Origin of the sequence: Nocardia brasiliensis (assembly GCF_042691675.1) — a bacterium.
Lineage (GTDB): Bacteria > Actinomycetota > Actinomycetes > Mycobacteriales > Mycobacteriaceae > Nocardia > Nocardia brasiliensis_D.
Map to the genome: position 1 here is coordinate 7,580,820 of NZ_CP170507.1, position 57,385 is coordinate 7,638,204.

Sequence of the window (57,385 nt, forward strand, 5' to 3'; positions counted from 1 at the left end):
CGTGCACGAGCAGGTGATGCGCCGCGATGTAATCGGCAACCTGCTCGCGCGGGAACCGGAGCTCACCGAATCGGTCGTCTTCGGTATCCAGGTGACGGATCTGCTGGAAGACCGCTTCGCGCAACATGTTCTGGACAGCTGGCAGGCCGGACGGAGCTCGTTGCGCGGGGAAATCGCTGTCGCCGTGTGAGTTCGGCTGCCGCCGTCCGAGTTCGGGGCTCCGCGCGAGTCGCGGCAGCCGACCGAACTGTCGCGGTCAGTCGCTGCGAGCTTTCCGGCGATGGCTGGTATCGCAGAGCGGAAAAGTCTTGCTGCGCTTGCAGCGACACATAGCGACCTGGAATCGATCCGACCGCACCACCGTGCCGTCCTCCGACACCAGTTCCACCGGTCCCTCGATCAGCGCGGGACCACCGGGTACCAGGATGACCCGGCGGTAGTCGGCGGCCGGACGGCCGGTGTCCGGTTGCTCAGCGTTCGATGCGGTCGGCACGGATCACCACCAGTTCCTCGAAGCGTTGTCCCGGCTCGATATGCCCTGCGGCTTCGAGCCATTCGGCCCGGCTACGCAGCACCGGGCCGAACGGGACGGTCTGGCGCGCGACAATTGAGGCCTTCAATCCGTTGTCCCGCAAGTGGTTCAGGGTCAGCTCCTCGTCCGACAGGGTGGAGTGCACGATCAGCGCGACGCCGCGTTTGGCCAGCAATTCGGGCAGCATCCCGCACAGCTGGTCGAGCAGCACCCGGCCATCGCAGCCCGCGTCCCACGCACGTTTGCGGCCGCGCGTGGCGTCGGGGTTCGCACACGGTACATACGGTGGATTCGCAAGGACCACGTCGAACGTGCGGCCGCGCACCGCCTGGGTGAAATCGCCGTGGATCAGTTCGATCGGCACGCCCGCGGCGCGGCTGTTCAGCCAGGCCGTCGCGATCGCGCGGCGGGAGACGTCGACGGCGGTGACCGAGGAGGCCCCCATCCGGGCGGCCCCGATCGCGAGCGCGCCGGTACCGGTACACGGGTCGAGTACCCGCGGCTGCCGGGGCAGCGCGGCACCGGCAGCGGCCCTGGCCAGCAGCCAGGTGTCGGTTTGCGGGCGGTATACGCCGGGGCATCGTATGAGTCGCATCGGAGATCGAATACCTCGCCGCACCGACTCGAAACAGGCACGCGTTAACCTCACACCGCGACCACCAGCAGCAATGCCGGAAGTGCGGGAAAGGTCAACAGACGGCGGCGCACGAAGCCGAGGTCCCATGATCGAGCACCTGGTTTGCCGCCGTTAGCTCAGGCTGAACCGAACGGTCTCTCGCGCTGCTGAACTCCGCTAGACGTTGCTGATGTCCGCAGGCGATGGTTAAGCAGGCGATGTTGAAGCCCGCTAGGCAATGGACAGAGCGATGCCGTCCAGAATGTCGTGCTCGGAAACGACGAGCTCGGCGATGCCCGCGCGGCGGGACAGCTCTTCGGCGAGGACCTCGGCGATGACGGCGCCGCCACCGATGACGTCGACTCGGCCGGGATGCATGGGGCCGAGGGCGGCGCGCTCGTCGTGCGTCATGCCGACCAGGCGATCGCACACGTCACGCAACTGATCCAGGGTGAGCCGGGTGAGGTGGACCTTCGCCGAGTCGTATTCGGGTAGGTCGAGGGCGACGGCGGCCAGGGTGGTCATGGTGCCCGCGACGCCGACCCAGGTGTGTGCGCCTTCGACCGGGACCCGGGCGAAGGCCTCGGATAGTCGTTCTGCCGCGAATTCCTTTGCCGCGCCGACCTGTTCGGCAGTCGGCGGATCACCGGGCAGGCAGCGCTCGGTGATCCGGACGCAGCCCACATCGGCCGAGTAGGCGGCCTGCACACCGTCGCTGTCGCCGAAAACCAGCTCGGTCGAGCCGCCGCCGAGGTCGACCACGACGAAAGGTCCTGCCTCGCTGGACAGTTCGCCGATGGCACCGGCGAAGGACAGCCGCGCCTCCTCGTCACCGGTGATCACCTCGGCCTCCGCGCCCGGCACCACGGTGCCGAGTTCGGCACGCGCCATGGCGAAGAAGTCTTCCCGGTTGGTCGCGTCGCGGGTGGCGGAAGTGGCCGTCATCCGTACCCGGCCGACACCCGTCTCCCGCATCAGCGCGGCGTAGTCGGCCAACGCGACCCTGGTGCGTTCGATCGCTTCCGGCGCAAGCGAACCGGTCGCGTCCACCCCTTGACCGAGGCGCACGATCCGCATCTCGCGATGCACGTCGGCGAGTCGGCCGTCGCCGAGCACGTCGGCGATCAATAGTCGAATGGAGTTGGTACCGCAATCGACGGCAGCTACCCGATCACTCATGCCTGTGCTCCGTTTCTCCGACGCCGATGTCTTCGCGAACGTCGACCCGCTCGTATTTCGGCCAGTCGGCCGGAATCGCGGTGCCGCGCAAGCCGTTATCGGCGGCCAATGCGACCGCCTCGTCACCGAACGGGTTCACCCCCGGCCCCTTGGCCAGCGCGTGCGCGATCAGCACATGCAGGCACTTGACCCGCTCCGGCATCCCGCCGCCGGTGAAATCGGTACCGAGCGACTCGATTTCATTGCGCTCGGCCAGATAGCTTTCGTGCGCGGCGCGGTAGGCGGCGGCCAATTCCGGGTCGCTGCCGAGCCGTTCGGTCATCTCGCGCATCACGCCCGCGGATTCCTGCCTGCTCGCTTCGGCGGTGAGCCGCGGGTCGGTCAGGTAGTACAGGGTGGGGAACGGGGTGCCATCGGGCAGTCGGGGCGCGGTTTTCACGACGGCCGGGATCCCGTCCGGGGTGCGATAGGCGACGGCCAGCACGCCGCGTGGTTCGCGGCCGAGTTGCTTGGCGATGATCGCGAGATCCTGGTCGTTCGGTGCGGTCACCTGGGTCCTTCCGGTCCTGGCGGCGGTGCGGCCGGCGGCGGGCCAGGTGCTGGTGTCTGGTCGGCCGCGGGGTCTGGTTGGGGTTCGGAGATGCTGCGCCACAGCTCGGTGTACCAGGGGTCGGGCTCCCTGGACTTGGTCGCGGCGGTCGGTGCGGCGGGCGCCTCGATGCCGGGCACCTGCACGATGTAGGGGGTCTCGCCGGGCAGCACCAGCCGCAGCCGGTCCCGCGCCTCGGACCGGATGTAGGCCGGATCCTGTTGCTGCGCACGGCGATCCCGCAGCCGCGCGAGATCGGACTCCAGTTCCTTCCGCTGCTGCGCCAACTGCGCCGCCTCGGCCCGCTGGGTGAAGTACGTGCGCATCGGCACGGCCAGGGTGAGCGCCAGCGCGCACACCACGATGGCGAGGACCACCGCCTTGCCGGTGGACAGGCCGAGGATGGTGCGCTCGTGCTTGTCCGCGCCGTGTTCGGCGCGCAACCCGACCTTCTGCGGCCCGGCCTTCTTGTCGTCCGACCGCCTGCGCGCGGTGCGCTTTACCGCGGCAGGCCGGGCCGCGGTCTCGGTGTCGGATCCGGCCTTGGGCCGCGATCTGGCGGAACGCGACGTGCGGCGGTCCCCACGCCCGGCTGGACTGGTCCCACGCGCACGTCGCTCCGTCATAGCGAACCCCTGTATCTAATCTGCGGTGCTCCCGGGGCCCTGCGTGGTTACGCAGGCTACCGCCGCCGGGCCCATCGCTCGCACCGCCATGACTAACCCTCGAATGCGAAGCGCGGGAACGCGACGTCGCCTGCGTACCGCGCGGAGTCACCGAGTGCGTCCTCGATGCGCAGCAGCTGGTTGTACTTGGCAACCCGTTCGCTGCGCGCCGGCGCACCCGTCTTGATCTGGCCGCTGCCGACCGCGACCGCGAGATCGGCGATGGTGGTGTCCTCGGTCTCGCCGGACCGGTGGCTCATCATCGTCTTGTAGCCGTTGCGGTGCGCGAGTTCCACCGCATCCAGCGTCTCGGTGAGCGTGCCGATCTGGTTCACCTTCACCAGCAGCGCGTTCGCGGCACCCTTGGCGATGCCTTCTTCCAACCGCTCCGGGTTGGTGACGAACAGGTCGTCGCCGACGATCTGGATCTTCTCGCCGATCTCGTCGGTGAGCGAGACCCAGCCGTCCCAGTCGTCCTCGGACAGCGGGTCTTCGATGGAGACCAGCGGGTAGGCGGCGAGCAGCTCGGCGTAGAACTGTGTCATCTCGGCGGCGCTGCGGACACTGCCTTCGAACTTGTAACCGCTGCCGGTGGTGTAGAACTCGGTGGCCGCGACATCGAGCGCGAGCGCGACGTCGCTGCCGAGCTTCAGGCCGGTCTTGCCGATGGCCGTGCTGATCAGATCGAGCGCCTCGCGGGTGCCCGCCACGTCGGGGGCGAACCCGCCCTCATCGCCGAGGCCGGTGGCCAGGCCCTTCGACTTCAGCTCCGCCTTGAGCGCGTGGTACACCTCGGCACCCCAGCGCAGCGCCTCCTTGAAGGTGGGCGCGCCGATCGGGGCGACCATGAATTCCTGGACGTCCACGCTGGTGTCGGCGTGCGCGCCACCATTGAGGATGTTCATCATCGGCACCGGAAGCACATGCGCGTTCGGGCCACCGAGGTAGCGGAACAGCTCCAGGCCCGAGGACTCGGCGGCGGCGCGCGCCACCGCGAGCGAGACACCGAGCAGGGCATTCGCGCCGAGACGGGACTTGTCCGGGGTGCCGTCCAGATCCAGCAGCACCTGATCGACGGTGCGCTGCTCGACCGCGTCCAAGCCGATGACGGCCGGTGCGATCTCGTCGAGGACACCCTCGACGGCCTTCTGCACGCCCTTGCCGCCGTAGCGGTCGCCGCCGTCACGCAGCTCTACGGCCTCGTGCTCGCCGGTGGACGCGCCGGACGGCACGGCCGCCCGGGTCAGGGTGCCGTCGTCGAGGGCGATCTCGACCTCGACAGTGGGGTTTCCGCGAGAATCCAGGATCTCACGAGCTCCGACCTGTTCGATGATGGCCACGAAAACGACACTCCTTCGGCTGCAGGCACGGTAGGTCTCACGGGAATTGCCGTGCGCTGCGAGCCTAGCGTCCGCCGAGCTGGGCGGGTAACCGGCACTCCGGTCGACGAGGTCACACCCTCCGCCCGACGCTGTAGGCCGCGGCGCGGTCGCGCACGGTGTGCAGGTAGCTGGTGGACTGGTTGTAAGTGAGCAGTGCCCGCTGCCAGCCGTGTTCGGAGGTCAGGTCGCCGCCACTGGCGCACAGGTAGCGCGCCGCGGTGAGCGCCGCGTCATCGATGTTCTGCGGGTCGGCTACGCCGTCGCCGTTGGCATCGACGCCCCAGCGCTTCCACGTTTCCGGGATGAACTGGAGCGGACCGATCGCGCGGTCGAACACCGGGTCACCGTCGAGCGCCCCGCCGTCGGTGTCCTTGACCAGGGCGACGCCCGGGGCACCGTCGAGCGGGATGCCGATGATCGGCGGGCGAACCACGCCGTCGGCATCGATGCGGGAGCCGCGATGAGTGCCGTGCTTGCTCTCCACACTCGCGATCCCCGCGATCGTCGTCCAGGCGATGCCGCAGTCCGGCCTGGATCGCACCAGCACCGCCGCCGCGTAGCCGTACGCCTCCAGTGCGACCGTCGGAATCGCCATGCGATCCGCCTGTTCCTCGGCCCACCCGCGCAACTGCAGCGCGGTGCGGCCGGGGCCGTCCAGGTCGATCAGCGGCAGCGGCGTGCCGGGGCCGGGCGGAATGCCCTCGGGAATCGGGGTGAGATCGCGGTCGATCCCACACCCGGCGAGCACGAGGGTCACCGTGACGGCGACCAAAGCGCCGGTCTTCTTCAAGAGCACTCCACCTATCATCCAGATCCGGCGGAGCAGCTCCGGGAATTCGCTGGTCGCCGGAGTAAATGAGGCGAGTCGGGGGGTCAGCCGAGCAGCGCGCGGGTGGCGGGATGGGTGGGGGCGGCGAGGACGGCGCGGGTATCACCGGATTCGACGATTCGGCCGTGGTCGAGAACCACCAGGCGCGGGCAATGCGCGGCGACGACGCTCATGTCGTGGCTGATCACCAGCAGGCCCATCCGGCGGTCCGCGCGAATTCGATCCAGCAGGGTCATGATCGAAGCGGCGGTCGCGTGGTCCAACGCGGAGGTGATCTCATCGCAAATGAGGACGGCGGGTTCCGCGGCGAGGGCGCGAGCCAGTGCGACACGCTGTCGCTGTCCGCCGGACAGCTCGTGCGGATAGCGGGCAGCCAGTTCCGGGGCCAGCTCGACCGAGGCGAGTAGTTCGGTGACCCGCTGCCCCAGTTGGCGTCTCGGCACCTTGCCGATCCGCCGCAGCGGGCGCCCGAGGGTCTGCGCGACGGTGCGCCGCGGATTGAGCGCGGACCGCGGGTTCTGAGTGACCAGCTGAATGCCGTTGCGGCCACTGGCGGTTCGCCTGCCGGTGGTGACCGGTATCGACGTTCCGCGCAGCTCGAGCGTTCCCGTCGCAGCGCGATGCAGACCCGCGATCACCCTGGCCAGTGTCGTTTTACCCGCGCCGGACGCGCCGACCACCGCGAGCGCTGAGCCCGGCGCCAATGCCAGGTCGACTCCCGCCAACACCTGACGTTCGGCGATCGAGGCCCCGATTCCCTTGGCGCGCAGCAGGGATGGTTCAGTAACCTGCGCTACCGAGCCGAGCGCCTGGGTACACGCAGTGTCCGCTGCTGACCCGTCGTTCCTGATGCGCGCTGCCGTGATGCGGTGCCCACCCGACGAGCTCTCGCCCAGCAGATCGTTCGCGCTATCGGACCCGACGATCGGGCGGTTCGCCGCCAGCAGCGCCGCCGACCCGGCGCCGAGCTCGATCACGTTGTCCGCGATGGCGTGCACGGTGGCGGTGTCGTGGCCGGAGAGCAGGATGGCGGTGCGGCGCTCGGCGGCGATCTCGGTCAGCAGGCGCGCGATGTCGGTGCGCAGCGAGCCGTGCAGGCCCGCCAGCGGCTCGTCGAGGATCAGGACGCCGGTGCGGCGGATCAGGGCGCGGGCCAGGGCGACTCGACGCTGCTGGCCGCCGGAGAGTTCGCCGGATCTGCGGCGCAGATGTTCCGCCGAGAGGCCGACCAGTTCCAATGTCTCGATGACGGCGTCGCGCGAGACGTGCCCGGCGACCTCGTGCAGCAGGCCGTGCACCCGCATCAAGGGATTGAGCGCTGATCCGGGGTCTTGCCCTACGTAAGCGACGTGCGTGCGCCGGAAGTGCTGCCGGGCAACGGGATCCAGCGCGAACACATCGTGACCCGCGATCGACACCGCGCCGGTGCGGCGGGCGGCGCCCGGCAGCTGCCCGAGCAGTGCCCGCATGAGCGTGGTCTTGCCCGATCCGGACGGTCCGGTGAGCGCGGTGATATCGCCTGCGGCGATTTGAAAAGTGGTGGGCTCGAACAACTCCTGCCCGGCGGACCCGTACACCGACAATTCGTCGACTACCACCGGCACACCGGCCTCCGCCGCAGCGCCGCCAGCGCTCGGCGCGACCTCGGCGCCGGGTGGCCTGGGCACGGATGCACGCAGGATATTGCCGTCGGTCCGTACCTGGAGAACGGGGTCACTCACCGCGACTCCCCTCGTCCGAAGGCCGTCACGGCCAGGTTGACGCTCACCGCGACCACCGCGATCGCCAGGCTCGGCGCGAGCACCGCCCAGGGATTGAGCAGCATGCCGGAGGAGTTCTCGCGCACCATGACCGCCCAGTTGCTCGCCCCGAGGGTGGTCGGCAGTTGCAGGAACGACGCCGTGCTGACCAGGTAGACGGCGGCCACGAAACGCAGCCCGAGCTGCGCGGTGATCACCTCGCGCAGGTTCGGGATCACTTCGCGGAAGACCAAGTGCGGCAGCGTTTCACCGCTGGCCTGGGCAGCCTCGACGTACCCGGAGGCCGCGACACCCGCCGCGGCGGCGGCGAAAACCCGTGCGCAGTACGGAGTGCCGAAGAGCAGCGCGACCACGAGCAAGCCGGATGCGCCCGCGTCCGGCCATGAGGTCAGCACCAGCAGGATGCCGAGAACGGCCGGAAGCAGCATGGCGAAGTCGGTCGCGCGTTCGATCAGCGTGCCGATGCGGGGCCGCAGCGCGGCGACCGCGCCGAGCACACAGGACAGCGCCGTCACCGCTATCGCGATCACCGCGGCCAGCAGGAGCAGACCCCAACCTCCGTACAGCAATTGACTCAGCACGTCACGGCCGAGCCGGTCGGTACCGAACCAGGCATCGGTCCCGGCGTCGCCGAACGGAATCCCGACGGGGGTCTCGGCCGCGTGCGGGGCCAGTGCGGGTCCGAGCACGGCGAGCAGCGTCACCAGCACGGCGGGCAACACCGTCAACGCGCGCAGGCGGTGTACGCGACGGCGATTCAGCCGCTGTCCATCGACCGCGTCGCAAGGGGCACCGGCGACCGCGGCGGCGGTGTCCACGCCCGGCGCACCATCGACGGGAAGCATTCCGCGGATACGTAGTCGTTTCATCCGTGCCCCCGTAACGACCAAGCGCGGATCCCGTCGGCGACCGCGAGAACGCACATGATGACCGCACCGGACAGCGCGACCACCGAGGCGACCACCGACACGTCGCGATCCGCCACCGAACCGGCGAGCACCGCACCCAGGCCCGGATAGTTGAAGATGGTCTCCACCACCAGCGAACCGCCCAGCACCATGCCGACGGTGGTCGCGAAACTCGCGACGATCGTGGGTAGCGCAAAGGGCAACACATGCCGGGCCAGCACGCTGCGGGTCGAAATACCATCCAGCACCGCGCTTTCCACGTGCGGTGCCTGCGCGGCGTCGACCAGCGCGGCGCGCACCACCCGGGTATTCCACCCGATCTGCGGGATCGCCAGCGCCAGCACAGGAAGTATCAGCATGTCGGGACTCGCCGGAAAGCCGGAGCGGTCGGTGATGGTGACGGCGGGCAGCCAACCCGCGGCGAGCGCGAACACCAGAATCAACAGCGTCGCGACCACGAATTCGGGTATCGCCGCGGCAACGGTCGTCGCGGGCTGCAGGATTCGCACCGTGCTCTGCCGGATGACCGCCGTTGATCGCCGAAGCGTGTCGGTACCCCGCCGAACGGGAACGACGTCCGCGCCCGGCCCGACCCCGCCCGCACCCGGCGCGAGGCTCTGTCGCGCCGCCCACCAAGCACCCAGCAACAGCGACACCACCACCGTCACCACCAAGGCGAGCCCGCCGAGCAGCAGCGTCGGCGGAAACTTGTCGGCAAGCAATTCATTGATCGAACGCCCGCGCGCCGTGCTACCGAAATCTCCGGTCAGTACACCGGAGATCCAGCTCCAGAAGCGTTCCAGTAGTGGACGATCCAGTCCCAGCTCGCGCTCCTTCGCCGCGACCCGCTCCGGGGTCGCGTCCCGCCCCAGCACCGCCCGCGCCGTACTGCCCGGCAACAGGTCCACCACCACGAAGACCGTTGCCAGCAAGGCGATCAGCAGGGCAATGCGCCGGACGAGTAGGCGCGCGAACGGGATCACTCCGCCAACCAGGCTCGTTCCAGCTGCACCCTGGCGTAGCCGCCGAGCGTCGGCAGGTCGTGCACCCGGGCGGACGCGATGTCGATGCCGTCGGCCATCCCCCACACCAGGTAGCCGCCGCGTTCGTGTTGGATGCGCTGCACGTCGCGACAGGCCTCGGCGTACTCGGAATCACCCTGCGCCGCCAGGGCTTTCGCGGCGGCCGCGTCGAAAGCGGCGTCCTTGAAGTCGGTTTCGTTGCGGTTGGAGCCGCTGGACATCAGCTTGTTCGCGTAGAACAGCGTGGAATCGTTGGTGCCCCAGGAGACGGTGTAGAGCGGGGCCTTCAACCAGGTCTGGTCGTAGAAGGCGTTGGCGTCCTGGGTCACCACCTCGAGGCGGACACCGATATCGGCCAGCTGCGTCGCGATCACCTTCGCCGATTCGACCTCGCCGGGCGCCTCCGCCTTGGTGAGCAGCGGATAACTGCGGCCGGTATCGAAACCCGCCTCGCGCAGCAGCGTCCGCGCGCGATCGACATCGCGGGTGCGCTGCGGAATCGACTTGTCGTACATCGGGTCGCCGGTGCCCAGAATGTCGTTGGCCACCTTGCCGTACCCCGAATGCACCTGGCTCACCAGGGCATTCCGGTCGACGCCGAGCCGGACGGCGGTACGCACCCTGGCGTCGGCGAACGGCCCGTCCGAGGTGCGCATCGCGACGCCGAGCATGGTGTCGTCGGCGCGCCGCACCACCCGCAGGTCGGCCCGACCCTCAGCCGTGCGGCCCGCGATCGCGCCGACATTGGAGGCCAGGTCGATTTGCCCGCCGAGCACGGCATTGCCCAGGGCGGTCGCGCTCTCGAACATGGTGATCTCGATGGCGTCGAGCAGCGGTGGCTCGCCGTGCCAGCGCTCGTTGCGGACCAGCCTGGCATTGCCGCCCTGGTACGACTCGAGCCGAAACGGGCCGGTGCCAATGGCTTTGGTGAAGTCGGTGGTGTCCTTCTTGACGGTGAACGTCATCAGCCGCACCAGCAGCGGCAGCTGGGTGTTCGGCTCGGGCCCGGTGAGCACCACCCGGTTCGGCCCGTCCGCGGTGATGTCCTCCACCGCGACCGGCATTTTCGAGGCGCCGCCGACCGTGCGCAGCCTGCGCAACGACCACACCACGTCGTCCGAGGTCACCGGCGTGCCGTCGTGGAAGGTCGCGCCGTCGGCGAGGGTGAAGGTCCAGCGGCGCCGTGCCACGTCCGGCTCCCACCGAGTGGCCAAGCGGGGGGCCACATTCGGGTCGGCGCCCGGCACGGTGAGTGCGTCGTACACCAGCGAGGTGATCAGGAAGTCGCTGTCGTTGCTGAGATTGGCGTGCGGATCGCGTTCGATCCGGGCCGCGGTGCCGAGCGCACCGACCCGTAGCGTGCCGCCGCGCCGCGCGGGCCCGGCCGAGTCCGTGTCCTTCGAGCACGCGGCGAGCAGCAACACCGCTCCCACACCGAGACTCGACTGCAACAGCTGCCGCCGATTCAAACCCATTGCGCTGCCTTCTTCCTGGACGAACATCCCGTACCCGCGGTCGGCGGTCCTGTTGAGGGCAAGGCGCCGATGCGATCAGGAAAGGCTAGCCTAATCGGCTTTTCGCCACGCCGGGGCACTGAAGCCTGACTTCACCTGATTTATGTGTTTCTGCTATTTTTGACCGACTCGCTTAGGTAAGCCTTGCTTAACGCGGTCAGACCGGATAGCTTCGCAGATCGACGTCACTCCTGCTTTTTCGAACGATGCGAAGAAGGGAAACCCTCGGTGAAAGGCGTTCTCTCCGAACGTAAGACGCTTCACCCGCAGGATATCGAGCGCCGTGAGCTCCCCGCCGCCGCTGGGCGTGCGGTGCGTGAACTCGCGCGGGAGATATCTACCACACTCGATTCGACGCCGCACGACCTGGCCGCCATGGCCGACACGCTGTCCGACCCGGCCTTGATCGCGCAGATCGACGCCAGGGTCGGCGAATTGCCCGCCGATGTCCGGCGCACCATGCGCCCGCCCGCCACCGCGGCCGGTGCGACCATCGTGAGCAGGCTTCCGCTGACCGATGACGAATGCGGGCCGACCCCGCCGAGCTGGCGCGAGGCCGCCCAGTGGAGCGGCAGCGCCACCCGGCGCGCGAGTTCGTTCGAACTCGATCTGGTCATGCTGCTGCTGGCCCGGTCCGCCGGTGAGCCGTTCGGCTGGCAAGGCCAGCAGGGCGGTCGGCTGGTCAACAACATCCTGCCCTCGCCCGGCCATGAGCACGAGCAGTCGGGTGCCAGCAGCAAGACGCTGCTCAGCCCGCACAGCGAGGATGCTTTCCACCCGGCGCGCGCCCATTTGCTGATGCTCGCCTGCCTGCGCAATCCGGACATGGTCGGCACCACCGTGTCGTCCGTACGGCGCGTCGAACTCACCGCCGAGCAGCGACGGCTGCTGAGCGTGCCGACGCTGCCGATCCTGCCCGACGTCTCCTACGGCACCGGACACGAACGGTATGCGGCTCCCCCGCTGCCGACGCTGTGGACCCCGGCCGGACCGGACGAGACCACGCTGCGCTACGACCCGGCCTACACCCCGCTCGACGACGCGGACGCCGAATTCCGCACCGCCTACGCCAGGCTCACCGCCGAATTGGAGCGGGTCTGCGTCACGGCCGCGCTCGCGCCCGGTGAGGTGCTGCTGGTGGACAATGACGTCGCGGTGCACGGTCGAGTACCGTTCACCGCGCGCTACGACGGCACCGACCGCTGGCTGAAGCGGGTGAACGTGCGCCTGCCCGAACGACCGCGGCGGGCCGAAGAGGCCGACGAGAATGGGTACGGGCAACGGATCGTCGCCCCGTTCCGAGCGGCAGACAGCACCGCGTTCGGGTCCGGCGGCTTCGAACCTGCCCGCACGGACGGACACCGGGAGAACGATCCGGTGGGAACAGAGCGGGAAGCAGCACATGATCGAGGACCCTTTGAACACTCGTGACCGAAGCACCCCCCTGCGGGTGCTGAGCCGCAGCGACCTGGCCGGCGTGCCGATCACGCCCGGCGATGTCGTTCGCGCGGTGGAGGACGCGTATCTGGCTTTCGCCGCGGGCGATTCGGACAACCCACGCAAACTCAGCGTGGCGAATCCGGATGGTTGGTCGGTGTCCTACGCGATGCTCGGCCGCGACGGACGCCGCCGGGTGGTCGCGATGAAGACTTCGTACAAATTCGATCCCGGTCACGATCGCAGCACCAAGCGCTATTACACGACCATCACGCTCTACGACGACAGCACCGGCGCGCCGATCGCGATGATGGACTGCTCCAGGGTCGGCGCGCTGCGCACGCCGGCCGTGTCGGCGCTGCTGGTGCGCGAGACCATTCGCCGCGGCGCGGAGAGCGTGCTGCTGATCGGCACCGGCACGCAAGGTCGAAACGCGTTGCCGCACTTGCTCGCCGCGAATCCGCAGCTGCGCAAGCTGATGCTGTACGGCACCCATCCCGAAGGGTTGGACGCGGTGCACCGCCAGCTCGCCGAGTACTACCCGCACGCACTGCTCGAAACGGTGGAAGACCCGCGGGCCGCCGCGGCCACCGCCGACGTGGTGCTGGCCACCGCGGGGCCGGGCACCGAGGTGGCACTCGAATCCAGTGATCTCGCACCGGGTTCGACGGCGGTGCTGGTCGGCTACGGACTTGCTCCTTCGGCGCTGATCGACGCCGACCGGGTCGTCGCGACCAGCGCCGAGCAAATGGCGTTGACCGGTACCGACATGGTCGGGCCGGACGGGAAGCTGCGCGGCGTGGACGCCGAGTTGCCGCAGATCCTGAGTCGCCGTGCGGTCGCGCGACGTTCGGACGACGAGCGCATCTTCGTCTACAACAGCGGGCTGGTGCTGACCGACATCGCCGTCGCGCACGCCCTCGCGGAGCGAGCCATCGCCGAGGGACGAGGCACGGAGGTGCCGCTGTGGGATTAGCGGCTCCGACGCGAAGTTCCATCAGCGCGACTCCCCTCCCGGCGCACCTGGACGAATGGGAGCAGCGCGCGCTGGGTGACCCGAACATGCTCGGCGACGTCGCCTTTTCGCTGCGCGGGCCGTTCCACGTCATGTACCCGCCCCGGGTCGGCCGCAATATCCAAGGATTCCGCGCGGCCTTCGCGCAGGCCGACGTCGACGGCCTCATCTACTACGGCAAGAAGGCGAACAAGTCCGCCGCCGTCGTGCGTGCCTGTGCGGAACACGGTGCGGGCGTGGACGTTTCCAGTGCCGGCGAACTGACCGCCGCGCTGGCCCACGGCATTCGCGGGGCCGAGCTGATGGTGACCGGACCCGCGAAGTCCGACGACCTGCTCTGGCTCGCCACCCGGCACGGCGCACTGCTCGCCGTCGATGACCTCGGTGAGCTCGATCGGCTTGCCGCACTGGGCGCCTCGACCGCACCGGCCCGTGTCCTGCTTCGGGTGCTGCCCGCCGCGTCGACCAGCCGGTTCGGCATGACCGATGCCGAGATCGACCGGGCACTGGCCACACTCGACGGCTCCGCCTCGATCAGGTTGGAGGGCTTCAGCTTTCATCTGTCCGGCTACGACGCGTCGGCGCGCGCCGAGCTGGCCGGTGCGCTGATCGCCCGCTGCCTGCACGCGCGGACGCTCGGCCACACCGCCACGACGTTGTCGATCGGCGGCGGATTCGGTGTCGACTACGTCCCGGCGACCGCGTGGGCCGAGTTCACCGAACACGTCGACCGGCAATGGTTCCACTCCGGCAAGTCGTTCGAGTCGTACTACCCCTACCACTTCCCGGCGCCGGGCCCCGCCATGCTCACCGCCATCCTGGCGCAGGACGGGCTCGGCCAACGGTTGCGCGACAACAACATCCGGCTGGCGATCGAGCCGGGCCGGGCACTGCTCGCCAACGCCGGATTCACCGTCTTCCGGGTGCAGGGCAGCAAAGTCCGGCACGCCAACGGCGAGCCGTACCGCCTGGTCACCGTCGACGGCACCAGCCTGAGCCTGTCCGAGCAGTGGTTCGACAGCGAGTATCTGCCCGATCCGCTGCTGTGGCCCACCCGGCCGGGCACCACCACGCCGACCAGCGTCGGCGCCGCCACCTGTCTCGATTCCGACATGCTCAGCTGGCGGCGGGTACCGCTGCCGCGTGCCGCCGAGGTCGGCGATCTGCTGGTCTACCCGAACACCGCCGGATACCAAATGGATTCGAACGAGTCCCCCTTCCATGACCTGCCGATACCGCCGAAAGTGGTGCTGCACGACGCGCCCGGCGACCGGTTCCGCTGGACGCTCGACGGCTGAAACCCACCCACCTGAACGAGGAGAAAACCCATGCCGCTCGTCACGCGTGTGACGGATCTGATCGGCCGCACGCCGCTGTTCGAACTGGCGGCCACCTCGACCGGCACCCGGTTGCTGCTCAAGCTCGAGCAGTTCAACCCGACCGGCGCGGCCAAGATCAGGATGGCCCGCGAGATGGTGCTCGATGCGGAGCGGCGCGGTTTGCTGACCAGTGGCGGGCATATCATCGAGTCGACATCCGGGAATACCGGGCTCGGTCTCGCGGTAGTAGCTGCCGAACGTGGGTATCGCTTCACCGCAGTGGTCGATCATCACGCATGTAAGGACAAGCTGCGCGCTATGCGAGCAATGGGTGCGGAATTGGTGTTCGTGGCCGACGACGGCGACGACAACCTGGCCACCTCGGCCCGGGAAGACCTGGCCGAGGCGATGGCCGCCGCGCGGCCGGACGCCTACTTCACCGAGCAGCACAACAATGACGCCAACGCGGTCGGCTACTACGCGGTCGCCGAGGAATTGCTGGAAGACGTGGAGCGGGTCGACATCCTGCTGTCCTCGGTCGGTACCGGCGGTTCGCTGTTCGGCACCGCGACCCGGCTGCGCCAACTCGGTTGCCCACCGCGGGTGATCGGGGTGGAGCCGGTCGGTTCGATCGCCTTCGGCGGCGAGGGCGGCCCGTACTGGCAGTCCGGCACCGGCACCCCACCCGGCGCCACCATCGGCACCGCCGTGGATTACTCGCTGCTGGACGAGGGCGTCAAGGTCTCCGATGTCGCGGCCTTCGCCACCGCCCGCGCGGTCGCCGCCGAACTCGGCCTGATGATCGGCGGCTCGGCGGGCGGCTCGGTGCACGCCGCCCTCACCCGGCTCGACGAATTCCCGCCCGGCTCCACCATCGTCACCCTCGTCTGCGACGGCGGCGAAAAGTACTTGGACACCGTCTTCGACGACAACTGGATGATCGAGCGCGACCTGCTCGACCCCACCGCCGAAGCCGAAGTCCGCGAAATGCTGCACCGCTACGCCCCCGCCGCCCGCCGCCCCGAACTCGCGGAGGCACGATGAAGCACTCCGTGCGCGCGGCGCTGACTCATCCGGCGGGAGTGGCCCGGTGAATCTGTCGGGCTATCGGGCGGACAGTCGTCGGCTCACCGCGCTTGCCACGCCGATCGCGATGACGCAGTTGGCACAGATCGCGGTGTCGACCACCAATGTCGTGCTGATGGGCACGCTGGGCGTGCAGCAGGTAGCCGCGGGCGGGTTGGCGATCGCGCTGTTCAACCAGATTCGCACCATGTGCGTCGGGCTGATCACCGCGAGCGGCAATCAGATCGCCAGCGCGGTGAGTTCGGCCGGTAAACGGGGCGAGTCGCCGGATCACGAGATCAAAGACATTCTGCGGTCCAGCTTCCTGATCGCGACGGTCGCCGGAATCGCCGGTGGCGCAGTGCTCATCGGACTCGGCTGGGCCCTGCGGTGGCTCGGGCAGGACGCCGGGGTGCTTGCCGACGCGCGTCCGTTGATGGTCGCGCTGGCGCCGGGTTTGTTGCCGTGCCTGTGGTTCCAGGTGCTGCGCCAATACACCGTCGGCATGCAACGCCCGCAGGCTCTGCTGTGGGTCACCCTCGGTTCGGTGGTGCTGAATCTTGTTCTCGCACTGGGCTTCATCCACGGCCGCGCCGGACTGCCCGAGCTCGGCCTGACCGGTATCGGGGTGGCGACCTCGCTGGTCTTCCTGATCACCTTCGGCGTGTTCTGGGCGATGGTGCGCCGCGACGCCGGGCTCGGCGCGACGCTGCCGCTGCGGCCGTGGCCGGTGCGACGCTCGACTGTCCTGGCCGAACTGAGGCTGGGTGGGCCGATCGCGCTCACTTATGGCTCGGAGGCAGGCATGTTCTCGGTGCTCGCCCTGGTCATGGGCAGTATCGGTCCGGCGGCGCTGGCCGCGCACAATGTGGTCTACCAGATCATCTACATCGTGTTCCAGGTCGCCATCGGCCTGTCGCACGGCGCCTCGATCCTGGTCAGCCACGCGGTAACCCGCGACGAGTACCAGCACGCCAGGGCGCTGGCCTGGCTCGCGCTGCGGCATGTGGCCGTCGTCGCCGCGCTCACCGGCGCGGTCTACGTGATCGCGCCCGACCTGGTGCTGCTTCCCTTCTTGAACTCGTCGGACGCCAACACCATTCAGATCGCGCACACCCTGCTGTTGATCGGCATCGTGCTGCAGTTCTTCGACGCAGCCCAGAACATCGGCACCGGCCTACTGCGCGGCCTGAAGGAAACCAACGCCGGCTTCCGCCTGTCGCTGGTCGGCTATTGGGGCGTCGGCCTCCCCGTCGCCCTGCTGCTCGCCTTCCCCCTGGGCCTAGGTGCCGCAGGGGTCTGGTGGGGCCTGACGGCGGGCTTGGCCACCACCGCCATCCTCATGCTCCGCCGCTACTTCGCCCTGCTCGACGCCCGAAACCGCGAGCACCCACAGCTGATCCCCGAGACGCCGGAAAGCCTCAGCAGCCCAAGCTGATCGGCCGCGCCCCGCCCCACTTCGCGGCGGGGCGCGCGAACAATCAGATGTGCACGCCGTAGTCGCGGGCGATGCCGGCGAGGCCGGAGGCGTAGCCCTGGCCGATGGCGCGGAACTTCCACTCGTTGCCGTGCCGGTACAGCTCGCCGAAGATCATCGCGGTCTCGGTGGAGGCGTCCTCGGTCAGGTCGTAGCGGGCCAGCTCGATGCCGGTCGCCGCGTCGACGACGCGGATGAAGGCGTTGCGGATCTGGCCGAACGACTGGCCGCGCGCGTCCGCCTCGTGGATGGACACGGGGAAGAAGATGTTGGTGATGGTCGGCGGGGTGGCCGTCAGGTCGACATTGATCACCTCGTCGTCACCTTCGCCCGCACCGGTCAGGTTGTCGCCGGTGTGCTCGATGGAGCCCTCGGGCGACCGCAGGTTGTTGTAGAAGATGAAATGCTGATCCGACAGCACCTTCAGATCCGGGCCGGTGGCCAGCGCGCTCGCGTCGAGGTCGTAGTCGGCGCCGGTGGTGGTGCGGACGTCCCAGCCGAGACCCACCGCGACCTTGTTGAGGTTGGCTGCCTGCTTCGACAGCGATACGTTTCCGCCTTTGGCCAGTGTGACGCTCATGAATCCCTTCCGCGCGGCCCGTTCGCGCCGCCTTCATTCCCGATTATCAGCATGGGTCCCGGAACTGTTATGCCGGTTCAATTTTGGTTTTCGGCCCAGGCACGCAGCGTGGTCACGCGACGCTCCAGCGCGTGTAATTCGCTCGGGTCCAGCACGGTGCGCTGAATACCCTGGGCGACCGCGAAGGCCGACTGCCGATGGTCATCGATCGCCTCGACATCGATGCGCACCGCCACATAGTCGGCGGCATCGGGCATCTCCTCGGCGATGACCTTGGCGGTTCCCCGCGCGCACAGCGCGATATTGCCGCCACCGAGGATCAGCAGCGCCACCTGCGGCCGTTCCCGCAGCCGGGCCAGCGACCCTCGGTCGGACTTGAGGCTGAGCAGGATGCGCCGATCGCCTGCCCGCACCGGCCAGGACACCGGGATCGCGTGCGGCGCCGGGTCGGTGGTCACCAGCACGGCGATGGTTTCCTGGGGCCACTCCGGTAGCACGGCCAGCTCGGGATGATCTTCGTGATGATCTGTCGAGCGGTCTTGACGTTGCGCGGGGCTCGCTTCCGCTGCCATCTTCGTCACCTCATGGATCGTCGAGCGCGGCGGGCTGTGCCACGCTTTGATAGCAGTCTAAAGTGCTGGGCCGCATGCCCGCTGACGCTGCACCCGATGTCCGTAGTGCTCTCAGCGGACTATCAGGCCGAGGCGAGCGCCGGAACGGGCAATGTTGCCGCCCAGTCGCGGGCCATCTCCTTCGGGCGGATCTCGGTCGACGCGTCGTGGCGGGCGTGCTCGCCGACCTGGCTGGCGCCGCGGGCGGCGAGCTTCTCCGCCGCGATCTCACCGCCCCGATTGAAGGTGTCGCCGTAGATGCTGTCGCCAAGACCGAACACGGCGAAGCGCAGTCCGGTCAGATCGGGGGCGGACGCGTCGAGCTCGTCGAAGAACGGCTCCGCGCCGGTCGGCAGATCGCCGTCGCCGTAGGTGGAGCACACGATGACGTGGAAGTCGTGCACGTCGAGGTCGTCGACGGCGAAGTCGCTCATGTCGTAGACCGACACGTCGTGCGCCGACAACGCGTCGGCGACGCTGTCCGCAACAGTCTCCGCCGTGCCCATCTCGGATCCGAACAGAATGACGACGCGCACAGCGGTGGTCTCCCTTCGCCACTAAAGATTGGTGAGGCAAGCCTAATTAATTGTCCCGAGCGGCGCTACCCTTCGTTCGCGGTTAGCTGGCCGGTCATGATGACCATCACGATGCGAGCACGGCGCGGCAGGCGTACGCCCGGCCCGACCAGGCGAAGGACACCGCGTCCGACCGGCCACGGGCGACCGGCGCGGCAAAGGGCCACGCCAGAGGCAGCGGAACGGCAGTGGGTGGGACGGAGTGTCCCGATTGACGAAATGTCACCGTCGATGCATCATTCGTACAGTCCCCATTGTTGTCTGGGACATCTCTCTTTGTTGCCGGCCGATGACTGTCCGGCCCAGCGTGCTGTCTCCCGTGCGCACGCTCGGTCGTCAGCTCGCCGCGCGCACGGATCCAGCACACCCATCCGACGCTGCGCGTCCTGCCGTGAGTGAGGTGAAAACGAATGGTTTACCGATCGTCTGGAATCCGCGTGATCAATTCGTTCCCGCGCTACGGCATCGTGCCCCACTTCTGAATGCGACCGCGCCGGGCGCGGTGCTGCCCAGCCGACGTCACGACGTCGGCGTAGCGCCGCTCGGCCGGCGCGGTGCCTCGGTGATGGGACCCAACAGTGCACGGATGGATGTGGAGAAGAAACTGATGATGGACATGGGGGCAGTGAACCCGGCGGCGGTAGAGATGGCGGCCCGGCCGATGGCGGGCAATCTGCTGGTCTCGGCCGCGATGATCGCCGATCTCGGGTGGCTGCGCAGTGAGCTCGCGGCGGCGGAGGTGCCGTTCCTGCTGGTGCGCGACAGCGGACATCGGCTCGTGCTGGCCACGGACGCCGCACACCAGCTGATGGTGCGCCGGGTGACGGCCGCTGCCACAGCGGCCTGTTTCGCGTGCGATGAGGTGCAGCACAACGTCTTCCGGCTCGGCCGCGACAGCGATCCGGCGCATCACGTCGACTTGGAACTGTGGGAGTACCACGGCGACACGGTCGAGTGCCCGCGCCCGAACGCGTTGACCCGCAATGTGTTCGACCTGGCCGATGTCGAGCACACGCAGGTGCTGCTGTTCGACCGGGCGTGGCCGACCCTGGTCGACATGTTCGCCCCACAGGCCACCGACGTGAACTTCGACATCGACCTGGTGTTCTCCTGGGTGGACGGCTCCGATCCGGAGTTCCGTGCCCGCCGCGCGGGCATGCTCGCGCAGGTCGTCGTCGGCGAGGGGGATGACGCGGATGCCCGCATCCGGCAGATCGACGAGCTGAAATACGCGCTGCGCTCGGTGTACAAGAACGCGCCGTGGATCCGGCGGATCTTCATCGCCACCGACTCCGCCGTCCCCGGCTGGCTGGCCGACCACCCCAAGGTGACGGTTGTCCGTGCGCTGGACCACTTTTCGGACACCAGCGGACTGCCGACGTTCAATTCGCATGCGGTGGAATGCCAATTGCAGCACATCGAGGGGCTCAGCGAGCACTTCCTGTACTCCAACGACGACATGTTCTTCGCCCGTCCGGTGCGTCCGTCGATGTTCTTCACCGCCGCTGGGGTGAGCCGGTTCATCGAGGCGGACACCCGGATCGGTCCGGGCCGGAACAACGAGCGCCGCAGCGGTTTCGAGAACGCCGCCCGGGTGAACCGGGAACTGCTCGCGCAGCGGTTCGGGCACATCATCACCCGGCATCTCGAGCACACACCGGTTCCGTTGCGCCGCAGCGTGCTACTGGAGATGGAGGAGGAGTTCGCCGCCGACTTCGCGCGCACCAGGACCAGCCGATTCCGTTCGGCCACCGACATTTCCGTCACCAACTCGCTGTACCACTACTACGCGCTGATGACCGGCCGTGCGGTGCCGCAGGAGAAGGCGAAGGTGCGCTACGTCGACACGACCAGCTACAAGGGACTCGCGCTACTGGACGGGATCGCCGAGAAGCGCAATGTCGATTTCTTCTGCCTGAACGACGGAAGTTTCCCGGAGATCACCGAAGCCGAACGGGTGCGGGCGGTTTCGGAGTTCCTGTCACGCTACTTCCCCGATCCGGCACCGTGGGAGCGGCTCAGCGCACCGTCTCGTCATCCGATTCCGGAGTCGTCGCCCGGCGCCGCATGACGTGCGGGATGCGCGCGGCGGGCGGGATGACAATGCCCTCCCGCTCGAGTGTCCGGCGCGCCTGTGCCGCGCTCGATGGGGAGCCCACGGTCGCGCCGCGGTCGATCGGGACCACCGAGTGCACCACGGTGTCCGGGTAGATGTGCACGTAGTTGAAGGCCTGCGCGGCGTCCCGGCCGCGCAGGCCGCCCTGCTCGACGCCGAGATCCTGGCTGTAGCAGGTCGCCGAGGCTACCGAGACCGGTATACCGGCGAAAGTCGCGTTGGTGGAGAAGTGCAGGTGACCGGCGAGGATGGCGCGGACATCGCTGCCGTCCAGCACGTCGGCCAACTTGCGCTGGTCGCGCAGTTCCACGGTGACGGCGAGGTCGAGCACGCACGGCACGGGCGGATGGTGCATGGCCAGGATGGTGCCGAACGGGGCGGGTTCGGCGAGCACGGAACGCAGCCAATCCAGCTGGTCGTCGGAGATCTCGCCGTAGTGGTGCCCGGGGACCGAGGTGTCCAGGGCGATGATGCGCAGACCGTCGATCAGATGCACGCGGTCCAGCGGGGCGGTCGAGGCCCGTTCGCCGAGCAGTTTGCGCCGCAGCAGACTGCGGTCGTCATGGTTTCCGGCGACCCACACAATGGGCGCTGGCAAACTCCGCGCAAAGGGCTCGACGAGTGCCTTGAGCTTGTCATACGCGCCGGACTCACCCTTGTCGGTGAGATCGCCGGTGAACACGATCGCGGTCGGCTGGATCCGACTGGCCGCGGCCTGTTCGAGCAACTGACATAATCGCTGGTCCGCATCGACGTCACCGTATAGATCGCCGTCACCGGCGATCACATGGGTGTCGCTGAAGTGGAACAACACATGATCGGGCCGCGGGTGCTCCGCGACTCTGCTGATGTGCACCGGACCGAACGTCCTCCCCGGCGGTTTGCCCGCCATTGGCTTCCGGGTTCCACCGCCAGGATAGCGAAGGCCTACCGACAGGTTTCCCGCCAGACGGTGACGACATGCTTGCGGGAAGGTGAGGTTTTCGTGTCGAAATCCCGCCGAGGTGGTCCGACGTCAACGAGCCCCCGGTATCGAGTGACGCGGCTCATACCGGGGGCGAGCGGTGAGTGGCACTCCGTCGAATGAACTTTCGGCGGCTGCCGCAACAATGTGCCGATCGTGGGCTACTGCGATCGGCGGCCCAGCGCGTCGGCGGTGCGGATCGCGTCGAGGGCCATCGCGGCGTCCACGGTGAAGGGTTCGTTGTGGATTGTTTCGCCCGGTGCGGTGGCGCGGGTGGCGATCGCGGACAAGGTGTTTTCGTCGGCGTCGGCCAAGCCGAGAGCGGCGAGGGTGGTGGGCAGGCCGACCTCCCTGCAGAAGTCGAGGACCGTGTCGACCTCGGTGGCGGGGGTGCCTTCGAGGACCAATTGAGTCAGCACGCCGAAAGCGACCTTTTCGCCGTGCAGAAACGCGTGGGTCTGCGGGGCGGCCGTCAGCCCGTTGTGCACGGCGTGCGCGGCAGCCAGTCCCGAGGATTCGAAGCCGAGCCCCGACAGCAAGGTATTGGCCTCGACGATGCGTTCGAGCGCGGGGGTGACGGCGTGCTCCCGCACGGCGGCCAAGGCCTGCGGCCCATCGGCCAGCAACGTGTGGTAGCAGAGTTCCGCGAGCGCGGTGGCGCTGCGGGTGGACGCGCCGCCGCGCATATTGCGCACCCGAGCCAGCGTGCACGTGCGCGCCTCGAACCAGGTGGCGAGGGCGTCGCCCATGCCGGAGGCGAGCAGCCTGGCCGGGGCCCGCACGATGACCGAGGTGTCCACCAGCACCAGCGCCGGGTTGCGGCGGACCAGCTGATAGGTCTCGACTTCCCCTGCGTCGGTGTAGATCACGGACAGCGCGCTGCACGGCGCATCACTCGACGCGGTGGTCGGACAGCTGATCATCGGCAGCTCGAGATCGTCGGCGACCGCCCGCGCCGAGTCGAGCACCTTGCCGCCACCCGCGCCCAAAACGACTGTGCTGCCGCTGTCTTGCACGGCCGCGGTGATTCGGGCGATCTCGGCCCTGGTGCACTCGCCGCTCGAATGGTGCACGGCGTACGCGATTTTCGCGTCGCTCAACGACCGGTCCCACGTCTCGGTCAACAGTCGCTGCGCACTGCCGCCCGCGACGATCATGACCGGTCCACCGAGCCCGAGCCGGGTCATCTCCGCACCGAGTTGCGCGGTCGCCTCCCGCCCTTGCACGTAATGCCCCGGCGAAGAAAACACACTCAGCATCCGACACCTCCGATCCGGCCGACGTTCGTACCCGCCAACGCTACCGCGCACGGAATGGGCCGACAGGCGAGTCGAAAAGAGCGCGACAACCTGCCCGGATCAGTCCGCGCTCGGCTCCGTGACCCAGTACTTGCGCCAGTCGTGACCGGAGAGCGGAAGCCGCTCGCCGCGGGCGGCTTCGGCGGCGTCCTCGGTGGCGTGGATGGTGGCGGCGAAGTTCAGGGTGGCTTTGCGCAGACGCTCTTCGGCGCTGTCCTGGCCGCCGAGGTGGACGACGCGGAGGGTGGCGGGAATCAGGTCATCCGGAAGGCCTGCCTTGGTGCTGCGGGCGCGGACCTTTTCGGCCAGCGCCAAAGCCGGTTGGGCCATGGCGATGCCGTCGAGACAGGAACGGCGGGACTTTTCGGCGGATTTGCGTTCCTCCCAGGCGCTTTCCTGAGCGGCGATCTTTTCCTCGAGGGTGGTGTCGGCGGCGAAGCGGGTGTCGCGGAGGTAGGGGCTGCGGTTGACCAGTTTGGCAACGAGGGCGGCGGCTACATCGTCGACGGTGAATTCGCCCGCGTCCTCGGCTATCCGGGAGTGGAAGAGGACCTGGAGCAGCAGGTCGCCGAGTTCTTCCTTGATGGTTTCGGTGTCGTTGTGCTGGATGGCGTCGAGGAGTTCGTAGGTTTCCTCGAGCAGGTAGGGGCGCAGCGAGTCGTGGGTCTGGGTGACTTCCCAGCCGCCGAAATTCCAGAGGCGGTCCATCACTTCGACGGCGCCGGTCAGACCCGCGGCCACGACCGCGGTGTCGGAGGGCGGCTCAACGGTTTCCGAGGCACCGGTTGCCTGGCTGGCGGCGGCGTGCCGGGCGGCGCGCAGGACAGCTTCGTCACGGTCCCCGCTCATCGCGCGGCCGAGACTTCGGTCGCGGTGGTGAGATCCACCGCACCCTGGGCTTTTCCGTCCAGGGCGAGCAGCAGATCCGCGACGAATTGCAGGAGCACCACGTCGCGGACGCGTTCGGCGCCGACGCTGTCTTCGACCCGCGGCAGCGGCAACGAGATCACCCCGCTGGCGGCACGGTAGTTCGCGCTCGGGTAGATCCGCTTGAGCCGCATCTGCTTCGAATCGGGCAGGTGCAGCGGCGAGACCTTGAGTGTCGTTCCGGTGACCGCGATTTCGGTGACCCCGTATTCGCGGGCCAGCAGCCGGAGCTTCGCGACCGAGACCAGCCTGCCCACCTCGACCGGCAGCGGCCCGTAGCGGTCGATGAGCTCTTCGACGACCGAGGCGAGGGCCGAATCTTCCTGGGCGGAAGCGAGTTTGCGGTAAGCCTCGAGCCGCAGCCGGTCGCTGGCGATGTAGTCGGGCGGAATGTGCGCGTCGACCGGCAGGTCGATGCGGACCTCCTTGGGTTCCTCGGAGGTGATGGGCCTACCGTCGGCGGCGGCACGGTAGGCCTCGACGGCCTCGCCGACCAGGCGGACGTAGAGATCGAAGCCGACACCGGCGACATGGCCGGACTGTTCGGCGCCGAGAACGTTGCCCGCACCGCGGATTTCGAGGTCCTTCATGGCCACCGCCATGCCCGCGCCGAGGTCGGAGTTCTGGGCGATGGTGGCCAGCCGGTCGTAGGCGGTCTCGGTGAGCGGCTTCTCCGGCGGGTACAGGAAGTAGGCGTAGCCGCGTTCCCGGCTGCGGCCGACCCGGCCACGCAACTGGTGCAGCTGCGAAAGACCGAGGGCATCAGCACGTTCCACGATCAGGGTGTTCGCGTTGGAGATGTCGAGGCCGGTCTCGATGATCGTGGTGCAGACCAGCACATCGAACTCGCGCTCCCAGAACCCTTCCACGGTGGATTCGAGGGTGTCTTCGTTCATCTGACCGTGCGCGACGGCGACCCGGGCTTCGGGCACCAGATCGCGAATGCGCTTGGCGGCCTTGTCGATCGAGGACACCCGGTTGTGCACATAGAAGATCTGTCCGTCGCGCAGCAGCTCACGCCGGATGGCCGCGGTGACCTGCTTGTCGTTATAGGCGCCGACGTAGGTGAGCACCGGATGCCGCTCCTCCGGCGGGGTGAGGATGGTCGACATCTCGCGGATGCCCGCCAGGCTCATCTCCAGGGTGCGCGGAATCGGCGTCGCCGACATGGTCAGCACGTCCACGTGGGTGCGCAGCGCCTTGATGTGTTCCTTGTGTTCGACCCCGAACCGCTGCTCCTCGTCGACCACGACCAGGCCCAGGTCCTTCCAGCGCACGCCGGTCTGCAGCAGCCGGTGGGTGCCGACCACGATGTCGACGCTGCCGTCGGCCATGCCCTCCAGCACGGCCCGGGCGTCGGCCGGATCGGTGAATCGGGACAGGCCCTTCACGGTGATCGGGAAGCCCGCGACGCGTTCGGTGAAGGTCTGCAGATGTTGTTGCGCCAGCAGGGTAGTCGGCACCAGCACGACGACCTGCTTACCGTCCTGCACCGCCTTGAACGCGGCGCGCACGGCGATCTCGGTCTTGCCGTAGCCCACGTCGCCACACACCACCCGGTCCATCGGAACGGGTTTCTCCATGTCCGCCTTCACCTCGGCAATGGCGGTCATCTGGTCGACGGTCTCGGTGAACGCGAACGCGTCCTCCATCTCCTGCTGCCACGGGGTGTCCGGGCCGAAGGCGTGGCCGGGCGCCGCCTGGCGCGCGGCGTACAGCTGCACCAGCTCACCGGCGATCTCCCGAACCGCCTTGCGCGCCTTGCGTTTCGTATTGGCCCAGTCGGACCCGCCGAGCTTGGACAGGCTCGGCATCTCGCCACCGACGTAGCGCGACAGCTGATCCAGCGACTCCATCGGCACGAACAGCCGGTCGCCGGGCTGGCCGCGCTTGCCGGGCGCGTATTCGATGACCAGGTATTCGCGGCGCGCGCCGCCGATGGTGCGTTCGATCATCTCGACGAAGCGCCCGATGCCGTGCTGGTCGTGCACCACCATGTCGCCCGCGTTCAACGCCAGCGGGTCGACCTGGTTGCGACGCTTGGCGGGCAGCCGCTTTCCCTCGCCGGGCGCGGTGACCCGGTTGCCGGTGAGGTCGGATTCGGCGACCACCACCAGCCCGGCGTCGTCGAACACCAGACCGTCGTGCAGCGAACCGCACAGCACGCCGACCACCCCGTTGCCCGGTTCGGCACCGGGTTCCAGCAGGCCGGCGGGCACCTCGGCGTCGGCGAGCCGTTCCAGAATGCGTTGCGCCGTACCGTGTCCGGCGACGACGACCACGGCGCGGCCGCCGGTTGCCACGTGCGCGCGCAGCGAGGCGAAGATGGTCGCGACGAGTTCGTCGGAGCCGCGGGCGGTCGGCCCGGCCAGCACCGGAAGCACCACCTCGGACGGGGCGCCGGAGGTGAGCGGGCTCAGCGTCCACCAGGGCAGCTCATGCTCGTCCGCGCTCGCGTGCACGACCGGCAGCGCCCGATAACCGGAGGCCGCCAGGTCCAGTCCGTGCGCGCCGAGCGGCGCGGCGGCACCGAACGAGGCCGCGGTCCAGGACGCCTCCAGGAACTCCTCGCCGGTGCGCACCAGATCGGCGGCGCGGGTGCGGATCTTCTCCGGATCGCAGAGCAGCACATGGGTGCCCTCGGGCAGCACCTCGGTCAGCAGTCGCAGCTCGCTGGGCTGCAGCACCGGAAGCAGCGCCTCCATGCCGTCGACCGGGACGCCCTGGGCCAGCTTTTCCAGCATTTCGACCAGCGCGGCGTCGGCCGCGTAGTCGACGGCGACCGCGGCGGCCCGTTCCCGCACGGCGGCGGTGAGCAGCAGTTCGCGACAGGGCGGCGCGATGACGGCATCGACCGATACCTCGGCCAGCGAGCGCTGATCGGCGACCGCGAACGGCCGCAGTTCGGTGACCTCGTCACCCCAGAACTCCACCCGCACCGGATGATCGGCGGTGGGCGGGAACAGGTCGAGGATGCCGCCGCGCACCGCGAATTCACCGCGCTTGCCCACCATGTCGACCCGGGTGTAGGCGAATTCGACCAGGCGCGTGAGCAATTCGTCGAAATCGAGTTCGGCGCCGACGCGCAGCACGATCGGCTCGATATCGCCGAGCCCACCGGCCATCGGCTGCATGAGCGAGCGCACGGTGGTCACCACGACGCGTAGTGGCTCCGGGAAGGCCGGGTCTTCGGGATGGGCCAGCCTGCGCAGCACCTCGAGCCGCCGCCCGACCGTGTCGGCGCCGGGCGACAACCGCTCGTGCGGCAGGGTTTCCCAGGACGGGAACTGCGCGACGGCGGGGCCCAGCATCTCCTCGAGCTCGACCGACAGATCGTCCGCCTCGCGACCGGTCGCGGTCACCACCACCAGCGGCCGCGTCGCGGCGATGGTCGCGGCCACGAACGGGCGCACCGCGGACGGCGCGACCAGCTCGATCGAGGTCTTACCGACCAACTCCGCGACGGTCCGCAACGCGGCATCGGCACCGGCTACCGCCGCGAGTCCCGCCAGCGGCGGACGATGGGTCGACATGACAACTCCTGAGCTCAAGCGGGTGTTTCGAGCGGCAGGCCGAGTCTAGCCAGCGCCGGTGACACGTCGAGCCGGGGATGCTATGGGACGTAGCGGCGCAGCCGCCGGGCCGCGAACTCGCGGAAGTAGGCGAGCTTCTCGCTGGGGACGATCGAGGGAAGCAGGAAGTACCAGACGCGTTCCATCCGGGTCGCCATCTGGTCGATCGACTCGGTGCCGACCGCGATGATGTGCACGCCCGCGGTCATCTCCTGCAGCAGCATCCCGATCACCTCGGCGTCGAGCTCCGGCTGCAAATCGCCCTGGGCGATGGCCCTTTCGGAGAGCACGCGGTAAGTGTCGCCCCAGGTCTTGGCGATGTTATCGCCCTGGGCGCCGCGGTAGTCACCGATCTGGTGGGTGAGCTTGAGCATCGCGCCGACCATCGGATCGTTCATCGATAGATCGGCCACGACGTAGGTGATGCCGATGCACGCCTCGAGCGCGGGCACCCGGGGATCGAAGAAGCCCTGACACGAGCTGACCAGCCGCTCGTTGCCCTGGTCGACCACCGCACGCGCCAGCTCTTCTTTCGAGCCGAAGTGAAAGTACAAGGCGCCCTTGGTCACATTGGACTGCGCGATGATCTCGCTCAGACTCGCGTTCGCGTAACCCAAGCGCAGAAAGACATCGGCAGCGCCCGCAAGAACGGAGTCGCGGGTGATCTCCGCGCGCGCTTGCCTAGCCATCAGATCCGCCTGTCATCCCAAAAACCAGCCATCCTGAAGTAGACCGACATCACGAAGTAGACCGACTTACCGCCCGAACAGCACCCAAAGGATGGGTGAACCGTACCACCAGGTGCGCGCCCGGCAGCCAATTCGAGCATTCGACCGGACCCACTTCGCAATTCACTGGTTAACAACCCGCGTCACTCCTCGATACCGGCGGGCCACTCCGAGCTGAGTTGCGGGTCGGCCTCCAGATGACTCAGCCCGTTCCAGCACAGATTCACCAAGTGGACCGCGACAACCTCTTTCGAGGGCTTGCGCTCGTCCAGCCACCAGGTGGCCGCGGTCGCGACCTGCCCGACCAACGCCTGGGCATAGAGGGTGGCCAGACTGGTGTCGAAACCGCGGCGCTCGAAATCCCCGGCGAGGATGTGCGCCACCTGGTTCACGGCCTCGTTGAGCAGGCTGGAGTAGCGGCCCTCGGCATTGCCCGCCGGTTGATCGCGTACCAGGATCCGGAAGCCGTCGGTGCGTTCCTCGATGTAGGTCAGCAGCGCGAGCGCGACCTGTTCGAGCCGGACCCTGGACCGATTCTGGGTCAGCGACGAGACGATCATGTCGAGCAGCATCGACATCTCGCGGTCGACGACGACCGCGTACAACCCCTCTTTGCCGCCGAAGTGTTCGTACACCACAGGTTTGGAGACTTGGGCGCGCTGCGCGATCTCCTCGATCGAGGTCGCGTCATATCCGCGTTCGGCGAACAGCGCGCGACCGATCTCGATCAGTTGCTGCCGCCGCTGTGTACCCGTCATCCGCGGCCGGTGCACCCGGGGCGGTTCCTCAGACGACATCGCACCCGCCTCCCTTCGCCAAACGACCATCCGGTGCCATAACTGTTCCAGACAGCTCGGTCAAACGCCCCGTCAACCCCGGGCGCGCCCCCGATCTTCTCGCGCGACGGCACTCTCAACGCACCAACGACCGGCAAGAATCGCGGAGAGGCGGGCCAGTATGCGAGGATCTTTCCCGTGCCGTGGCACAGCGGCGGGTGTTCCCGATCCGCCGATGTGGCAATCCGCCGTGGTGTAATGGCAGCACCTCTGATTTTGGTTCAGATAGTTCAGGTTCGAGTCCTGGCGGCGGAGCTCGGCAGCACGATGACTATCGTTGGCCCGCACATCTGCGCCCAGCACAGCAAGAGCCCCAGCACGATGACAGGCAGCCGAGGGAGATCCATGCCACAGCAGACCGCCGTCGTCGTTCTCGCAGCCGGTGCCGGGACGCGAATGCGGTCGAAGACCCCCAAGGTGCTGCATTCGCTGGCCGGTCGAAGCATGCTCGCGCACGCGCTGCATGCGGCGAACGAGATCGACCCCGCATACCTCATCACCGTGGTCGGGCACGACCGTGCGCAGGTCGGCGCCGCGGTCAACGCGGTCGCCACCGACCTCGGGCGCGAGATCACCCCGGCCATCCAGGAAGAACAGCTCGGCACCGGGCACGCGGTGCAGTGCGCACTTGCCGCCCTGCCGGTGGGTTTCGAGGGCGATCTGCTGGTCACCTCCGCCGACGTGCCGCTGCTGGACGGGCACACGCTGTCCGCGCTGCTCGACGAACACCGCAGTTATGCCGAACGTTCCGCGGTCACCGTACTGACCTTCGTGCCCGACGACCCGAACGGCTACGGGCGCATCATTCGCGACGCCAACGGCCAGGTGGTCGAGATCGTCGAGCACGCCGACGCCACGCCGGAGCAGTCCGCGATCACCGAGGTCAACTCGGGTGTGTACGCCTTCGACGCGGCCGTGCTGCGCACCATGATCAGCCGGTTGTCCACCGCGAACGCCCAGCACGAGCTGTATCTGACCGACGTACTGCGGCTGGCCCACGAGGCCGGACATCCGGTGCACGGCGCCCGCTTGGTCGACGCGGCCAAGGTCACCGGCGTCAATGACCGGGTGCAGCTGGCCAATGCCACCAGCAGGCTCAACCGCTACATCCTGGAACGGCACATGCGCGCCGGTGTCACCATCATCGATCCCGCCTCGACCTGGGTGGACGCGAGTGTGCGGATCGGTCGCGACGCCGTGCTCCGCCCCGGCGTGCAACTGCTCGGCGACACCGTGATCGGCGAGGACGCCGAGATCGGTCCGGACAGCACGCTGACCGATGTGGTCGTCGGCGACGGCGCCCGGGTCGTGCGCACCCACGGCGAGGGCGCGATGATCGGCCCCGGCGCGGCCATCGGTCCGTTCAGTTACCTGCGTCCCGGCACCGTGGTCGGCAATTCCGGCAAGCTCGGCGCCTTCGTGGAAACCAAGAACGCCTCGATCGGCGCGCACTCCAAGGTGCCGCATCTGACCTACGTCGGCGACGCGACCATCGGCGAGCACAGCAACATCGGCGCTTCCAGTGTTTTCGTGAACTACGACGGAGTGACCAAGCATCACACCACGGTCGGCTCACACGTGCGAACGGGAAGCGACACGATGTTTGTCGCACCGGTAACGGTGGGTGACGGCGCGTATACGGCGGCGGGTACTGTACTGCGCAGAAGCGTTCCGCCCGGCGCACTCGCGATATCCGGCGGGCCGCAGAAGAACATCGAGGGCTGGGTGCAACGGCACCGTCCCGGGACGGCCGCGGCGCGCGCGGCGGCAGAAGCCAACGCCGCCAAAGAGATGTCGGGTCAGGCAATCGAGCAAAAGGATGGCAAACAGCAGTGACCGCGTCATGGATCGACAACCAGAAGAACCTGATGCTCTTCTCGGGACGCGCTCATCCTGAGCTGGCCGAGCAAGTCGCCAAGGAACTCGACGTCCACGTCACGCCGCAGACCGCACGCGACTTCGCCAACGGTGAGATCTTCGTTCGCTTCGAGGAGTCGGTCCGCGGCTCCGACGCGTTCGTGCTGCAGAGCTTCCCGGCGCCGCTGAACCAGTGGTTGATGGAACAGCTCATCATGATCGACGCGCTCAAGCGCGGTTCGGCCAAGCGGATCACCGCCGTGCTGCCGTTCTACCCCTACGCCCGCCAGGACAAGAAGCACCGCGGCCGCGAACCGATCTCGGCTCGCCTGGTCGCCGACCTGCTCAAGACCGCGGGCGCGGACCGCATCATCACCGTCGACCTGCACACCGACCAGATCCAGGGCTTCTTCGACGGCCCCGTCGATCACATGCACGCGCAGCTGCAGCTCGCCGAGTACATCCGCAACAACTACACCCTGGACCACATCACCGTGGTCTCCCCCGACTCCGGCCGCGTGCGCGTCGCCGAGAAGTGGGCCGACTCGCTCGGCGGCTCGCCGCTGGCGTTCATCCACAAGACCCGCGACCCGCTGGTGCCCAACCAGATCAAGGCGAACCGCGTGGTCGGTGAGGTCGAGGGCCGCACCTGCATCCTGATCGACGACATGATCGACACCGGTGGCACCATCGCGGGCGCGGTCAAGGTCCTCAAGGACGCGGGCGCCGGTGACGTGGTCATCGCCGCGACGCACGGCGTGCTCAGCGACCCGGCCGCGGAGCGGCTCGCCGCCTGTGGCGCCAAGGAGGTCGTGGTCACCAACACGCTGCCGATCACCGAAGAGAAGAAGTTCCCGCAGCTGACGGTGCTGTCCATCGCCCCACTGCTCGCCCGCACCATCCGCGAGGTCTTCGAGAACGGCTCGGTCACCGGGCTTTTCAACGGCAACGCTTGACCTTCAGACTGCGGAAACGGCGGTTCGGGCTTCGGCCTGGGCCGCCATTTCTTTGCGCCGGTTCCGTTAGCTGTGCCGATCCGCGGGGATACTGAACAGTATGGACCGTGAACCGTTGGACACAGATATGGGAGACGACGACCAAGCCGACGAGATCCGCGCCTATCAGCGCAATGTCGAGGATCCGCCGGACGACCTGCGGATTCGCTATCACGAGAACGAAGACGACGGCAGGCTGGGCATCGCCGACGAACTGGCCCAGGAGGCGACCCCGCGCGAGCAGCGAGCCGAGGAAGCCGAAGCGGACGAGCGGCCCGCCGAGGTGGCGGCCATGGAAATCGTCGACGACTCGGATCTCTGACCAGCGGTCCCGCGACGGACGCGCCGCCTTACGCAATCGGCTATAACGGCTCGTCCGGCGTGGTACGCATAACGAGAGCAGCCGGACGCGGTCCGTCCTCCGACCACGCAGCGTCGGAGCGAAATGCGCCAGGGACGCATACGGGCGCCGCCGGACGAGACGGAGGAGGGCGCGATGAGCACGCCACAGGATCCGAAACCCACCGGTGATGCACCGGAGCCGGCCGACGCGGAGACCGGCGCACCGGCGCCGTCCCGATCGCGCGGGACCGGGGCGAGCGAACTTACGAAGTCTTCGCACGACTCCGGCGCCGTGCCGTCGTCCGGCGAAACCGGCGCGGGCGAATCCGCGCCGAGCGAAGACTCCGGTGCGGCGCCTTCGTTGTCGAAAGACGTTGGTGCGGCGGAACCTTCGAGTCAGCCGTACATCGCACCGCCACCACCGGCCGGGGAATGGTGGCAGCCGACCGACGCTCCCGCCGGGCCGTTGGGCGGACAGCCGCAACCGTGGGGCACGGGGCCTGCCGGGCCCTCGATGAGTCAACCGTCTTCGGGTTCGGGACCCGCTGGGCCGTCGACCAGCCGACCCTCTTCGGAGGGCGGTCCGGCCGGGCCATCGGGCAATCAGCCCACGTGGGGTGCGGAACCTGCGGCACCGTCTGGTAGTCAGCAGGCGTGGGGCGCGCCCCCTGAGCAGCCGACGGGCGGTCAACAGCAATGGGGAACGCCGCAGTACCAGCAGTATCCTGGCGGCGGCCAACCGCAGGGTGCACCGGGAAGCCCGTCACAATATCCGCAAGGCGGCGTCTACAACTATCCACCGCCGGGTGGCTATGGCGAACAAGGACCGACGCCACCCGGCTACGGCGAATATCCGCAGCAGTCCTACCAGCCGTACAACACCGAACCGCAGCGATCGGGCACCCAGGTGTTCTCGATCATCGGTTTCGTCTGCGCGGTGATCTCGGTGTTGTTCTGCCCCATCCTGTTCGGTCCGGCGGGCATCGTCCTCGGCATCGTCGGCCACAACAAGGGCGAGCCGCTGGGCAAGTGGGCCGCGATCACGTCGGGTGTCGGCATGATCATCGGCTTCCTGGTGGGGTTCCTCATCTTCAACGGAGACCTGAGAACGTAGATTGCTCGGTATGAGCGAGGCACAGTCATGACCGAGTTCAGCGGCTTTCCGCTGGCAGGGCTGGATTTCTACGAGGATCTCGAGGCCGACAACTCCAAGGCGTTCTGGACGGCACACAAGGACGTGTACGAGTCGGCGGTGAAGGCGCCGATGATCGCCCTCACCGCCGAGTTGGAGCCGGATTTCGGTGCGGCCAAGATCTTCCGACCGTATCGCGACGTGCGGTTTTCCAAAGATAAGACGCCATACAAGGATCACCAGGGCGCGTACGTGTCCGTTGCGCCGAGTACCGGCTGGTACGTGCAGGTCGGCGCGGCGGGACTGTACGTCGCGGGTGGTTTCTACGGTGGTTCGTCGGAGCAGATCGCCCAGCTGCGCGCCACCATCGATCACGATGTGCGCGGCCCGGAGCTGGAATCGATTCTGGCGAAGTTGACCGAAGCGGGATACACGATCGGCGGCGAAAAGCTCAAGACCAAGCCGAAGGGCTACGACGCCGACCATCCGCGAATCGACCTGCTCCGGCACAAGGCCCTGGTCTGCAACAAGGACTTCGGGGCACCGCCCTGGCTGGACAAACCACGCGCCGCCAAGGAGATCCGCACCGCCTGGGAGACGATGCGGCCCCTGGTCGACTGGCTCGCCGCCGTGGTGACCGGAGCGACTACCCGGTCGCCCTTGCTTGCCTAGTCGCGTGCCGCGAGGACGAGCGCGAAACGGTTGTCGGCATCGGTCCACACCTGCTCGGTGGTGAACCCGGCGGCGTCCAGTTCCGCGGCCAAGCCATCGACTCGGAACTTGGCGGAGATCTCGGTGCGCAGCTGCTCGCCGCGGGCGAACCGCACGGTGAGGTCGAGGTCACGCACCGTGACGGTCATGTCCTCGGTTGCCGCCAGCCGCATTTCGATCCACTCGTTGTCGGTGTCCCAGCGGGCGATGTGCTCGAATTTGTCCGGGGCGAAGTCGGCGCCGAGGCGAGAGTTCAATACGTGCAGCACATTTCGATTGAACTCGGCGGTGACGCCGGCCGCGTCGTCGTAGGCGGGGACGAGTACGGCCGGGTCGATGACCAGACCGGCACCGAGCAGCAGCTGCTCGCCCGGTTCCAGTACCTCGTAGATGCTGCCGAGGAATTCGGCGCGTTCGGCGGGGATCAGGTTGCCGATGGTGCCGCCGAGGAAGGCGATCATCCGGCGGCCGCCGCCGGGCAGGTTGTGCAGGGTGTCGGTGAAATCGCTGACCACGCCGTGCACGGCCAGCCCGGGGAACTCGGCCGCGATCTCGTCCGCCGCGGCGCGCAATGCCGTCGCCGAGACATCCTGCGGCACATAAGTCTTCAGCGGACCTTCGGTGGTCAAGGCGGACAGCAGCAGCCGGGTCTTGGCGGCCGAGCCCGCGCCGAGCTCGACCAGTACCTCGGCCTGGGCGACGCGGGCGATCTCGCCGACCACCCGCTCCAGCAGTGCCCGTTCGGTGCGCGTCGGGTAGTACTCGGGAAGCTCGGTGATCTGCTCGAACAGTTCACTGCCGCGGGCGTCGTAGAACCACTTGGGCGGCAGCCACTTCGGATCGGCGGTGAGGCCGAGGCGGGCGTCCGCGCGCAACGCCGAGGTGAGGTCGTCGTCGGATAGGTGGATCTCCAGCGTCGGTGCGGTCATAGTGAAGAGCCTTTCGTGCCGTTGGGCAAAGGATCGATGGTGAGCTCGCCGGCGCGGGCGATCACCAGGCTGTGGTCGGGGATCGACTGCCACCCGGGGTCGTCGTCATAGGGTTCGGAGGACAGCACCGCGAAGGTGTCGGTGACCAGCGCCGACAGCGAGTGGTGCACCGTTGTGGCCCAGACGGTTTCGCCGTCGCCGAGCAGGAAGTTCAGCCGGGCGTTCGGCGCGTGTTTCAGCACGCCCGACACGAGTATGCCGAGCGCCGCCGCCGGGGAGTCGACGAAACCGCCCGGCTCCACCGCGGTGAGCAACTGCCGCAACAACACCCACAGCGTCGCGGCATCGGTGGCGGATTCCGCGTCGAGCAAGCGGATGGTCTCGAACAACCTGGTCGCGCCGAACTGGGTTGCGGCCGTGTCCAAGTCGGACGACACCGCGGTGACGACCGGTCGCCAGTTCGGCACCGAGCCGTTGTGGCTGAAGGCCCACCGCTCGCTGGTGAACGGTGCGCACGCGGCCCGCTCGATCGGCATTCCCACGGTGGCGGACCGGATCGACCCCAGCACAGCGGACGAACGCAGTTGCGACAGCACCTCTTCCACCGCGGGATCGGTCCAGATGGGCGCGGCGTTGCGGTACCGGCTCGCGATCAGGCTGCCGTTCGCCCCCGTACCGGACGGTGCGCTCGTGGCCAGCGGATTACCCGGGGCATCCAATTCGACCGCGCGCCACCAAGCTACGCCGAACCCGTCGGCGTTGACGGTGCCGCCGCCACGCATATCGCGCGGCGCCCATGCCTGGGTACGCAGCGAATGCGTACCCCCGGTGAGCAGGTCACCGACACTCACCACCGGCCCGACATAACCGAGATGCCTGCACATCAGCCCTCTCCTTCGCGAAGATCACGCGCGAGCCGGAATCCGGAGAAGATCTGCCGCCGGATCGGATGGTCCCAGTTGCGGAAGGTGCCGCGGCAGGCGACGGGGTCGGTGCCGAACGAGCCGCCGCGCAGCACGCGATAGTCACCGCCGAAGAAGACGTCGGAGTACTCCGCGTACGGAAACGCGCGGAAGCCCGGGTACGGGTCGAACCCGGACGCGGTCCACTCCCAGACGTCGCCGATGAGCTGGTGCACCCCGGCCGGGGACGCACCCGCCGGATAGGCGCCCACGTCGGCCGGTTCCAGGTGCCGCTGGCCGAGATTCGCGGTACCGGCGTCGGGTTCGGTGTCACCCCAGGGGAATCGGCGCGAGTTGCCGGTGGCCGGATCGTGGCGCGCGGCCTTTTCCCACTCGGCCTCGGTGGGCAATCGCTTGCCCGCCCAGTTCGCGTAGGCCTCGGCCTCGAACCAGCACACGTGCACCACGGGTTGGTGCGGGCGCAGCGGGGTCATCACGCCGAAGACGCGGCGCCACCAGTGCCCGGCCGGGTCGCGCTCCCAGAATTGCGGCGCGACCAGGTTCGCCTCCTGCCGGTGCGCCCAACCGCGGTCGGACCACAGCTCGGGCCGGTGGTAGCCGCCGTCGTCGATGAAGGCGAGGTACTGCTCGTTGGTCACCGGCGCGGCATCGATCGCGAAGCCCGGCAAGGTAACTCGGTGCGCCGGTCGTTCGTTGTCCAGGGCCCACGGGTCGGTGGACGTGCCCATGGTGAATTCACCCGCGGGAACGACGACTTCACCGGTGACGGGTGCCGCGGTGGTCGGCACGGCGGGCGCCGACAAGACCGGTGCGCCGGTACGCAACTGGTGGGTGGCCAGCATGGTCTCGTCGTGCTGCTGCTCGTGCTGGGCGATCATGCCGAAGGCGAACCCGCCGTCGACCAGCGGCGAGCCGCGTAAATCGCTGCTCTCCAGCACATCCCACACCTTGTCGCGCACCGTGCCGACATATCCCCTGGCCTGGGTCGGGTCGAGCAGCGGCAGCGTGGGACGGTTCGCGCGGGCGTGCTTGAACGCGTCGTACAGCTCATCGATGTCGGCGCGCACCGGCTCGCGGCCGCCCACGTCGCGAACCAGCCACAGTTCTTCCTGATTACCGATGTGTGCGAGGTCCCACACCAGTGGACTCATCAACCGCGAATGCTGTGCCACCAGTTCGGCTTCGTCGATGCAGTCGGTGAGGGTGAGGGTGCGCTGCCGCGCACGGGTGAGTACTTCGGCGATCCGGTCGCGTAGTTGCTCGGTTCCGGCGTTGTCGGTGGCCGGGGGATGCTGAATGGTCACGATAGCTCTCCGGGGTTGATTCCTGTCGACTGCGGCGCGTACGGGTAGGCCGTCGATGCCGGATCGGCGACGTAGCAGCACTCTGCCCGTACAGTGCCGATCGATCGGCCTGCTCACGAAACGACTCCGGGCCCGCCCACCCCGGCACCGGTCGCCGCGGGACTTCGCCCGCTACGACATCGCTCGGCGGCGGATTCGATCTCGCGTCCGGCCTCGGCGCTCGCCGCGTTGGCGGCGGCGAGGTCGAGCAGTTCGACCGCTACCGATCTGATGTCCAGGTCCGCCAGCCCATAGCGGGCGGCATCGAGCCAATGACCGGCCAGTGGCGCGGCGACGGCGGTCGCCTCGGCCACCACGGCGCGGCTGGACATGAGCGCGTCGAGGACGTGGATCGGCACGGTCCAGCTGTCGCCGGGCTGTGCGTCGAGATAGCGGACCTCGAGGTAACCGGACGCGCGCACCGGCGGGAACAGCGTGGTCAGGTGATAGTCGAGGTCATTGCGGTCCGGCCGGCGGCCGACTTCGTCGTCCAGGGCGCCGGACAGCCAGTCCGCGAATGTCGCCCCGGGCGGTGGGGACCAGGCCGAGTCGACACCGCGACCGGGCAGGCCCGGGCCACCGGTTTCGTCCGGTCTTCGGACGCACAGCAGCGGCACGTCGAGCGCCCACCTGCTGTACCCGCGGATCGGATCCGCCCAGTCCATCAGCGGCGGCCGGGTCCTGGCATTGTCGAGTCGCAACCAGGCTCGCATCCGCTGTGATGCCCACTCGCCGACCGGCGCGCCGCGTAGCGCGGGCGAACAGGCGAAGGCGGCGAGCATCGCGGGGCCGATGGCGTAGAGCGCCGTCCAGCGAGCGGCGACATCGGCGCGGTCGGCGCCCGCGTCGAGGCTGACCTGCGTGGCCGCGGTATTGCACATCATCAGCTTGCCGAACGGGCCGATGCCGCCGAAGGTCTGTTCCATGGCCCGGTAGCGCGGCAGTTGGAGCAGCCGCTTGGGGCGGCGATCCGCGTCGGCGGCGACGGAAACGGTGCGGATGGACCGGGATTCGAGAAGTTCCCGCAAGCGGCGGGCATCGTCGCGGAGCGAGGTACACAGCTGCGCGGCATCAGCGAACGGTGCGCTGGATAGTTCGATCTGACCGCCGGGTTCGATGGTGACCCGGCTGCCCCCTGGTAACGCGAGTTCCGCGGAGTCGGGGGCGATGGACCGTGGTGCATAGGGTCCGAGGGCATCCGCGAGAGCAGTCAATTGCGGACGCGGGGCGGCCGAGGGGCCTGACGCCGAACACTCACCCTGCACGGTGAGCCACTCGAGTTCGGCGCCGATCAGCGTAGGTGGGCCCTGTTTGAAGCAGACACCGCCGATATACGCCTCGGCCGCGGCTCGTGAGCCCAGCTCCCCATCGTGAATAACGCGGCTGACCAACTCCGACTGTTCCAGCGTGACCGCCATACCAACCTCCACCGTGAGTCCGAGTCGCTGTGGTTTCGTGTCCGCCGTCGATCCGTTATCGCCACGTTGCCGTTTCGTGTTCCGGTCGCGGCGATCCATCCAGGGTAGCGAGGGTGACCGACAAGAAACCGACAAGAAGTCGAACTGGGGATCGGATCCGGCTCCGGCCGGGCGCCGACTGGGGACGGGAATACCGGTCGGGAACACCCGTTAGGGTCGGCATCATGCTGGATGAAAATCGTGTCCGTGCCGACACTCCTGGTTGCGCACCTGGTTCCGAGCCAGGCTCGGTTTTCCTCGACAGTGCCGGTTCGTCGCTGCCCCCGCGAGTGGTCCTGGACACCGTCATCGACCACCTGCGGCGCGAAGCCGAGGTCGGCGGCTACCGCGCCGCCAACGAACGCCTCGACGATCTCGCCGCGGTGAAGACCGCGATCGGCACGCTGATCAACGCGGCACCGTCCAGTATCGCGTTGAGCGACAGCGCGACTCGGTCGTGGGCCGACTTCTTCTATTCGATTCCGCTGGCCGCGGGTGACCGCATCCTGGTCTCCGAGGCCGATTACGCGAGCAACGCGATCGCGGCCCTGCAACGGGCCCGCGCCACCGGGGCCACGGTGGAGCGGATCCCGAGCGACAGCAGCGGGCAGCTCGACCTGGACGCGCTCGCGGCGATGGTCGACGAGCGGGTCAAGCTGGTCTCGGTGCTGCACGCACCTACCAACGGCGGCCTGGTCAACCCGGCCGCCGAGGCCACCAGGATCGCGCATTCGGTGGGTGCTCTGGTGTTGCTCGACGCTTGTCAGTCGGCCGGGCAGCTGCCCATCGACGTGACCGAGTTGGACGTGGACGCGCTCTCGGCCACCGGCCGCAAGTGGTTGCGCGGCCCGCGCGGCACCGGGTTCCTTTACGTCCGGCCGGAATTGGTGGCATCCATCGAACCCGCGCGGCTCGACCTGCACAGCGCGGCCTGGACCGGTCCGGACGACTATCAGCTCGCGGCCGACGCCAGCCGCTTCGAATTCTGGGAATGCGATGTGGCCGGGCGGCTCGGCCTCGGCGCGGCCGTGCGATACCTGCTCGAGCTCGGCCCGGAGAACGTCTACAACGCGGTCGCGACGCGTGCCGAGCACCTGCGCAAAGCGCTCCCGGAGATTCCCGGAGTGACGGTGCGCGACATCGGCATCCGGCACAGCGGCATCGTGTCGTTCACCGTCGACGGCCTCGATTCCGTTGCGGTGCGCGACCTGCTCACCGAGCAGAACATCACGGTGACCGTGAGCCATGCCGGGTCCACTCTGTTGGACATGACTGCTCGCGGTCTGAAATCCGTGGTCCGCGCCTCTCCGCACTGCTTCGTCAGCTTCGATGAGTTGGACCGGTTCGTCGCGGCTGTCGCCGCGCTGTAGTGAGCGCTGTGGCCGAGTCGTGATCGGCCGGTAGGCAATACCTTTCAGGACAGATGGAGTTCGAGCGCCCGGTCGACCAGCGCGCGCACATCGGTGGCGGGTCCGACGAGCCGCAGGCTGCGATTCGCTTGCAGCGCGGCTATGCCGTGCAGATTCGTCCACAGCGCGATCGCACGTTCCGCCGCGCCGACAGCTCCGCCGTGCGCGGCCGCAGCGGCCTCGTCCACCAACGCCGCGAACCGCTCGAACAGGGGCAGCGTGGTCGCGCGCAAGTTCTCGCCCGAGCCTTCGAGCAGGTCGTGGCGGAACATCAGGGTGAACATCTCCGGCCGTTCGCCGGCGAACTCCACATACTCGACGCTCATGCGCGCCAGCCGTTCTCGCGCGCTCGCCGGGGCGGAGTCGACCGCCGCGAAGCGGTCGATCAGATCGGCGAACCCGCGCGCCGCGATGGCCGCGAGCAACGCTCGGTGCGTCGGGAAGTGCCTGCGCGGTGCCCCATGTGAGACACCGGCGGCCCGGGTGATGGCGCGAAGTCCCAATTGCGCCGCCCCGACCTCTTCGAGCAGGTCGACGCCCGCACCGACCAGGCGTTCCCGCAGTGGTTCCTTCTCGACCATGCGGACATTGTCTACGGCGACCATCGAATCTCCTCACACCGAGCGTAGACACTGTCTACCTTAATGCGGTAGACAGTGTCTACAGATTCTTTTCGGGAGGTTCACGTGTGGTATCGGCTCTTCAAGTACGTCTTGCTCGGTCCCCTGTTGCGGATGCTGGGTAGACCCGAAGTCGAAGGGCTGCATCATGTTCCGCGGACCGGGCCGGTGATCGTCGCGGCCAATCACCTCGCGGTGATCGACTCGCTGTACCTGGCGCTCGTGCTGCCACGGCAGGTCACCTTCCTGGCCAAGCAGGAGTACTTCACCGGAACCGGTCTGCGCGGACGGTTCCAGCGGTGGTTCTTCTCGGCGACCGGCCAGGTGCCGGTCGACCGGACCGGCGGCAGCGCCGCGGCCGACGCACTCGCCGCCGCCACCCGCATTCTCAAGGACGGCGGCAGCTGGGCCATCCACCCCGAGGGCACCCGGTCGCCGGACGGTCGGATCTATCGCGGCCGCACCGGCACCCTGCGGGTCGCGATGGCGACCGGCGCCCCGGTGATTCCGGTGGTGCTTTCCGGCACCGACCGCGTCAACCCCCGCGGCCGTCGACTGCCCCGCTTCGGCAAGGTCCGGATCAGCTTCGGTGCACCGCGCTACTACCTGCCCGCCGAGCACCATCGCGACGACCACCACGTCGCCGCGCGGACCGCGACCGATGAGCTGATGCGGGAGATCGCCGCCCGCTCCGGCCGCCACTACGTCGATCACTACGCGGCCACCTTTCACTGAACTCCGGCGTCAAAGCCAGCACATCCAGGCGTCATCCACTGACAATTGGTGGGCCACCGGAGCAACGGGGGCGTCCACACCGTGCTCCGGGCCGTAGACGCGGATACCCGCGACACTCCAGCAAACGCAGACACGCTGGAAAGGGGTTAACGCCACGCGGGAATGGCGGGATAGTTGGTTGCAGGTCGGCAGGCGGCCGGAAGCTGGTGATGAGGGAGTTGACGTTGAGCAGGTTCACCGACGAGATGTATGCGACGGCGCAGGCGTCGACCCGGGGGCTGGTGACCGGTGAGCCGGACGCACCCCTGCGCCAGACCTGGGGGGAGATCCACCGGATCGCTCGCCGGATGGCCGGTGGGCTCGCCGCGGCAGGCATCGGACACGGTGACGCCGTCGGCGTGCTCGCGGGCATGCCGGTCGACATCGCACCCGCCTGCCAGGCCATCTGGATGCGCGGCGCGTCGATCACCATGCTGCACCAGCCGACCCCGCGCACCGATCTGGTCGTCTGGGCCCGCGACACCGAGACCGTGCTGACCATGATCGAGGCCCGCGCGGTGGTACTCGGCGCACCGTTCGAGGCGGCCGAGCCGCTGCTGCGCGAGCGCGGCATCACGGTGGTGCGCATCGACCAGCTGCGCGACGGCGCGGACACCGATCCGGTGCCGACGACCGAGGACGATATCGCCTTGCAGCAGTTGACCTCCGGCTCGACCGGGTCGCCCAAGGCGGTGCGGATCACGCACGGCAACTTCTTCGTCAACGCCTACGCGATGTTCGATCGGGTCAAATTCCAGCTCGACGACGACGTGATGGTCAGCTGGCTGCCGCTGTTCCATGACATGGGCATGGTCGGGTTCCTCAGCGTCCCCATGCAATTCGGCGCCGAGGTGGTGTGCGTGACGCCGCTCGACTTCCTCATGCGGCCCCTATTATGGGCGGAGCTGATCACCAAATACCGCGGAACAGTCACCGCCGCACCCAATTTCGCGTACTCCCTGCTGGCTCGCCGACTGCGGCAGGCCGACGACGGCGCGTTCGATCTGAGTAGCGTCCGCTACATGTGGAACGGCGCGGAGCCGGTCGACCCGGACACCATGGACGCGCTGGCCGCGGCCGGAAAGCGGTTCGGGCTCAGCCCGATGGCGCTCACCCCCGTATACGGCATGGCGGAAACCACGCTGGCCGTGTCGATTCCCGATCCCGGCCTCGGCCAGGTGCTCGATGTCGTCGACGCCGACCTGCTCGAGGCGATCGGCAAGGCCGTCCCGGTGTCCGATGAGCACGGGCATCACGGCAATATCCGCAGGCTGCCCACGCTCGGCTACCTGGTCGATCATCTGGAGGGCCGGGTGGTGGACGCGGAACGCCAGGTGCTGCCGACCCGTTCCGTCGGCGTCATCGAATTACGTGGTCCAGCAGTAACTTCCGGCTACGTCACGGTGGACGGATTTTGCCCGGCCCAGGACGCGGCGGGCTGGCTCGACACCGGCGACATCGGCTACTTCACCGACGAGGGTCTGATCGTGGTGTGCGGCCGGATCAAGGACGTCATCATCATGGGCGGCCGCAATATCTACCCCACCGATATCGAACGCGCCGCCACCAGGGTGACCGGGGTGCGGCCGGGCAACGCGGTGGCCGTGCGTTTGGACGCCGGGCAGAAGCGGGAAAGTTTCGCCGTGGTGGTGGAGAGCAACGACTACCAGAACGCCGAGGCGGTCAAGCGGATCGAGCGCGAGATCGTGCACGCGGTGTTCTCGGAGGTGGGCGCCCGGCCGCGCACCGTCGCCGTGCTCGGGCCCGGCGCGCTGCCGAAGACCTCCTCGGGCAAGCTGCGGCGCGCGGCGACGGCCGTCCACCTGCCGCGCGGCTGACGTGCTGGACGGCGCGGGAACGCGGAGTCCGCGCCGCAACCCAGAGTCCGCAACCCAGAGTCACTGACAGCGTGGCGAATTCGCCACGCAGCAGGTCAATGCACTTGGTTCTGCGCGGTTTCCAAACCGACGCGGAGCAACAGCTCGACGGCGTCGGCGGCCTGCTCGACGATCACCGGCACTTCCTTGCGCTCCGGCGCCGCGAACGGCTTGAGCACGTAGTCGGCCGGGTCTTGCCGACCGGGCGGCCTGCCGATGCCGATGCGGGTGCGCAGATAGTCCTTGGTGGTCAGGGCGCTCGATATGGAGCGAAGCCCATTGTGCCCGCCCTCACCGCCGCCGCGCTTGAGCCGGATCTCGCCGAAGGGCAGGTCGAGCTCGTCGTGCACGACGATCACCTCGGTGGGCGGCACGGAGAAGAATTTCGCCAGCGCGGCGACCGGGCGGCCGGACAGGTTCATGAACGTCCGCGGTTTGGCGATCAGCACCTGGCGGCCGTCGAGGCGGGCCTGCAGCAGGTCGGCGCCGGACTTCTTGTGCACGGCAAAACGGCCGCCGACGCGCTGCGCGAGCACGTCGGCGACCAAAAACCCCACGTTGTGCCGGGTGCGCTCGTATTCGGGTTCTGGGTTCCCCAGTCCGACCACGAGCGCGGGCCCGGTCGTGGATTCGGTCATCTACTAACCGATTCCGGTGTTCTTACTCGGCGCTCGCGGCCTCGGCGGCAGCTTCGGCAGCCTCGGCGGCTTCCTCGACCTCGGCCTCGGACTGCGGGGCGGCGATGACGTTGACGATCAGGGTCTCCGGATCGACGATCAGGGTGACGCCCTTGGGCAGCTCGAGCTCGCCCGCGTTGATCTGGGTGCCGGCTTCGACGCCCTCGACCGAGACCTCGATGGACTCGGGGATGTTCATCGCGTCGGACTCGATGGAGATGGTGGTGGCGTCCTGGGTGACCAGGGTGCCGGGGGCGGCGTCGCCGGTGATGATGACGTTCACATCGGCGGTGACCTTCTCGCCCTTCTTGATGATGAGCAGGTCGGCGTGCTCGATGTAGCGGCGAATCGGGTGCACGACAACGGATTTGGTCAGCGCGAGCTGCTTCTTGCCGTCGATGACGAGGTTCAGCACCGCGTTGGTGCCGTGCTCGCGCAGGATGGCGGAGAAGGCCCGCGCGTCGACCGAGAGGTGCTGCGGGTCGGCCTGGTGGCCGTACAGTACGGCGGGAACGTTGCCGGCCCGACGGGTACGGCGGGCGGCACCCTTACCGAACTCGGTGCGGACGGCGGCTTCGAGAAGGTTGGCGTCGGACATGACTGGATCTACTCCCTACGGCTGTTCCGGGCTGTCAACAGTGCGCCAGGGTCTGTATCCGCCCTGGCTGGTTGGTCTACTCGTCGGGCGAAGAACGAACGAGGACGGCCGGAAGCCGAGCCGCGTCGATCACGGTGAACGCAAATCTGGTCTGCGGTCACCCTCGCCGAGACAACCCGGACACCATACCGCAATGGTTATGCATGGTTGGAATCGGGTGGTCGGGCGGGCGTCGTGTCGCGGTCATGCCGATCGCGTAGATTAGAGCGGTTGCCGATCGGTCGTCTGTGAAAGGTTGTTCCGTTGACCGCCTCCCCTGAGGGACTGCCCGCCGAGGTTTCCCGACGGCGCACGTTCGCGGTGATCTCGCACCCCGACGCGGGCAAGTCGACGCTCACCGAGGCGCTCGCGCTACACGCCAGGATGATTTCCGAGGCGGGCGCGATCCACGGTAAAGCAGGACGCCGCTCCACCGTCTCGGACTGGATGGAGATGGAGAAGGCGCGCGGCATCTCGGTCAGTTCGACCGCGCTGCAGTTCAATTACCGCGCCGAGGGCGCCGAGGTCGACAGCGTGATCAATCTCGTCGATACCCCCGGCCACTCCGATTTCTCCGAGGACACTTACCGGGTGCTCACCGCCGTCGACGCCGCGGTGATGCTGATCGACGCCGCGAAGGGTCTGGAGCCGCAGACGCTCAAGCTGTTCCAGGTGTGCCGTCACCGCGGCATCCCGGTGATCACCGTGATCAACAAGTGGGACCGGCCCGGCCAGGCGCCGCTGGAACTGCTCGACGAGATCAACGAACGGATCGGCCTCACGCCGACCCCGCTGTTCCTCCCGGTCGGCATCGCGGGCGACTTCCGCGGCCTGCTGCGCCGCGGCGAAGACGGCGCCCCGCTCGAATACATCCACTTCACCCGCACCGCCGGTGGCGCGACCATCGCACCGGAGGAGTCGCTGACCCCGGCGCAGGCCGAGACGCGCGAGGGCGAGGCGTGGACGACCGCGGTCGAGGAAAGCGAGCTGCTCTCGGCCACCGGCCAGGACCACGATCAGGAAATGTTCCTCGCGGGGCAGACCTCGCCGGTCATCTACGCCTCGGCGATGCTGAACTTCGGGGTGCGGCAGCTGCTGGAGACGCTGGTCGCGCTGGCGCCCCCGCCCGGCCCGCGCCCCGACGTGCACGGCGGTGCGCGCGAGATCACCGAGCCGTTCAGCGCGGTGGTGTTCAAGGTGCAGGCGGGCATGGATGCCGCGCACCGGGACCGGCTGGCCTTCATGCGGATCGTCTCGGGCGAGTTCGAGCGCGGGATGGTGGTCACGCACGCGCAGACCGGCCGCCCGTTCGCGACGAAGTACGCGCTGACCGTGTTCGGCCGGGAACGCAATACCGTCGACACCGCCTACCCCGGCGACGTGGTGGGCCTGGTGAACGCGACGGCGCTGGCACCGGGTCACACGCTGTTCGTGGACAAGAAAGTGGAGTTCCCGCCGATCCCGTCCTTCGCACCGGAGCACTTCTCGGTGCTGCGCGCGGAGAGCGCGGGCAAGTACAAGCAGTTCCGCAAGGCCATCGACCAACTCGACTCCGAGGGCGTTGTGCAGGTGCTGCGCAATGACATTCGCGGCGACGCATCACCCGTGCTCGCGGCCGTCGGCCCCATGCAGTTCGAGGTGGTCACCGCGCGCATGCTGACCGAGTTCAATGTCGAGACGAGGATGGAGCACCTGCCCTACACGCTGGCCAGGCGCACCGATGCCGCGTCGGCCGACGAACTCGGCAGGCAGCGCGGGGTCGAGGTGTTCACCCGCAGCGACGGCGCGCTGCTCGCACTGTTCAGCGACAAGTGGCGGCTGCAGTACATCGAGAAGGAATTCCCGAAGCTGACCCTGGAGCCGTTGGTCGCGACCGCGGACTGACCGACCGCCTCGGGACCGCCGGGTTCAGCCCGCTTCCGGTTCGCGCCGTCCCGGCGGGGTGCCGGGGTTGCGTTCGACGGAGGAGATGATGCCGTCTTCTCTGGAGATGAGGCCCCAGCGGCTGGAGGTCAGGCGCAGGCTCGGCAGGTCGCTGAGCGAGAGCACCACTTCATAGGTGCGCTCGTAGCCGGTGTGCGAAATGCGCCAGCGGCCATCGTCGCACCGCACATATTCGTCCGAGTAGAAGGCCGCGCCGCGCAGCAGCATGTTGTGGCCGGGAATGAGCACGGTGTCGGCGAGGTACCAGGTGCCGGTCGCGGAGTCACCGTCGACGTCGATCTCCGGGTGGTCGCAGCGGTGCTCGGTGATGACGTGCGGGCCGAGCGTGTTGCGCATGAACGCGAGGAACGCGTCGCGGGATTCGAACTGCAGATATTCGCTGTAGGTCGCGGTCGCCTCGGGAATCATGGTGTCCGCGAACTCGTCCCAGGATTTCGTGTCGAGGCTGCGTAAGTATCTGAACTTCAGTCTGCTGATGGCGGTGACATCATCGAGTCTCCGCTCCTGCCCGCCACCACCCGCATTCGGGTCGCCGCGGCCCTGCCCGCCGGTTCCCTGATCCATACTTAACAATCCCATCTGAAGCCCTACGGCTTCACGATTTGGGAGATTTGTATCCTCCGCGTCCGCTTTCCGGGGCGCGGTGTGGACGGCCCCCCGTCGTTGTCCGTGTCACTGTTCGGGGGATATTTCGATCCAGTGCAGCAACGGGGACCGTCGGCACCGCGCTGTGGGCGGCGGATGCGGAGAACTCTAGCTTCCGAGAGTGAAGCAGGTGCGGCAGAAGTCCTCGCCGAACTCGGTGAGGCGCAGGCTCTTGCGCACGATCTTGGGCGCCCGGCCCGCCTTCTTCAGCGCCGCCTCGACCAACGGCTGCACCTCGAGCACCATGTACCGGCTCAGCACCACCGGGTCGTCGGAGATCAGCGTCAGGCCGAGCCGGTTGAGGTTGATCAGGTAGGGGCGCGCCCGATCCGGGTAGCGGACGCCGGCCTGCTCGGGCACCGAGGTCAGATCCCCCTGCACCAGTTCGGAGCCGATGCCCAAGGGGCGGTTGGTCCGAACATCGACCGACGGCTGCGGGCCGTTCTGTGCCATGAACCGCAGGATGCGCGCCTCGTCGGGCGCCAATTCGTCGAGGATGCGGTCGTAGGCCGGGTGCACGTCTTCGGTGAAGTAGACATCCGCGGATCGCGCGAGCAGCGCGTCACCGCGCCGACGGAGCTCGTCGGTGCTGGCCGAGCGGAGATAGGAGCCGACGGCCAGCGCCTGCTGCTGCGCGCCGCTGCCGGTACCGGGACCGTTCGGCGTCGGCACGTAGCTGACGATCTCGCGCACCGAGCCCTCGGTGACACCGAGTGCGCTACGGGCGATGGAGCGCAACGCATTTCCGGTCCGCTCGGCGATATCGGCGGAGGACTCACCGTCCAGCGCGGCCTGGGTGATCTCCTTGGTGACCTCGAATGTGGTACCGACCGCCCACTGACCGCCGCGTACCACGCTGCCCGCCGCGAGTCCGGCCGCGCGGAATACCCCGCGAATCAACCGGGCCTCGTTGCTGATCTGCCGCTGTTCGACATCCGAACTGCGCTCAACGGCGCGGGAACCGGCTCGGGTGATGTCCTGTCCGGTCCTGTCGTCTGCCACGTCATACTCCGATATCGCCAGGTGAACGAATCCGCCCCACAGATTACTGCCCCCTGTGTCGCTGGTCATTCTCGCCGTCGGGCCAGGCGGATGCGGCATTCCCGACAAACACTGTGACCGATATCTCCGCACCGGGCACCGGGGCACCGCGCGCTCCGAGATGGACCCGGTGCCGCTGATCACAATAGGGTCCGGATGCCGGAGGGGTGCTAGTTTGAGGTGCCGGTGAGGCGGCGGTCACCGGTGTATCGGCAGGAGGGTGTCGTGTTAGAGAGTGTGTTCGGAATCCACCCCACAATCCTCCTCGAGCTTCTGACAATCCCCCTTTTCACCGGGGTCATCGGTTACATCACCAACTGGACCGGCGTGCTCATGCTGTTTCGGCCGATCGCCTTCCATGGCTTCCGACTACCCGGACTTCGCGCGCTGTACCCCTTCCTGCCCAAACGAATTCAAGTGCTTCCGCTACTCAGCTACGACGGCAGATTCGGCTGGCAGGGTATCGTTCCGTCGCGCGCGGACAAGATGGCGAGCATCGCGGTCGACAAGGGACTGGCCAAACTCGGCAGTGTCGCGGACTTCTATCGCGAACTGGAGCCGGACAAGCTCGCCGAACATCTCGCGAGCATCGCCGACGAACAGATCCAGACCATCGTCGAAGATATTTTCAAACGCGAACATCCACAGCTCTGGTACAACCTGCCGAGCCAAGTGCGGGACATGGTGCACGCCAGGGTTCGTCAGCAACTACCGGATATTCTGCGCGAGCTGACAGATGAATTAGGCGCGAATATTGATCAACTGCTCGATGTGAAGCAGATGGTGATTCGCTACTTCCAAGCCCGGCCGCAACTGCTCAACACCTTGTTCCAGGTGCTCGGTGCGAAAGAACTGCGGTTCATGATCAACTTCGGCTTCTACTTCGGCGCGCCGATGGGCGCCGTGCTGGTCGCCATCCTGCACCTGACCGGTTGGTCGAGCCTGGTCGTGCTGCCGCTCGGCGGCGTGGTGATCGGCTGGGTGGTCAACTGGGTCGGCATCAACATGATCTTCGCGCCCGCCTACCCGAAGTGGTGGTGCCCTTGGCGGCAGGGCCTGCTGATCAAGCGTCAGTCCGAAATCACCGACGGCTACGCCGAATTGGTGTCGAGTCAGGTGATGACGGTCGCCAATATCGGCGACGAACTGCTCAACGGCCCGCGCTCGGACCGGACCATCCAGATGCTCGAGGACACCTTGCGCCCGGCGGCGGACCGGGCCCTCGGCCCCGCCCGCCCCGCCGTCAAGTTCATGCTGGGCAGCCGCGACTACGACACGCTGCAGGACACCTTCACCGCCGAGGCGATGGCCATCGCTCCGATCGCCTTCGCCGACCCGGAGTTCAACGTCCGCCAGGGCAGGCACATCAACCAGTACATCGCCAAGCAGATGGCGGCGCTGAAGCCACCGGACTTCGTGGACATGCTGCGATCGGCCATCAAACAAGATGAATGGCTGCTTTTTCTCCATGGCGGCGTGCTGGGCCTGTTCGCCGGATACGCTCATATCCTGATTTTCGGAACAGGAGTGGCGACGACATGGCTGTAGCGAAATCCGATCCCGGCGATGATGCCGGGGCCGCCGAGCACTCCTCCGAGGCCGCCGCGCCGTCGACGGAGATCGCTCGGTGGCCGGACAGCGCGGTCGCCCGCCGCGACGAATCCGCTTCCCGGGTGCCCTATCCCGTGGCCGGCGTGCGCGCGGCCACCGGCGTCGCCCGGGTGGCCTGGACCGCGATGACCGGCGTGACGGCGTGGGGTGTCGGCACCGCTGTCGGCGTCACCTCGACCGTCGTGCAGCGCAGCATCCAGGGCGTGCCGCCGCGAGAAGTACTGGCGGAGGCCGAATCCGAGGTGCGCGACCGGGTGCGCCGGGCGCTCGGCTTTCCGGAAGCCCCGAATGAGCCTGCCGCACATGCCGTTCCCACCTTGCGCGAACAGGGCGCGGCGCTGCTGCGTTTGTCGGCGAGCACGCACGGCGAGGACGAGCACCATCCGGCCTTCGCGGGCATGCTGGCCGAGCTGACGCCCGACGAGGCGCGGATCCTGCGCTTCCTGCACCTGGACGGCGCGCAACCCTCGATCGACATCAGGACCGGACGCCCACGCGCGCTCGGCGCCGAACGGGTCGGGTCCATGCTGACATTGGTCGGCGAGCATGCCGGACTGCGCTTCCCGAACCGGATCCAGCAGTATCTGACCAACCTGCGCAGGCTGGGGCTGGTCGAGCACCTGCGGGAGCCGGTGGGCAATCCGCATCGGTATCAGCTGCTGGAAGCGCAGGGGCCGGTGCGCGAACTATTGAAGCGGTCCGGGTTCGGCACCAAAGTGATCTACCGCAGCGTGGCACTCACCGGATTCGGCGGCGACTTCGTGCGGACCTGCCTACCGGTAACCATCCAAGACGACCGCGCCGCCGGGCACTAGTTCCCCTCCGCCAATTCCATCCACCGTTCCTCGGCGGCTTCCTTTTCCGCAACCACCTGCTTGAGTTCGGCACCCAGTTTGACCAGCTTGTCCGGGTCGGTGGCAGCCTCGGCCAGCGCCGCGTGCAGGCGCTGCTCGCGTTCGTCGAACTTCTCTATGGCCCGTTCCAGCTTGGACAGTTCCTTGCGAGCGGCGCGCTGGGCCGCGGCATCGGTCACGGGGGCCGACTTCGTGTCCGAGCCGCCCGAACGAATCGCCACATCACCCTGTGCGGCGCGCTTCTTCAGGTACTCGTCGATACCGCCGGGCAGGTTGGTGAGCTTGCCATCGCCGAACAGCGCCCAGGTCGAATCACAGATGCGCTCGATCAGGTAGCGGTCGTGACTGATGACCACCAGGGTGCCCGCCCAGTTGTCGAGCAGATCCTCCAGCTGTTGCAGGGTGTCGATGTCCAGATCGTTGGTCGGCTCGTCGAGCAGCAGCACATTCGGCTCGGCCATCAGGATGCGAGTCAGCTGCAACCTGCGCCGCTCACCGCCGGACAGATCGCCGACCGGGGTGCGCTGCCTGGCCGGGGTGAAACCGAGCCGTTCGGCCAGCTGACCCGCGGAGATCTCCTTGTCGCCGAGCATGATTCGCTGCGCGACCTGCTGAACCGCTTCCAGCACCCGCATGTCGGTCGGCAGATCGTCGAGTTCCTGACGCAGCCAACCGATCTGCACCGTCTGGCCTTGAATCCGCTTGCCCCCCGCGGGTTCGGTCTCGCCTGCCAGCGTGCGCAGCAGGGTCGTCTTACCGGAACCGTTCACCCCGACCAGACCGACCCGCTCGCCCGGCGCGAGGCGCCAGGTCAAATCGCGCACCAACTCCCGGCCGTCCGGGGTGGTGAGGGTGGCGTCCTCGAGCTCGATCACCACCCGCCCGAGGCGCTTTCGGGCGAACGCGGCCAGCGAGACACTGTCGCGCGGCGCGGGCACATCGGCGATCAGCGCCTCGGCCGCCTCCACCCGGTAGCGCGGCTTGGAGGTGCGGGCCTTCGCCCCGCGCCGCAGCCAGGCGAGTTCCTTGCGGGCCAGGTTGGCGCGCCGCGCCTCGGAAGCGTCGGCCTGCCTGGCGCGTTCGGCGCGGGCGAAGATCCAATCGCCGTAGCCGCCCTCATAGGTTTCCACCTTGCCGCCGACGACCTCCCAGGTATTGGTGGCGACGGTGTCGAGGAACCAGCGATCGTGGGTGACGACCACGAGGGCGCTGCGGCGGTTGAGCAGATGCTGGGCCAGCCATTGCACACCCTCGACATCGAGGTGGTTGGTCGGCTCGTCGAGTACGAGCAGATCGAGATCGCGGACCAGCGCGGCGGCCAGGGCGACGCGGCGCCGCTCGCCGCCGGACAGATTGTCGATCGAGGTCTGCAGGCCGAGCCCGGCGATCCCGATGCCCTCCATCACCCCGCGAATGCGCGGGTTGGCGGCCCACTCGTGTTCAGCGACGTCGACCGGCCCGCCCGTCGCCCGGCCGCCGCCCCCCATCGAATCGCTGCGCGATGCCCAATTCGAGTCATCGGCCAGCCCGGCCAGCACGACCTCACCCACGGTAGAACCCGGCGGCAGGACGCCACGCTGCGTCACCACCGCGAGTCGCAGTCCACCGACGCGGCTGACGCGCCCGCTGTCCGGCGGCTCGAGACCGGTCAGCACCTCGAGCAGAGTCGTTTTGCCACCACCGTTGAGACCGACAACCCCGATGCGTTCGCCCGCGTGGACGCCCATCGATACGTTCTCTAGTAGCGGCGTGATCCCAAAACTCTTGGAGACCTGCTCGAGGTTGATCAGGTTGGACATGAATCCTTCCGGTCCTTACGGCGGCGGGCTACGTGCGTGCCCTGAGCAAGCGTACTGAGCTCCCACATCCCCCTGCTCCGGCCCATCACTTGCGCAACGAACGATGTTCGTCTAGATTGGCGTGAACGAACAATGTTCGTTACGAACGAAGTTAGTCAGGTGCTCCCCGGAAGTACAGCCGCAGAATGGGAGCCCGCCTCGGATCCAGTGGGGTGTCAACGGGCGGCGCCAGTTCGCTTTCCTGTTGGAGGTTCTCCCATGCACGTCGGTCTCGGCCTGCCCATTTCCGATTCCACCGCCCTGCTCGACTGGGCCCGCCGCGCCGATGCCGGTCCGTTCAGCACCCTCGGCCTGCTCGATCGGCTGGTCTACGACAATCCGGAACCGCTCGTCGCGCTCGCCCTGGTCGCCGGTGCCACCACCCGCATCAAGGTGCAGACCGAGGTGCTGATTGCGCCGCTGCGCGAGCCCGCGCTGCTCGCCAAGCAGGCCGCGACACTGGACCGGATGTCCGGCGGGCGCTTCGTGCTCGGCCTCGGCGTCGGCGGCCGCGAGGACGATCACCTGGCCTCCGGCACCGACATCCGCACCCGCGGCCGTCGGCTGGACGAACAGCTGCGGATCATGCGGCGGGTGTGGTCCGGCGAGCCGTACAGCACCGACTGCGGCCCGATCGGGCCCGCACCACTGCGTCCCGAGGGCCCCGAACTGCTCTTCGGTGGCTTCCAGCCCGCCGCACTCGAACGCGTAGGCCGTTGGGGCGGTGGCTTTCTCGCCGCCGCCGCACCGTCCTGGGCCGAAGGATTGTTCGATACCGTGCGCCGTTCCTGGACGGCCAACGGGCGAGCCGGTGCGCCACGCATCGTCGCCCAGGTCAACGTCGCACTCGGTGACCAGGACCTGATCGACGACGCACGCGCCTCGATGGGCGGCTACTACGAATTCAGCGGCCGCGCCGACTACCTGCTCGACGGGATGCTCACCACGTCCGACGAAATCCGGTCGGCCATCGAACAATTCGGCGACCTGGGCGCCGACGAAGTCATGCTCTACTGCTACGGCCGCGACGCCGAGCAGGTCGACCGACTGGCCGACGTCATCGCTTGATCACCGCTTGCCGGGGTTCTCACCACTGAGGACGCGGGCGCCGGGGACCGGGCCGTTCGCCGTTCGGACGCTGCGGCACACCCCCGCGCCGGCCAGTTCCGCGGCCACCGATACCGCGGATTCCTCACTCTCACAAAGGAATGCGCAGGTGGGCCCGGACCCGGAGACCAGGCCCGCCAGCGCGCCCGCGTTGACACCGGCGCGCAGGGTGCGGCGCAGCTCCGGCTTCAGCGACAGCGCGGCCGCCTGCAAGTCGTTGCCGAGCAGCGGGGCGAGTTGTCTCGGATCACCGAAGGCCAAGGCCTGCATCAGCTGCTGCGGCTCACCGAGCCGGGGCGGGGTGCCGTGCGCCCGCAATCGATCGAGTTCCGCGAAGACCGCTGGCGTCGACAGCCCGCCCTTGGCCAGTGCGAGCACCCAGTGAAAAGTGTTGCGGGACAACACCGGAAGCAGCCGTTCACCGCGTCCGGTGCCGAGCGCGGTGCCACCGTGCAGGGCGAAGGGGACGTCGCTGCCGAGTTCGGCGGCCACGGCGACCAGTTCGTCGCGGCTGAGCCCCAGATCCCACAGTTCATTGAGGCCGACCAGGGCCGCCGCGGCATCCGCGCTACCACCGGCCATGCCGCCCGCCACCGGAATCCCCTTGGCGATGGCGATTTCCACCAAGGGCGCCCGGCCCGCCAGATGCGCGAGGCGGACGGCCGCCTTCCACACCAGATTGGTCCGGTCGGTCGGCACGTCGGCGGCGCCCTCGCCGGAGACGCGCACGGCCAGCGAGCCGGCCGGGGCGATCTCCAGGTCGTCGCTGAGCGATAGCGCCTGGAACACCGTTGTCAGGTCGTGAAACCCATCGGCGCGCAGGTCACCGACTCCGAGATGGAGGTTCACCTTGGACGGCGCGCGCACGGTGATGGGGCTCGGCACAACTGACAGCACGGTGCCCAAGCCTAACCGGTGGGTCTGACGGTCGCTTCGGTTACAGCAGCGCACCGCCGGTGGCGTCGATCCACTGACCGGTGACCCAGCGGGCGTCGTCGGAGGCGAGAAACTTGACGATATCGCCCACATCGGCGGGTTGGCCGACTCGGTTCAGCGGGGACCAGCTCGCCACGAGTTCCGCCATCTCGGCGTTGTCGCGCAAGAACCCGGCGTTCATGTCGGTGTCGATCACGCCGGGTGCCACCGCGTTCACGGTGATGCCGCGCGCCCCGACCTCCTTGGCCAGCACGCTGGTCATCGCATTGATCGCCGCCTTGGTCATGGTGTAGGCGATGAGCTGCGGCATATGGGATCCGTGGGTGAGGCCGGTGGAGATGTTGATGATCCGGCCGCCGTCGCGCAGCCGGTCGAGGCCGAGCTTGGTGACGAAGAACGGCGCCTTGGTGTTGACCGCGAAGACCCGGTCGAACGCGGCCTCGTCGGTGCCCGCGATCGGCTGACGGATGCCGTCGATGCCCGCGTTGTTGACCAGAATGTCCAGCCCGTCGGCGTGCGCGTCGAAGGCGGCCCAGAGTGCCGCGGCGTCGTCGGGCACGCCCAGCTCGGTGCGGATGGCGAAGGCCGAGCCGCCCGCGGCCTCGATCGCGGCGACGGTGTCCTTGGCGGCCGCCTCGTTCCCGTTGTAGTGGACCGCCACCCGGGCCCCGTCCCGTCCGAGCCGTTCGGCGATGCCGCGGCCGATACCCCGACTGCCGCCGGTCACCAGCGCGGTCTTGCCTGTCAATGCGCCCATCGTGGGCCCCTTTCTCTAGCGATCACTACAGAACTGGACCCTAACACATTATCTAGCGATCGCTATAGAATGATTCCCATGAGCACCCCGACGCGCGGCAGGCCGCGCTCGTTCGACCGGGAAGCCGCGCTGGACCGGGCCATGCGGCTGTTCTGGGCGCGCGGCTACGAGGCCACCTCGATCGGTGAGCTGACCGCGGCGATGGGCATCGGCGCGCCGAGTCTCTACGCCGCGTTCGGCGACAAGGCGACACTGTTCGGCGAGGTGGTGCAGACCTTCGGCGCGCGTTACGGCCAGTTCATCGCGCGCGCCTTCGCCGAGGAGCCGACGGCCGAGGCGGCGGTGCGGCGCGCACTGCGCGAGGCGGCGTTCGAGTACACCAGGCCCGACTGCCCGCACGGCTGCCTGGTGATGAGTGCGGGCGTCAATACGACCAGCGGCGAGGTCGCCGACCAGCTGCGCGAGCTGCGCAATCGGAATCTGGGCTTGTTCACCCAACGGATCCAGGCCGATATCGACGCGGGCCTGCTCGGCACCGAGGTCGACGCGCCTACGCTGGCGCGCTACATCGGCACGGTTATGCAGGGGATGTCGCAGGCCGCCCGGGACGGCGCGAGCCGGGAGGAACTCGAGCAGGTCGCCGAGTTGGCCATGCACGGCTGGGGCCGGACCGGATAGCGACCGCTACGTGTGGCACCGCGGTATGAACGACACTGCTCGATCAATGGCACTGCGGTATGGACAACCACAGCGCGACGGCATGCCACTATCGGCCGGTGATAGCTCAGCCGGAAAATCCCGCCACATCAGCCATTGGCACCGCCTCCGATGCGGCCCGGGCCGAGCAGCCGGGCCCGACACCCGCGGCCCCGATCTTCTGGACAATCATCGGGGTCTACCTCCTGGCCACACTGCTCGGCTCGGCGGCAATGCTTGCGGTGCAACCGGTTTCGGGCATCGATCCGGCGGCGCTGTCGCTGGTCCAGTTCGGTCCGGCGCTCGGCGCGCTGGCCACCTGGCTCATCGGCCGCAAGATCGTCGGCCCACTGTTTCCGCCGCCGGTTCCGGTTCGGCGAGTTCGCGAGAACCTCGGCCATATCGTCGCGGCATGCCTGCTACTGGGGTCGCTGGTCGCCGGGGCTACCGCACTGACCGGGCACGATCTGGTCGGCCCCGCAGCGGTCGGCGGGGTGCCGTTCGCGGCGTTCTTCGTGATCCAGCTGATCGGCGCGACCGGCGAGGAGATCGGCTGGCGCGGTTTCCTACAGCCACTGCTGGAAACGCGCGTGCGACGGTTCGTCGCGATCGCGATGACCGGGGCGTCGTGGGCGCTGTGGCATGTGCAGGCGTTCGGTGCGGGCCCAGTGGTCGCGGTGTCGTTCTTCGTCTCGGCGATGGCGTTCGCGGTGCTGCTGGGTGCGCTCGGCAACGGCAGCTTCTGGCAGCGGGTGCT

The 57,385-nt window shown here is 68.1% G+C and carries 53 protein-coding genes and 1 tRNA gene (2 of these 54 only partly in view); 22 read left to right on the forward strand and 32 right to left on the reverse strand.

The genetic code is table 11. The annotated features are described in order from the left end of the window. A protein-coding gene (locus ACFK0J_RS34965) for an iron-containing redox enzyme family protein (RefSeq protein WP_378733975.1) crosses the window boundary here: on the forward strand, nt 1-190 show its final stretch. The gene continues 818 nt to the left of window position 1, outside the view; only the last 190 of its 1,008 coding nucleotides appear in the window; its start codon lies off the left edge, out of view; the stop codon is at nt 188-190. A 66-nt stretch (nt 191-256) separates the two neighbouring features. On the opposite strand, the gene ACFK0J_RS34970 is transcribed toward ACFK0J_RS34965, so the two are convergent. From ACFK0J_RS34970 to ACFK0J_RS35020, 11 genes are all read right to left on the reverse strand, one after another. After that, complete coding sequence (locus ACFK0J_RS34970; protein WP_378743250.1) at nt 257-427, reverse strand: CDGSH iron-sulfur domain-containing protein; 171 nt, start codon at nt 425-427, stop codon at nt 257-259. A 43-nt stretch (nt 428-470) separates the two neighbouring features. Continuing rightward, nucleotides 471-1,127, reverse strand: coding sequence for a HemK2/MTQ2 family protein methyltransferase (locus ACFK0J_RS34975; protein ID WP_378733976.1), 657 nt, complete (start codon nt 1,125-1,127; stop codon nt 471-473). A 252-nt stretch (nt 1,128-1,379) separates the two neighbouring features. Continuing rightward, nucleotides 1,380-2,327, reverse strand: a complete 948-nt coding sequence (locus ACFK0J_RS34980) for an exopolyphosphatase (protein ID WP_378733977.1) — start codon at nt 2,325-2,327, stop codon at nt 1,380-1,382. Next, nucleotides 2,320-2,877 carry a DUF501 domain-containing protein gene (locus tag ACFK0J_RS34985; protein WP_378733978.1) on the reverse strand — a complete coding sequence of 186 codons (558 nt, stop codon included), beginning with the start codon at nt 2,875-2,877 and terminating at the stop codon, nt 2,320-2,322. The genes ACFK0J_RS34980 and ACFK0J_RS34985 overlap by 8 nt, the downstream gene beginning before the upstream one ends. Then, nucleotides 2,874-3,542 carry a septum formation initiator family protein gene (locus tag ACFK0J_RS34990; RefSeq protein WP_378733979.1) on the reverse strand — a complete coding sequence of 223 codons (669 nt, stop codon included), beginning with the start codon at nt 3,540-3,542 and terminating at the stop codon, nt 2,874-2,876. The genes ACFK0J_RS34985 and ACFK0J_RS34990 overlap by 4 nt, the downstream gene beginning before the upstream one ends. Before the next feature lie 92 nt (nt 3,543-3,634). Next, a complete protein-coding gene (gene eno, locus ACFK0J_RS34995) occupies nt 3,635-4,921 on the reverse strand; it encodes a phosphopyruvate hydratase (RefSeq protein ID WP_218471619.1) in 1,287 nt (428 codons plus the stop codon). A 112-nt stretch (nt 4,922-5,033) separates the two neighbouring features. Further along, entirely contained in the window at nt 5,034-5,771 is a 738-nt protein-coding gene (locus tag ACFK0J_RS35000; RefSeq protein ID WP_378733980.1) for a lytic transglycosylase domain-containing protein, read from the reverse strand. Between the two features lie 65 nt (nt 5,772-5,836). Continuing rightward, on the reverse strand, nt 5,837-7,513 hold the full coding sequence (locus ACFK0J_RS35005; protein WP_378733981.1) for an ABC transporter ATP-binding protein: 1,677 nt from the start codon (nt 7,511-7,513) through the stop codon (nt 5,837-5,839). After that, nucleotides 7,510-8,421 carry an ABC transporter permease gene (locus ACFK0J_RS35010; protein WP_378733982.1) on the reverse strand — a complete coding sequence of 304 codons (912 nt, stop codon included), beginning with the start codon at nt 8,419-8,421 and terminating at the stop codon, nt 7,510-7,512. Before ACFK0J_RS35010 ends, ACFK0J_RS35005 begins: the two co-directional genes overlap by 4 nt. Continuing rightward, entirely contained in the window at nt 8,418-9,443 is a 1,026-nt protein-coding gene (locus tag ACFK0J_RS35015) for an ABC transporter permease (protein WP_378733983.1), read from the reverse strand. Before ACFK0J_RS35015 ends, ACFK0J_RS35010 begins: the two co-directional genes overlap by 4 nt. Next, nucleotides 9,440-10,957 (reverse strand): ABC transporter substrate-binding protein, encoded by a 1,518-nt coding sequence (locus tag ACFK0J_RS35020; RefSeq protein WP_378733984.1) that lies wholly within the window; start codon nt 10,955-10,957, stop codon nt 9,440-9,442. Before ACFK0J_RS35020 ends, ACFK0J_RS35015 begins: the two co-directional genes overlap by 4 nt. 267 nt (nt 10,958-11,224) lie before the next feature. Here ACFK0J_RS35020 and ACFK0J_RS35025 point away from each other — a divergent pair, with 267 nt between their 5' ends. Genes ACFK0J_RS35025 through ACFK0J_RS35045 form a run of 5 tightly spaced genes read left to right on the forward strand, consistent with a single transcriptional unit; the run spans nt 11,225 to nt 17,270 of the window. Continuing rightward, nucleotides 11,225-12,427, forward strand: coding sequence for a TauD/TfdA family dioxygenase (locus tag ACFK0J_RS35025; protein WP_378733985.1), 1,203 nt, complete (start codon nt 11,225-11,227; stop codon nt 12,425-12,427). Next, entirely contained in the window at nt 12,399-13,409 is a 1,011-nt protein-coding gene (locus tag ACFK0J_RS35030; RefSeq protein WP_378733986.1) for an ornithine cyclodeaminase family protein, read from the forward strand. Before ACFK0J_RS35025 ends, ACFK0J_RS35030 begins: the two co-directional genes overlap by 29 nt. Then, the gene (locus ACFK0J_RS35035; protein WP_378733987.1) at nt 13,400-14,746 is read left to right on the forward strand and encodes an alanine racemase; all 1,347 of its coding nucleotides are present in this window, start codon (nt 13,400-13,402) and stop codon (nt 14,744-14,746) included. Before ACFK0J_RS35030 ends, ACFK0J_RS35035 begins: the two co-directional genes overlap by 10 nt. A 30-nt stretch (nt 14,747-14,776) precedes the next feature. Beyond that, nucleotides 14,777-15,811 (forward strand): PLP-dependent cysteine synthase family protein, encoded by a 1,035-nt coding sequence (locus tag ACFK0J_RS35040; protein ID WP_378733988.1) that lies wholly within the window; start codon nt 14,777-14,779, stop codon nt 15,809-15,811. A 46-nt stretch (nt 15,812-15,857) separates the two neighbouring features. After that, nucleotides 15,858-17,270: an MATE family efflux transporter gene (locus ACFK0J_RS35045; RefSeq protein WP_378733989.1), complete on the forward strand. Its 1,413-nt coding sequence runs from the start codon at nt 15,858-15,860 to the stop codon at nt 17,268-17,270. Between the two features lie 43 nt (nt 17,271-17,313). On the opposite strand, the gene ACFK0J_RS35050 is transcribed toward ACFK0J_RS35045, so the two are convergent. The 3 genes from ACFK0J_RS35050 to ACFK0J_RS35060 all read right to left on the reverse strand — a co-directional run bounded on the left by ACFK0J_RS35050 (nt 17,314) and on the right by ACFK0J_RS35060 (nt 19,036). Beyond that, nucleotides 17,314-17,889: a TerD family protein gene (locus ACFK0J_RS35050; protein ID WP_378733990.1), complete on the reverse strand. Its 576-nt coding sequence runs from the start codon at nt 17,887-17,889 to the stop codon at nt 17,314-17,316. 77 nt (nt 17,890-17,966) lie between these two features. Further along, nucleotides 17,967-18,461, reverse strand: a complete 495-nt coding sequence (locus ACFK0J_RS35055) for a pyridoxamine 5'-phosphate oxidase family protein (protein WP_378733992.1) — start codon at nt 18,459-18,461, stop codon at nt 17,967-17,969. A gap of 122 nt (nt 18,462-18,583) precedes the next feature. Then, nucleotides 18,584-19,036 carry a flavodoxin domain-containing protein gene (locus ACFK0J_RS35060; RefSeq protein WP_378733993.1) on the reverse strand — a complete coding sequence of 151 codons (453 nt, stop codon included), beginning with the start codon at nt 19,034-19,036 and terminating at the stop codon, nt 18,584-18,586. A 646-nt stretch (nt 19,037-19,682) separates the two neighbouring features. On the opposite strand from ACFK0J_RS35060, the gene ACFK0J_RS35065 reads away from it, so the two are divergent. Beyond that, on the forward strand, nt 19,683-21,146 hold the full coding sequence (locus tag ACFK0J_RS35065) for a stealth family protein (protein WP_378743252.1): 1,464 nt from the start codon (nt 19,683-19,685) through the stop codon (nt 21,144-21,146). On the opposite strand, the gene ACFK0J_RS35070 is transcribed toward ACFK0J_RS35065, so the two are convergent. From ACFK0J_RS35070 to ACFK0J_RS35095, 6 genes are all read right to left on the reverse strand, one after another. Continuing rightward, complete coding sequence (locus ACFK0J_RS35070) at nt 21,094-22,047, reverse strand: phosphodiesterase (protein ID WP_378733994.1); 954 nt, start codon at nt 22,045-22,047, stop codon at nt 21,094-21,096. The genes ACFK0J_RS35065 and ACFK0J_RS35070 overlap by 53 nt on opposite strands. Before the next feature lie 269 nt (nt 22,048-22,316). Continuing rightward, entirely contained in the window at nt 22,317-23,414 is a 1,098-nt protein-coding gene (locus ACFK0J_RS35075) for a glycerol dehydrogenase (protein WP_378733995.1), read from the reverse strand. 99 nt (nt 23,415-23,513) lie between these two features. Further along, a complete protein-coding gene (locus ACFK0J_RS35080) occupies nt 23,514-24,302 on the reverse strand; it encodes a MazG family protein (protein ID WP_378733996.1) in 789 nt (262 codons plus the stop codon). After that, the gene (gene mfd / locus ACFK0J_RS35085) at nt 24,299-27,913 is read right to left on the reverse strand and encodes a transcription-repair coupling factor (protein WP_378733997.1); all 3,615 of its coding nucleotides are present in this window, start codon (nt 27,911-27,913) and stop codon (nt 24,299-24,301) included. Before mfd ends, ACFK0J_RS35080 begins: the two co-directional genes overlap by 4 nt. 80 nt (nt 27,914-27,993) lie before the next feature. Then, entirely contained in the window at nt 27,994-28,641 is a 648-nt protein-coding gene (locus ACFK0J_RS35090; RefSeq protein ID WP_040738837.1) for a TetR/AcrR family transcriptional regulator, read from the reverse strand. 182 nt (nt 28,642-28,823) lie between these two features. Further along, a complete protein-coding gene (locus ACFK0J_RS35095) occupies nt 28,824-29,438 on the reverse strand; it encodes a TetR/AcrR family transcriptional regulator (protein ID WP_378743254.1) in 615 nt (204 codons plus the stop codon). Between the two features lie 262 nt (nt 29,439-29,700). Between ACFK0J_RS35095 and ACFK0J_RS35100 the strand changes: the two genes are divergently transcribed. From ACFK0J_RS35100 to ACFK0J_RS35125, 6 genes are all read left to right on the forward strand, one after another. Then, nucleotides 29,701-29,771 (forward strand) — tRNA-Gln (locus ACFK0J_RS35100). 90 nt (nt 29,772-29,861) lie between these two features. After that, nucleotides 29,862-31,352, forward strand: coding sequence for a bifunctional UDP-N-acetylglucosamine diphosphorylase/glucosamine-1-phosphate N-acetyltransferase GlmU (glmU, locus tag ACFK0J_RS35105; protein WP_378733998.1), 1,491 nt, complete (start codon nt 29,862-29,864; stop codon nt 31,350-31,352). Beyond that, the gene (locus ACFK0J_RS35110; RefSeq protein ID WP_218471634.1) at nt 31,349-32,329 is read left to right on the forward strand and encodes a ribose-phosphate diphosphokinase; all 981 of its coding nucleotides are present in this window, start codon (nt 31,349-31,351) and stop codon (nt 32,327-32,329) included. The genes glmU and ACFK0J_RS35110 overlap by 4 nt, the downstream gene beginning before the upstream one ends. A 100-nt stretch (nt 32,330-32,429) precedes the next feature. Next, nucleotides 32,430-32,690, forward strand: coding sequence for a hypothetical protein (locus tag ACFK0J_RS35115; RefSeq protein ID WP_378733999.1), 261 nt, complete (start codon nt 32,430-32,432; stop codon nt 32,688-32,690). 174 nt (nt 32,691-32,864) lie between these two features. Further along, nucleotides 32,865-33,824, forward strand: coding sequence for a hypothetical protein (locus ACFK0J_RS35120; protein ID WP_378734000.1), 960 nt, complete (start codon nt 32,865-32,867; stop codon nt 33,822-33,824). Nucleotides 33,825-33,851: 27 nt separating this feature from the next. After that, nucleotides 33,852-34,514 carry a DUF2461 domain-containing protein gene (locus ACFK0J_RS35125; RefSeq protein ID WP_378734001.1) on the forward strand — a complete coding sequence of 221 codons (663 nt, stop codon included), beginning with the start codon at nt 33,852-33,854 and terminating at the stop codon, nt 34,512-34,514. Here the strand turns inward: ACFK0J_RS35125 and egtD are convergent. The 4 genes from egtD to egtA all read right to left on the reverse strand — a co-directional run bounded on the left by egtD (nt 34,511) and on the right by egtA (nt 39,166). After that, the gene (gene egtD / locus ACFK0J_RS35130) at nt 34,511-35,482 is read right to left on the reverse strand and encodes an L-histidine N(alpha)-methyltransferase (protein ID WP_378734002.1); all 972 of its coding nucleotides are present in this window, start codon (nt 35,480-35,482) and stop codon (nt 34,511-34,513) included. The genes ACFK0J_RS35125 and egtD overlap by 4 nt on opposite strands. Beyond that, entirely contained in the window at nt 35,479-36,366 is an 888-nt protein-coding gene (locus tag ACFK0J_RS35135; protein ID WP_378734003.1) for a class II glutamine amidotransferase, read from the reverse strand. The genes egtD and ACFK0J_RS35135 overlap by 4 nt, the downstream gene beginning before the upstream one ends. Then, nucleotides 36,366-37,709, reverse strand: a complete 1,344-nt coding sequence (gene egtB / locus ACFK0J_RS35140; protein ID WP_378734005.1) for an ergothioneine biosynthesis protein EgtB — start codon at nt 37,707-37,709, stop codon at nt 36,366-36,368. Before egtB ends, ACFK0J_RS35135 begins: the two co-directional genes overlap by 1 nt. A 113-nt stretch (nt 37,710-37,822) precedes the next feature. Next, nucleotides 37,823-39,166, reverse strand: coding sequence for an ergothioneine biosynthesis glutamate--cysteine ligase EgtA (gene egtA / locus ACFK0J_RS35145; protein WP_378734006.1), 1,344 nt, complete (start codon nt 39,164-39,166; stop codon nt 37,823-37,825). A gap of 224 nt (nt 39,167-39,390) precedes the next feature. Between egtA and ACFK0J_RS35150 the strand changes: the two genes are divergently transcribed. After that, nucleotides 39,391-40,575 (forward strand): aminotransferase class V-fold PLP-dependent enzyme, encoded by a 1,185-nt coding sequence (locus ACFK0J_RS35150; RefSeq protein WP_378734007.1) that lies wholly within the window; start codon nt 39,391-39,393, stop codon nt 40,573-40,575. Between the two features lie 44 nt (nt 40,576-40,619). Here the strand turns inward: ACFK0J_RS35150 and ACFK0J_RS35155 are convergent, their stop codons facing one another. Continuing rightward, complete coding sequence (locus ACFK0J_RS35155) at nt 40,620-41,219, reverse strand: TetR/AcrR family transcriptional regulator (RefSeq protein ID WP_378734008.1); 600 nt, start codon at nt 41,217-41,219, stop codon at nt 40,620-40,622. Between the two features lie 81 nt (nt 41,220-41,300). Between ACFK0J_RS35155 and ACFK0J_RS35160 the strand changes: the two genes are divergently transcribed. Then, nucleotides 41,301-41,969, forward strand: coding sequence for a lysophospholipid acyltransferase family protein (locus ACFK0J_RS35160; RefSeq protein ID WP_378734009.1), 669 nt, complete (start codon nt 41,301-41,303; stop codon nt 41,967-41,969). 224 nt (nt 41,970-42,193) lie between these two features. Further along, on the forward strand, nt 42,194-43,846 hold the full coding sequence (locus tag ACFK0J_RS35165) for a fatty acyl-AMP ligase (protein ID WP_378734010.1): 1,653 nt from the start codon (nt 42,194-42,196) through the stop codon (nt 43,844-43,846). Nucleotides 43,847-43,941: 95 nt separating this feature from the next. On the opposite strand, the gene pth is transcribed toward ACFK0J_RS35165, so the two are convergent. Further along, the gene (gene pth / locus ACFK0J_RS35170; RefSeq protein WP_378734011.1) at nt 43,942-44,523 is read right to left on the reverse strand and encodes an aminoacyl-tRNA hydrolase; all 582 of its coding nucleotides are present in this window, start codon (nt 44,521-44,523) and stop codon (nt 43,942-43,944) included. Between the two features lie 22 nt (nt 44,524-44,545). Beyond that, nucleotides 44,546-45,160, reverse strand: a complete 615-nt coding sequence (locus tag ACFK0J_RS35175) for a 50S ribosomal protein L25/general stress protein Ctc (RefSeq protein ID WP_218471645.1) — start codon at nt 45,158-45,160, stop codon at nt 44,546-44,548. Nucleotides 45,161-45,463: 303 nt separating this feature from the next. Between ACFK0J_RS35175 and ACFK0J_RS35180 the strand changes: the two genes are divergently transcribed. Next, on the forward strand, nt 45,464-47,083 hold the full coding sequence (locus ACFK0J_RS35180; RefSeq protein ID WP_378734012.1) for a peptide chain release factor 3: 1,620 nt from the start codon (nt 45,464-45,466) through the stop codon (nt 47,081-47,083). 24 nt (nt 47,084-47,107) lie between these two features. On the opposite strand, the gene ACFK0J_RS35185 is transcribed toward ACFK0J_RS35180, so the two are convergent. Both ACFK0J_RS35185 and ACFK0J_RS35190 read right to left on the reverse strand, forming a co-directional pair. Next, nucleotides 47,108-47,707 carry a nuclear transport factor 2 family protein gene (locus ACFK0J_RS35185; RefSeq protein ID WP_378734013.1) on the reverse strand — a complete coding sequence of 200 codons (600 nt, stop codon included), beginning with the start codon at nt 47,705-47,707 and terminating at the stop codon, nt 47,108-47,110. A gap of 189 nt (nt 47,708-47,896) precedes the next feature. Continuing rightward, entirely contained in the window at nt 47,897-48,790 is an 894-nt protein-coding gene (locus ACFK0J_RS35190) for an Abi-alpha family protein (protein ID WP_378734014.1), read from the reverse strand. A 264-nt stretch (nt 48,791-49,054) separates the two neighbouring features. On the opposite strand from ACFK0J_RS35190, the gene ACFK0J_RS35195 reads away from it, so the two are divergent. Both ACFK0J_RS35195 and ACFK0J_RS35200 read left to right on the forward strand, forming a co-directional pair. Beyond that, complete coding sequence (locus ACFK0J_RS35195; RefSeq protein WP_378734015.1) at nt 49,055-50,377, forward strand: hypothetical protein; 1,323 nt, start codon at nt 49,055-49,057, stop codon at nt 50,375-50,377. Continuing rightward, entirely contained in the window at nt 50,368-51,255 is an 888-nt protein-coding gene (locus ACFK0J_RS35200; RefSeq protein WP_378734016.1) for an Abi-alpha family protein, read from the forward strand. The genes ACFK0J_RS35195 and ACFK0J_RS35200 overlap by 10 nt, the downstream gene beginning before the upstream one ends. On the opposite strand, the gene ACFK0J_RS35205 is transcribed toward ACFK0J_RS35200, so the two are convergent. Beyond that, nucleotides 51,252-53,093: an ABC-F family ATP-binding cassette domain-containing protein gene (locus tag ACFK0J_RS35205; protein WP_378734017.1), complete on the reverse strand. Its 1,842-nt coding sequence runs from the start codon at nt 53,091-53,093 to the stop codon at nt 51,252-51,254. The genes ACFK0J_RS35200 and ACFK0J_RS35205 overlap by 4 nt on opposite strands. A gap of 258 nt (nt 53,094-53,351) precedes the next feature. On the opposite strand from ACFK0J_RS35205, the gene ACFK0J_RS35210 reads away from it, so the two are divergent. Further along, entirely contained in the window at nt 53,352-54,200 is an 849-nt protein-coding gene (locus tag ACFK0J_RS35210; RefSeq protein ID WP_378734018.1) for an LLM class flavin-dependent oxidoreductase, read from the forward strand. On the opposite strand, the gene ACFK0J_RS35215 is transcribed toward ACFK0J_RS35210, so the two are convergent. Both ACFK0J_RS35215 and ACFK0J_RS35220 read right to left on the reverse strand, forming a co-directional pair. After that, entirely contained in the window at nt 54,201-55,136 is a 936-nt protein-coding gene (locus ACFK0J_RS35215) for a 4-(cytidine 5'-diphospho)-2-C-methyl-D-erythritol kinase (protein ID WP_378734020.1), read from the reverse strand. It abuts the gene before it with no gap. Between the two features lie 40 nt (nt 55,137-55,176). Continuing rightward, the gene (locus ACFK0J_RS35220; RefSeq protein WP_378734021.1) at nt 55,177-55,932 is read right to left on the reverse strand and encodes an SDR family oxidoreductase; all 756 of its coding nucleotides are present in this window, start codon (nt 55,930-55,932) and stop codon (nt 55,177-55,179) included. Between the two features lie 78 nt (nt 55,933-56,010). On the opposite strand from ACFK0J_RS35220, the gene ACFK0J_RS35225 reads away from it, so the two are divergent. Together ACFK0J_RS35225 and ACFK0J_RS35230 are read left to right on the forward strand one after the other, a co-directional pair. After that, entirely contained in the window at nt 56,011-56,610 is a 600-nt protein-coding gene (locus tag ACFK0J_RS35225; protein ID WP_378734022.1) for a TetR/AcrR family transcriptional regulator, read from the forward strand. Nucleotides 56,611-56,669: 59 nt separating this feature from the next. Beyond that, nucleotides 56,670-57,385 carry the 5' portion of a CPBP family intramembrane glutamic endopeptidase gene (locus tag ACFK0J_RS35230; protein ID WP_378734024.1) on the forward strand. Its footprint extends 154 nt past the window's final position, so the window shows 716 of its 870 coding nt (coding positions 1-716); its start codon is at nt 56,670-56,672; its stop codon lies off the right edge, out of view.

Coding starts and splice junctions, on each gene's coding strand:
- ACFK0J_RS34975 (WP_378733976.1), bottom strand. CDS start 1,127: ATGCGACTCATACGATGCCCCGGCGTATACCGCCCGCAAACCGACACC.
- ACFK0J_RS34980 (WP_378733977.1), bottom strand. CDS start 2,327: ATGAGTGATCGGGTAGCTGCCGTCGATTGCGGTACCAACTCCATTCGA.
- ACFK0J_RS34990 (WP_378733979.1), bottom strand. CDS start 3,542: ATGACGGAGCGACGTGCGCGTGGGACCAGTCCAGCCGGGCGTGGGGAC.
- ACFK0J_RS35000 (WP_378733980.1), bottom strand. CDS start 5,771: ATGATAGGTGGAGTGCTCTTGAAGAAGACCGGCGCTTTGGTCGCCGTC.
- ACFK0J_RS35010 (WP_378733982.1), bottom strand. CDS start 8,421: ATGAAACGACTACGTATCCGCGGAATGCTTCCCGTCGATGGTGCGCCG.
- ACFK0J_RS35020 (WP_378733984.1), bottom strand. CDS start 10,957: ATGGGTTTGAATCGGCGGCAGCTGTTGCAGTCGAGTCTCGGTGTGGGA.
- ACFK0J_RS35030 (WP_378733986.1), top strand. CDS start 12,399: ATGATCGAGGACCCTTTGAACACTCGTGACCGAAGCACCCCCCTGCGG.
- ACFK0J_RS35040 (WP_378733988.1), top strand. CDS start 14,777: ATGCCGCTCGTCACGCGTGTGACGGATCTGATCGGCCGCACGCCGCTG.
- ACFK0J_RS35050 (WP_378733990.1), bottom strand. CDS start 17,889: ATGAGCGTCACACTGGCCAAAGGCGGAAACGTATCGCTGTCGAAGCAG.
- ACFK0J_RS35055 (WP_378733992.1), bottom strand. CDS start 18,461: ATGGCAGCGGAAGCGAGCCCCGCGCAACGTCAAGACCGCTCGACAGAT.
- ACFK0J_RS35065 (WP_378743252.1), top strand. CDS start 19,683: ATGATGGACATGGGGGCAGTGAACCCGGCGGCGGTAGAGATGGCGGCC.
- ACFK0J_RS35075 (WP_378733995.1), bottom strand. CDS start 23,414: ATGCTGAGTGTGTTTTCTTCGCCGGGGCATTACGTGCAAGGGCGGGAG.
- ACFK0J_RS35080 (WP_378733996.1), bottom strand. CDS start 24,302: ATGAGCGGGGACCGTGACGAAGCTGTCCTGCGCGCCGCCCGGCACGCC.
- mfd (WP_378733997.1), bottom strand. CDS start 27,913: ATGTCGACCCATCGTCCGCCGCTGGCGGGACTCGCGGCGGTAGCCGGT.
- ACFK0J_RS35090 (WP_040738837.1), bottom strand. CDS start 28,641: ATGGCTAGGCAAGCGCGCGCGGAGATCACCCGCGACTCCGTTCTTGCG.
- ACFK0J_RS35095 (WP_378743254.1), bottom strand. CDS start 29,438: ATGACGGGTACACAGCGGCGGCAGCAACTGATCGAGATCGGTCGCGCG.
- glmU (WP_378733998.1), top strand. CDS start 29,862: ATGCCACAGCAGACCGCCGTCGTCGTTCTCGCAGCCGGTGCCGGGACG.
- ACFK0J_RS35115 (WP_378733999.1), top strand. CDS start 32,430: ATGGACCGTGAACCGTTGGACACAGATATGGGAGACGACGACCAAGCC.
- ACFK0J_RS35120 (WP_378734000.1), top strand. CDS start 32,865: ATGAGCACGCCACAGGATCCGAAACCCACCGGTGATGCACCGGAGCCG.
- ACFK0J_RS35125 (WP_378734001.1), top strand. CDS start 33,852: ATGACCGAGTTCAGCGGCTTTCCGCTGGCAGGGCTGGATTTCTACGAG.
- egtD (WP_378734002.1), bottom strand. CDS start 35,482: ATGACCGCACCGACGCTGGAGATCCACCTATCCGACGACGACCTCACC.
- ACFK0J_RS35135 (WP_378734003.1), bottom strand. CDS start 36,366: ATGTGCAGGCATCTCGGTTATGTCGGGCCGGTGGTGAGTGTCGGTGAC.
- egtA (WP_378734006.1), bottom strand. CDS start 39,166: ATGGCGGTCACGCTGGAACAGTCGGAGTTGGTCAGCCGCGTTATTCAC.
- ACFK0J_RS35150 (WP_378734007.1), top strand. CDS start 39,391: ATGCTGGATGAAAATCGTGTCCGTGCCGACACTCCTGGTTGCGCACCT.
- ACFK0J_RS35155 (WP_378734008.1), bottom strand. CDS start 41,219: ATGGTCGCCGTAGACAATGTCCGCATGGTCGAGAAGGAACCACTGCGG.
- pth (WP_378734011.1), bottom strand. CDS start 44,523: ATGACCGAATCCACGACCGGGCCCGCGCTCGTGGTCGGACTGGGGAAC.
- ACFK0J_RS35175 (WP_218471645.1), bottom strand. CDS start 45,160: ATGTCCGACGCCAACCTTCTCGAAGCCGCCGTCCGCACCGAGTTCGGT.
- ACFK0J_RS35185 (WP_378734013.1), bottom strand. CDS start 47,707: ATGGATCAGGGAACCGGCGGGCAGGGCCGCGGCGACCCGAATGCGGGT.
- ACFK0J_RS35200 (WP_378734016.1), top strand. CDS start 50,368: ATGGCTGTAGCGAAATCCGATCCCGGCGATGATGCCGGGGCCGCCGAG.
- ACFK0J_RS35205 (WP_378734017.1), bottom strand. CDS start 53,093: ATGTCCAACCTGATCAACCTCGAGCAGGTCTCCAAGAGTTTTGGGATC.
- ACFK0J_RS35210 (WP_378734018.1), top strand. CDS start 53,352: ATGCACGTCGGTCTCGGCCTGCCCATTTCCGATTCCACCGCCCTGCTC.
- ACFK0J_RS35220 (WP_378734021.1), bottom strand. CDS start 55,932: ATGGGCGCATTGACAGGCAAGACCGCGCTGGTGACCGGCGGCAGTCGG.
- ACFK0J_RS35225 (WP_378734022.1), top strand. CDS start 56,011: ATGAGCACCCCGACGCGCGGCAGGCCGCGCTCGTTCGACCGGGAAGCC.